This window comes from Oscillibacter acetigenes (assembly GCF_025567605.1).
Taxonomy (GTDB): Bacteria; Bacillota; Clostridia; order Oscillospirales; family Oscillospiraceae; genus Oscillibacter; species Oscillibacter welbionis.
In genome coordinates, this window is record NZ_JAOQKG010000006.1 from 112,679 (window position 1) to 164,152 (window position 51,474).

Annotated in this window: 51 protein-coding genes and 1 other annotated feature; of the genes, 23 read left to right on the top strand and 28 right to left on the bottom strand. The window is 64.4% G+C overall.

Annotated features, from left to right (window positions below; all coding sequences use genetic code 11):
- The 9 genes from OCV80_RS12865 to OCV80_RS12905 form a co-directional block, all read right to left on the bottom strand.
- Positions 1 to 146: RNA chaperone Hfq (locus OCV80_RS12865; RefSeq protein WP_267288486.1), on the bottom strand; the 146-nt coding region annotated here is incomplete at its 3' end.
- Between the two features lie 62 nt (positions 147 to 208).
- Positions 209 to 1,153, bottom strand: a complete 945-nt coding sequence (gene miaA, locus OCV80_RS12870; RefSeq protein ID WP_021752061.1) for a tRNA (adenosine(37)-N6)-dimethylallyltransferase MiaA — start codon at positions 1,151 to 1,153, stop codon at positions 209 to 211.
- A gap of 167 nt (positions 1,154 to 1,320) precedes the next feature.
- A complete protein-coding gene (locus OCV80_RS12875) occupies positions 1,321 to 1,914 on the bottom strand; it encodes an NAD(P)H-dependent oxidoreductase (RefSeq protein WP_119311839.1) in 594 nt (197 codons plus the stop codon).
- Between the two features lie 5 nt (positions 1,915 to 1,919).
- The gene (locus OCV80_RS12880; RefSeq protein ID WP_136891296.1) at positions 1,920 to 2,114 is read right to left on the bottom strand and encodes a DUF6440 family protein; all 195 of its coding nucleotides are present in this window, start codon (positions 2,112 to 2,114) and stop codon (positions 1,920 to 1,922) included.
- 239 nt (positions 2,115 to 2,353) lie between these two features.
- Positions 2,354 to 4,435: a DNA mismatch repair endonuclease MutL gene (gene mutL / locus OCV80_RS12885; RefSeq protein ID WP_136891297.1), complete on the bottom strand. Its 2,082-nt coding sequence runs from the start codon at positions 4,433 to 4,435 to the stop codon at positions 2,354 to 2,356.
- 19 nt (positions 4,436 to 4,454) lie between these two features.
- Positions 4,455 to 5,366: an AEC family transporter gene (locus OCV80_RS12890; protein ID WP_025545571.1), complete on the bottom strand. Its 912-nt coding sequence runs from the start codon at positions 5,364 to 5,366 to the stop codon at positions 4,455 to 4,457.
- A gap of 38 nt (positions 5,367 to 5,404) precedes the next feature.
- Positions 5,405 to 6,115 carry a CPBP family intramembrane glutamic endopeptidase gene (locus OCV80_RS12895; RefSeq protein WP_025545572.1) on the bottom strand — a complete coding sequence of 237 codons (711 nt, stop codon included), beginning with the start codon at positions 6,113 to 6,115 and terminating at the stop codon, positions 5,405 to 5,407.
- Between the two features lie 238 nt (positions 6,116 to 6,353).
- On the bottom strand, positions 6,354 to 8,960 hold the full coding sequence (mutS, locus tag OCV80_RS12900; RefSeq protein WP_174233006.1) for a DNA mismatch repair protein MutS: 2,607 nt from the start codon (positions 8,958 to 8,960) through the stop codon (positions 6,354 to 6,356).
- An 843-nt stretch (positions 8,961 to 9,803) separates the two neighbouring features.
- Positions 9,804 to 10,004 (bottom strand): helix-turn-helix domain-containing protein, encoded by a 201-nt coding sequence (locus tag OCV80_RS12905; protein ID WP_021750635.1) that lies wholly within the window; start codon positions 10,002 to 10,004, stop codon positions 9,804 to 9,806.
- 100 nt (positions 10,005 to 10,104) lie between these two features.
- Between OCV80_RS12905 and OCV80_RS12910 the strand changes: the two genes are divergently transcribed.
- Positions 10,105 to 10,350 (top strand): hypothetical protein, encoded by a 246-nt coding sequence (locus OCV80_RS12910; RefSeq protein ID WP_021750636.1) that lies wholly within the window; start codon positions 10,105 to 10,107, stop codon positions 10,348 to 10,350.
- On the opposite strand, the gene miaB is transcribed toward OCV80_RS12910, so the two are convergent.
- The 3 genes from miaB to OCV80_RS12925 form a co-directional block, all read right to left on the bottom strand.
- Positions 10,347 to 11,759: a tRNA (N6-isopentenyl adenosine(37)-C2)-methylthiotransferase MiaB gene (miaB, locus tag OCV80_RS12915; protein WP_021750637.1), complete on the bottom strand. Its 1,413-nt coding sequence runs from the start codon at positions 11,757 to 11,759 to the stop codon at positions 10,347 to 10,349. The two genes, OCV80_RS12910 and miaB, sit on opposite strands and share 4 nt — an antisense overlap.
- A 129-nt stretch (positions 11,760 to 11,888) precedes the next feature.
- Positions 11,889 to 12,593, bottom strand: coding sequence for an HAD family hydrolase (locus OCV80_RS12920; protein WP_267288452.1), 705 nt, complete (start codon positions 12,591 to 12,593; stop codon positions 11,889 to 11,891).
- A 15-nt stretch (positions 12,594 to 12,608) separates the two neighbouring features.
- Positions 12,609 to 12,791, bottom strand: coding sequence for a helix-turn-helix domain-containing protein (locus OCV80_RS12925; protein WP_267288453.1), 183 nt, complete (start codon positions 12,789 to 12,791; stop codon positions 12,609 to 12,611).
- Positions 12,792 to 12,960: 169 nt separating this feature from the next.
- Here OCV80_RS12925 and OCV80_RS12930 point away from each other — a divergent pair, with 169 nt between their 5' ends.
- On the top strand, positions 12,961 to 13,218 hold the full coding sequence (locus OCV80_RS12930) for a hypothetical protein (RefSeq protein WP_267288454.1): 258 nt from the start codon (positions 12,961 to 12,963) through the stop codon (positions 13,216 to 13,218).
- 18 nt (positions 13,219 to 13,236) lie between these two features.
- On the opposite strand, the gene OCV80_RS12935 is transcribed toward OCV80_RS12930, so the two are convergent.
- The 12 genes from OCV80_RS12935 to OCV80_RS12990 all read right to left on the bottom strand — a co-directional run bounded on the left by OCV80_RS12935 (position 13,237) and on the right by OCV80_RS12990 (position 24,933).
- Positions 13,237 to 14,154, bottom strand: a complete 918-nt coding sequence (locus OCV80_RS12935) for an RluA family pseudouridine synthase (protein WP_267288455.1) — start codon at positions 14,152 to 14,154, stop codon at positions 13,237 to 13,239.
- Positions 14,123 to 14,629 (bottom strand): signal peptidase II, encoded by a 507-nt coding sequence (gene lspA / locus OCV80_RS12940; RefSeq protein WP_021748676.1) that lies wholly within the window; start codon positions 14,627 to 14,629, stop codon positions 14,123 to 14,125. Before lspA ends, OCV80_RS12935 begins: the two co-directional genes overlap by 32 nt.
- A 10-nt stretch (positions 14,630 to 14,639) precedes the next feature.
- Positions 14,640 to 15,701 carry an acyltransferase gene (locus OCV80_RS12945; RefSeq protein WP_267288456.1) on the bottom strand — a complete coding sequence of 354 codons (1,062 nt, stop codon included), beginning with the start codon at positions 15,699 to 15,701 and terminating at the stop codon, positions 14,640 to 14,642.
- Positions 15,702 to 15,780: 79 nt separating this feature from the next.
- Complete coding sequence (locus tag OCV80_RS12950) at positions 15,781 to 16,440, bottom strand: TVP38/TMEM64 family protein (RefSeq protein WP_036636562.1); 660 nt, start codon at positions 16,438 to 16,440, stop codon at positions 15,781 to 15,783.
- 119 nt (positions 16,441 to 16,559) lie between these two features.
- A complete protein-coding gene (locus OCV80_RS12955; RefSeq protein ID WP_136891300.1) occupies positions 16,560 to 18,458 on the bottom strand; it encodes a VanW family protein in 1,899 nt (632 codons plus the stop codon).
- A gap of 127 nt (positions 18,459 to 18,585) precedes the next feature.
- The gene (locus tag OCV80_RS12960) at positions 18,586 to 19,386 is read right to left on the bottom strand and encodes a ParB/RepB/Spo0J family partition protein (protein ID WP_021750436.1); all 801 of its coding nucleotides are present in this window, start codon (positions 19,384 to 19,386) and stop codon (positions 18,586 to 18,588) included.
- Between the two features lie 138 nt (positions 19,387 to 19,524).
- Complete coding sequence (locus tag OCV80_RS12965) at positions 19,525 to 20,520, bottom strand: bile acid:sodium symporter family protein (RefSeq protein ID WP_119311846.1); 996 nt, start codon at positions 20,518 to 20,520, stop codon at positions 19,525 to 19,527.
- A gap of 28 nt (positions 20,521 to 20,548) precedes the next feature.
- Positions 20,549 to 21,523: a 50S ribosomal protein L11 methyltransferase gene (prmA, locus tag OCV80_RS12970; RefSeq protein ID WP_119311963.1), complete on the bottom strand. Its 975-nt coding sequence runs from the start codon at positions 21,521 to 21,523 to the stop codon at positions 20,549 to 20,551.
- An 89-nt stretch (positions 21,524 to 21,612) separates the two neighbouring features.
- The gene (locus tag OCV80_RS12975) at positions 21,613 to 22,485 is read right to left on the bottom strand and encodes a DegV family protein (RefSeq protein ID WP_136891301.1); all 873 of its coding nucleotides are present in this window, start codon (positions 22,483 to 22,485) and stop codon (positions 21,613 to 21,615) included.
- Positions 22,486 to 22,487: 2 nt separating this feature from the next.
- Positions 22,488 to 23,069 carry a DUF1836 domain-containing protein gene (locus OCV80_RS12980; RefSeq protein WP_021750440.1) on the bottom strand — a complete coding sequence of 194 codons (582 nt, stop codon included), beginning with the start codon at positions 23,067 to 23,069 and terminating at the stop codon, positions 22,488 to 22,490.
- Positions 23,070 to 23,185: 116 nt separating this feature from the next.
- A complete protein-coding gene (gene mnmE / locus OCV80_RS12985) occupies positions 23,186 to 24,580 on the bottom strand; it encodes a tRNA uridine-5-carboxymethylaminomethyl(34) synthesis GTPase MnmE (RefSeq protein ID WP_136891302.1) in 1,395 nt (464 codons plus the stop codon).
- Between the two features lie 5 nt (positions 24,581 to 24,585).
- Positions 24,586 to 24,933 carry a winged helix-turn-helix transcriptional regulator gene (locus OCV80_RS12990; RefSeq protein WP_136891303.1) on the bottom strand — a complete coding sequence of 116 codons (348 nt, stop codon included), beginning with the start codon at positions 24,931 to 24,933 and terminating at the stop codon, positions 24,586 to 24,588.
- A gap of 103 nt (positions 24,934 to 25,036) precedes the next feature.
- Between OCV80_RS12990 and OCV80_RS12995 the strand changes: the two genes are divergently transcribed.
- Both OCV80_RS12995 and OCV80_RS13000 read left to right on the top strand, forming a co-directional pair.
- Positions 25,037 to 25,594, top strand: a complete 558-nt coding sequence (locus tag OCV80_RS12995; protein ID WP_136891304.1) for a flavodoxin family protein — start codon at positions 25,037 to 25,039, stop codon at positions 25,592 to 25,594.
- Between the two features lie 193 nt (positions 25,595 to 25,787).
- Entirely contained in the window at positions 25,788 to 26,432 is a 645-nt protein-coding gene (locus OCV80_RS13000; protein ID WP_136891305.1) for an S-layer homology domain-containing protein, read from the top strand.
- Between the two features lie 137 nt (positions 26,433 to 26,569).
- On the opposite strand, the gene OCV80_RS13005 is transcribed toward OCV80_RS13000, so the two are convergent.
- On the bottom strand, positions 26,570 to 28,720 hold the full coding sequence (locus tag OCV80_RS13005; RefSeq protein WP_119311849.1) for a polyribonucleotide nucleotidyltransferase: 2,151 nt from the start codon (positions 28,718 to 28,720) through the stop codon (positions 26,570 to 26,572).
- Positions 28,721 to 28,893: 173 nt separating this feature from the next.
- Positions 28,894 to 29,160: a 30S ribosomal protein S15 gene (gene rpsO / locus OCV80_RS13010; protein ID WP_021750449.1), complete on the bottom strand. Its 267-nt coding sequence runs from the start codon at positions 29,158 to 29,160 to the stop codon at positions 28,894 to 28,896.
- A gap of 295 nt (positions 29,161 to 29,455) precedes the next feature.
- Between rpsO and OCV80_RS13015 the strand changes: the two genes are divergently transcribed.
- The 9 genes from OCV80_RS13015 to ileS all read left to right on the top strand — a co-directional run bounded on the left by OCV80_RS13015 (position 29,456) and on the right by ileS (position 38,679).
- Complete coding sequence (locus OCV80_RS13015) at positions 29,456 to 29,818, top strand: GntR family transcriptional regulator (RefSeq protein WP_119311850.1); 363 nt, start codon at positions 29,456 to 29,458, stop codon at positions 29,816 to 29,818.
- Positions 29,815 to 30,711, top strand: a complete 897-nt coding sequence (locus OCV80_RS13020; protein WP_021750452.1) for an ABC transporter ATP-binding protein — start codon at positions 29,815 to 29,817, stop codon at positions 30,709 to 30,711. Before OCV80_RS13015 ends, OCV80_RS13020 begins: the two co-directional genes overlap by 4 nt.
- Positions 30,686 to 32,662, top strand: a complete 1,977-nt coding sequence (locus OCV80_RS13025; RefSeq protein ID WP_145985120.1) for an ABC transporter permease — start codon at positions 30,686 to 30,688, stop codon at positions 32,660 to 32,662. The genes OCV80_RS13020 and OCV80_RS13025 overlap by 26 nt, the downstream gene beginning before the upstream one ends.
- Entirely contained in the window at positions 32,659 to 33,309 is a 651-nt protein-coding gene (locus OCV80_RS13030; RefSeq protein ID WP_021750454.1) for a peptidoglycan recognition protein family protein, read from the top strand. The genes OCV80_RS13025 and OCV80_RS13030 overlap by 4 nt, the downstream gene beginning before the upstream one ends.
- 102 nt (positions 33,310 to 33,411) lie before the next feature.
- Entirely contained in the window at positions 33,412 to 33,582 is a 171-nt protein-coding gene (locus OCV80_RS13035; RefSeq protein ID WP_170180091.1) for a hypothetical protein, read from the top strand.
- 63 nt (positions 33,583 to 33,645) lie between these two features.
- Positions 33,646 to 34,980, top strand: a complete 1,335-nt coding sequence (locus OCV80_RS13040) for a hypothetical protein (RefSeq protein WP_021750456.1) — start codon at positions 33,646 to 33,648, stop codon at positions 34,978 to 34,980.
- Positions 34,981 to 35,051: 71 nt separating this feature from the next.
- Positions 35,052 to 35,303, top strand: a binding site (T-box leader).
- Between the two features lie 33 nt (positions 35,304 to 35,336).
- The gene (locus OCV80_RS16630; protein ID WP_036630943.1) at positions 35,337 to 35,609 is read left to right on the top strand and encodes a PF20097 family protein; all 273 of its coding nucleotides are present in this window, start codon (positions 35,337 to 35,339) and stop codon (positions 35,607 to 35,609) included.
- Positions 35,610 to 35,631: 22 nt separating this feature from the next.
- On the top strand, positions 35,632 to 35,835 hold the full coding sequence (locus tag OCV80_RS16635) for a PF20097 family protein (protein ID WP_021750458.1): 204 nt from the start codon (positions 35,632 to 35,634) through the stop codon (positions 35,833 to 35,835).
- A 36-nt stretch (positions 35,836 to 35,871) separates the two neighbouring features.
- The gene (gene ileS / locus OCV80_RS13045) at positions 35,872 to 38,679 is read left to right on the top strand and encodes an isoleucine--tRNA ligase (RefSeq protein ID WP_021750459.1); all 2,808 of its coding nucleotides are present in this window, start codon (positions 35,872 to 35,874) and stop codon (positions 38,677 to 38,679) included.
- Positions 38,680 to 38,741: 62 nt separating this feature from the next.
- On the opposite strand, the gene OCV80_RS13050 is transcribed toward ileS, so the two are convergent.
- Both OCV80_RS13050 and OCV80_RS13055 read right to left on the bottom strand, forming a co-directional pair.
- The gene (locus tag OCV80_RS13050) at positions 38,742 to 39,740 is read right to left on the bottom strand and encodes an ATP-binding protein (RefSeq protein ID WP_267288457.1); all 999 of its coding nucleotides are present in this window, start codon (positions 39,738 to 39,740) and stop codon (positions 38,742 to 38,744) included.
- Positions 39,741 to 39,746: 6 nt separating this feature from the next.
- Entirely contained in the window at positions 39,747 to 40,670 is a 924-nt protein-coding gene (locus OCV80_RS13055) for a DnaD domain protein (protein WP_119311854.1), read from the bottom strand.
- Between the two features lie 236 nt (positions 40,671 to 40,906).
- Between OCV80_RS13055 and OCV80_RS13060 the strand changes: the two genes are divergently transcribed.
- The 10 genes from OCV80_RS13060 to OCV80_RS13105 form a co-directional block, all read left to right on the top strand.
- Positions 40,907 to 41,248 (top strand): cell division protein ZapA, encoded by a 342-nt coding sequence (locus tag OCV80_RS13060; RefSeq protein WP_021751185.1) that lies wholly within the window; start codon positions 40,907 to 40,909, stop codon positions 41,246 to 41,248.
- Positions 41,245 to 43,365 (top strand): U32 family peptidase, encoded by a 2,121-nt coding sequence (locus OCV80_RS13065; RefSeq protein WP_136891306.1) that lies wholly within the window; start codon positions 41,245 to 41,247, stop codon positions 43,363 to 43,365. The genes OCV80_RS13060 and OCV80_RS13065 overlap by 4 nt, the downstream gene beginning before the upstream one ends.
- A gap of 4 nt (positions 43,366 to 43,369) precedes the next feature.
- Positions 43,370 to 44,014, top strand: a complete 645-nt coding sequence (locus OCV80_RS13070; protein ID WP_158629766.1) for a DUF998 domain-containing protein — start codon at positions 43,370 to 43,372, stop codon at positions 44,012 to 44,014.
- A gap of 180 nt (positions 44,015 to 44,194) precedes the next feature.
- Positions 44,195 to 44,626 carry a dUTP diphosphatase gene (locus OCV80_RS13075; protein WP_021751182.1) on the top strand — a complete coding sequence of 144 codons (432 nt, stop codon included), beginning with the start codon at positions 44,195 to 44,197 and terminating at the stop codon, positions 44,624 to 44,626.
- Positions 44,627 to 44,636: 10 nt separating this feature from the next.
- A complete protein-coding gene (locus OCV80_RS13080; protein ID WP_267288458.1) occupies positions 44,637 to 45,215 on the top strand; it encodes a Maf family protein in 579 nt (192 codons plus the stop codon).
- A gap of 22 nt (positions 45,216 to 45,237) precedes the next feature.
- The gene (gene mreC / locus OCV80_RS13085) at positions 45,238 to 46,077 is read left to right on the top strand and encodes a rod shape-determining protein MreC (RefSeq protein WP_021751180.1); all 840 of its coding nucleotides are present in this window, start codon (positions 45,238 to 45,240) and stop codon (positions 46,075 to 46,077) included.
- A gap of 42 nt (positions 46,078 to 46,119) precedes the next feature.
- Positions 46,120 to 46,632: a hypothetical protein gene (locus OCV80_RS13090; RefSeq protein WP_136891309.1), complete on the top strand. Its 513-nt coding sequence runs from the start codon at positions 46,120 to 46,122 to the stop codon at positions 46,630 to 46,632.
- Positions 46,633 to 46,646: 14 nt separating this feature from the next.
- Positions 46,647 to 48,851 (top strand): penicillin-binding transpeptidase domain-containing protein, encoded by a 2,205-nt coding sequence (locus tag OCV80_RS13095; RefSeq protein ID WP_267288459.1) that lies wholly within the window; start codon positions 46,647 to 46,649, stop codon positions 48,849 to 48,851.
- 14 nt (positions 48,852 to 48,865) lie between these two features.
- Complete coding sequence (locus tag OCV80_RS13100) at positions 48,866 to 50,734, top strand: glycoside hydrolase family 13 protein (protein WP_267288460.1); 1,869 nt, start codon at positions 48,866 to 48,868, stop codon at positions 50,732 to 50,734.
- 187 nt (positions 50,735 to 50,921) lie between these two features.
- Positions 50,922 to 51,474 (top strand): ParA family protein (locus OCV80_RS13105; protein WP_267288461.1); only part of this gene is annotated, 553 nt, incomplete at its 3' end.

Here is a 51,474-nt window from a genome sequence, read left to right on the forward strand (position 1 = left end):
TCGCTGTCCAGCACCACCACAAAGGCGTCAAACCCCGCGATGGTGCCCCGCATCTGGAAGCCGTTCATCAGAAACATGGTGACGGGCAGCTTGTCCCGTCTGGCCCGGAGGAGAAACAGGTCCTGTAAATTCGCTTTTGTCTGCATATATGTCCGCTCCTTTTTTCTGTATGAGTCGGACGATTTCCCTGTCTCCCGTCCGCTCACCGCTAGAATACGCCAGCGGCGGCCAGGATTTCCGTCGAAACCTGGAGGGCCCGGGCAAAATCCCGGTCTTTTTCCCACCAGATCCAGTGAATGTCCGGATTTCGCCGCAGCCAAGTCAGCTGGCGCTTGGCGTATTGCCGGGAGCGGAGCTTCACCTCCGCCACGGCCTCCTCCACCGTGGCGGTGCCGTCCAGAACCCCCAGGAACTCCTTGTATCCGATGGCCTGGAGAGCCGTGGCCTCCCGGGGCAGGCCGCTTTCCAGCAGCTGCCCCACCTCCTCCAGCAGGCCCGCCGCCACCATGGCGTCCACCCGGCGGTCGATCAGGGTCTTCATGTCCGCCCGGTCCCGGAACTGGAGGCCGATCCACACGGCGTCGTACCGGGGCGGCAGGTCCCTTGTCTCCGCGTTGTGGGCGGAGATGGTCTTTCCCGTCTCCCGGTAGACCTCCAGCGCCCGGAGGATGCGCTTCTCATCCGCCGGATGGAGGCGTTCCGCCGCCTCCGGGTCCACCTGCCGCAGCTCCTCCAGAAGCGGGCCGATGCCCTCCCGGGCCAGCTGGGCCTGGAGCTCCCTGCGGACAGCGCCGCCGGCGTGGCCGCCGGCGAAGGTCCGGCCCTGCACCACCGCATCCAGCCACAGCCCGGTGCCGCCCACCAGGATGGGCCGCTTTCCCCGCCGCAGAATGTCGTCCACGATGGGGACGGCCGCCCGGGCGTACCGGGCGGCGGACCACTGTTCCGCCGGGTCTGCCACGGCAATCATGTGATGGGGCACGCCCTCCATCTCCTCGGCGGTGGGGGCGGCGGTGCCGATGGTCATGCCCTTGTAAATCTGCATGGAGTCGGCGGAAACCACTTCCCCGTCATACCGCTTTGCCAGCAGGACACCCAGCTTCGTTTTGCCGCAGGCCGTCGGCCCCACCACACAGATGATCTTCTCAGCCATCGCCGTCTCTCCTCTCGCCTGTCAAGGCTGTTCCGCTTCTGATGCATCGATATACTCACTGTATACGATCCGCTCCCGGATGTAAAGGGGGCCCTCCGCAAGCGGACAGCAGAAGCACCAGTGCCAGCGCAGCCGGCAATCTCCCCCTTACGGCAGCCGCCTCCTTTTCAGAAGTCCTCCGCCAGCCTGCGGGCCTTCTCACAGGCCTCCGTCAAAATCTCCTCCGTCTTGGCGGGATCCAGGTCCAGTCCGCCGGCAAACACATAGCTGAACGCCGGGATGCCGAACATGGCGCACAGCTGCTTCCAGTACAGGACACCCAGACTCTCGGGCTGCTCCAGATCCCCGCCGGAGGTGAGATAAGCCAGCTTCTCTGCCCGGCAATCCCCGTGGCAGCCGTCGGCCTCGTAGTGATAGGTCAGGCCATTGGCGGAGATGTACTCAATATACGTCCGCAGGGCCGCCGGGAAGGTCAGGTCCCAGAAGGGTGCCGCCACCACCACCCGGTCCGCGGCCCGGAACTGGCGGGCCAGATCATACACCGGCGCATCGAAGCACCGGATCCCCGCCAGGGCGTCCCGGTCGTTCAGCATCTCCGGCGCAAAGGGCTTCAGCGCCAGCAGGGCCTCTGGTTCCACAGTCTCCACCTCGGCCTCCGGATGCCTGGCCTGCCATGCGTCCAAAAACGATCTCGCCAGCACCAGGGTGCGGGATTCCTCCCCTCGCTGGCTGATGCAGCCGTTGACAAACAGCAGTTTCATGCAAATCACTCCTTCTCCTCCAAAAGGGTGGTAATGATGGGCTTCCCCTCCCGGTCCAGCAGGGGCGTCATCCCGCCGGCATGGCCGGTGGAATGCCACAGGTAGTTGACCCCGGTCTCCCGGTCCATCCAGACAGAGTTTTCCTCAAAGCCGGTGCTCTCCACACTGGTCCGCACAAACCGTTTTTCCTTTTTTGCCATATAGGAAACCTCCTGAAAAATTCGTCACTCCCATCTCCGCCAGGAAAAAGGGCTGGGGAAAACCCTGCGGTTTTTCCCAGTTCGTTCGCCGCGGGCGAACAAAGAAATCTCAATCATTTTCGGCAGGGCGTGTACCTGCCGAAAATCCGTTGACCTGTGCGCCTCGGGCGCACACACCAGTGACCGACGTCACTGGTGTGGGGGGAGGTCAAGGGGGGACGCAGTCCCCCTTCGAAGTCTCACGCCCGCTTGAACATCTTCTCCAGCTCGTACTTCGTCAGCTTCACCGCCACCGGGCGGCCGTGGGGGCAGTATTTGATCTCTCCGCTCTGCACCCGGTCCACCAGCACCCGCAGCTCCGCCGGATCGCTGACCCAGCCGCCCTTGATGGCCGCCTTGCAGGCCATGGTATGCAGCAGCGCCTCCCGCTTTTCATCCGGGGATCTTCCGGTCCGCAGGCGCTCGGCAAACTCCTCCAGAGTGGGCACCGTGTCGGCGGCGTCGATGTCCGCCGGCACCTCCCGCACCAGCAGGGCGCCGGCCCCGAAGTCCTCGCAGGCAAAACCGAACTGCTCCAGCAGGGGCAGGTTCTCCAGCAGCAGCGCCCCGTCCTCCCGGCTTAACTCCGCCGCGATGGGGGCCAGCAGCGTCTGTCGCATGGGGGGCTCCTGAGCATTTTTCAGCTTGTCAAAATTCATCCGCTCGTGGGCGGCGTGCTTGTCGATGAGCCAGACGCTGCCGTCCTCGCTCTCGCAGATGATATAGGTCCGCAGCACCTCTCCGGCAATCCGCCAGGGTGCCTCTTTCGTCTCCAGAACAGTCGTCTGGCCCGGTAGATCCTCCGTCAGCTTCAGCCGCTCCGGCGGGATGGCGGGCACAAAGGGGCGGGGAGCAGATTCCGGCGAGGTCGTCTTTTCTGCAGGGACGGACACTGGGGCAGAGGTCCAGGGGGCGGAGGGAGCCGTCCGCTCCGCCCGTGGGGCGGTCACGGAGACAGGCGGTCTGCCCAGCGCACCTTTGTTGCAGGAGGGTGCAGGCGGGCTGCTTTGCTGCGTGTCTGGCGGCGACGTCACAGAGGCGGGCGCCCTTCCCAGAGCGCCCTGGGCCGCGGACTCTGAGCGCTTGGTCTGGTAAAAAGAGGTCTGCCCGCTGTCCGCCACCCGGGCGGGCGCCCGCAGCTCGGTGTTCCAGGCGGGCCGGGCCGGAGCCGCGGGCTGGGGAGCGGGCTTTGCACCGCCCTGCCGGAACGTCTTGGCGTCCATGGTCTGGAAGAAGTCCTGCCGGGAGGCCGCCGGGAGCCGCGCCTCCTGCGCGGGAGCGGCGGCGGGAGCGCCGGTCTTGCCCAGGGCATCTAGCACCGTGTGGTAGACCGCGTCGAACACATCGTGCTCCCGGGCGAACTTCACTTGAGTCTTCGCGGGGTGGACGTTCACGTCCACCGCCGTCACCGGCAGGGTGACGGACAGGACGCAGCCAGGGAACTTACCCTTCATGATCTGGTTGCGGTAGCCCTCCTCCAGCGCCGCCGTCAGCAGCTGGGACTTGATGAACCGGCCGTTGACGAAGAACACCTGCATGGACCGGGAGCCCCGGCCCATCAGCGGCGCGGTGACAAAACCGGAGACCGTGATGTCCCCTCCGCTGCCGGACACCGGCACCAGCCCCCGGGCGAAGTCCCGGCCCAGGGCAGCGTAGACGGCGGAGTCCAGCTTTCCGTCACCGGGGGTCAGCAGGGCCTCCACCCCGTCCTTGATGAACTTGAAGGAGATGTCCGGATGGGACAGGGCCAGATGCTGCATGAGGCCGTTCACCGCCGCAGTCTCCGCACTGTCCTTGCGCATAAACTTCAGCCGGGCGGGGGTGTTGTAAAACAGGTCCCGGACCGTGATGGTGGTGCCCTCCGGCGCACCGGCGGGCTCCACTGCGCCGGGCACACCGCCCTCCAGATGGAGGGCGGCTCCCTCCGTCGTGCCGGTTTGGCGGGTGAGGATGTCCACCCGGCTGACGGCGGAGATGGCGGCCAGGGCCTCGCCCCGGAACCCCAGAGTACCGATCTTCCCCAGGTCCTCCTCCGTCCGCAGCTTGGAGGTGGCGTGGCGCAGGAAGGCGGTGGGGAGTTCCTCCGGCGCGATGCCGCAGCCGTTGTCCGTCACCCGGATCATGCCCATGCCGCCCCGGCGGATCTCCACCACCACGGCAGAGCTGCCGGCGTCGACGGCGTTTTCCACCAGCTCCTTCACCACGCTGGCGGGCCGCTCCACGACCTCACCGGCGGCGATCAGGTCCGCTACGTGGGACTCCAGTTGTTGAATGTGAGGCATATTGGTTTCCTTTCTAAGCTCAGAGCAGCAGCACGGCGACGATGGGAATGGTCACGATGGACGCCGCCGTGGTCAGGAAGGTGATCTGTGCCATGCACTCGGTGTCTCCGCCGTACTCCATGCTCAGCAGCGTCCCGTTCACTGCTACGGGCATGGCCATCTGGGTGACAGCGATCCCCAGCACCAGGGAGTCGATCCCCAGCGCCCGGAGGACCAGGCACAGGGCCACCGGCAGCAACAGCAGGCGGATGGCCGTCAGCAGCCACAGCTTGGGAGAGCGCAGCACCTGTCCGGCTGACATGCCCGCCAGCAGGGAGCCCACCACCAGCAGGGACAGCGGCACGGTGATGTCTCCCACAAAGTCCAGCATCTCGCCCACCAGGGCCGGCGGCCGCAGCCGGGTCAGCGCCAGCACCAATCCCAGGACAGAGGCCACGATGCAGGGGGTGAACAGCTGCTTCCAGCGGAAGCGGGCGGCCCCTGCCAGCAGCAGCGGGCCCAGACTGTAAGACAAGAGATTGAAGGGCAGCGCCAGAATGGCGGCATAGAACAGTGCGCCGTCTCCAAACAGGGCCACCGCTACGGGATAGCCAATGAACCCCACGTTGGGGAAGGCCAGGGCATACCGCCACACGCCCTTCTGCCCCTGTGTGCCCGGCAGGAACCGGGGCACCACCAGGGCAAAGACCGCCTCCAGCAGGTAGAACACCACGCCAACCTCCAGGATGGAGAGGATGGTCCCCAGCTCCGGCAGCTCCTCGCCGGTGATCACCGCCGCCACGATCATGGCGGGCATGGTGATGTTCAGCAGCAGCTTGGAGACCTTCTGGTCCGCCTCCCCGCCCAGGTACCCCAGCCGGTTGGCCGCATAGCCCGCCGCAATGGCGAACAGGATGACCAGCATCTCGCCAAATACGTCCCAAAAATTCATCTGTCCCTTTCTCCCCTCATCATTCCGGAATTCGGTTCTTACGCCACAAGGGTCCAAGCGGAGAGGGCGTTGGCCGCCGCATGGAGACCGATGGACGTCCACAGGGTGCCGGTGCGGTCATAGACCCACGCCAGCACCAGCCCGGGCACCAGATACTGGAGCATCAGCAGGAAATACGTGATGTCCCGGTTCACCACCGCGAACTGCCACACATGCAGCAGGGCGAACAGCAGGCAGCTGACCAGGTATCCCACCGCCGCGCTCTTGCGCCGGAGATTCCCGAACACCAGTCCCCGGAAGAGCACCTCCTCCACAAAGGGCGCCAGGAAAATGACGATCAGCAGCGTCATGTGGGGCGCGTCCTCGATCTGGGCGGAGATGGTGGTGTCGTTCAGGTTGGTCTGGTTGGATACCACCAGTCTTGTCAGGCGGTACACCAGCTCGTTCAGGCCGTACAGGGCCACCAGTCCGATGGCCATGAACTTGCAGGCCCCGCCCAGGTTCTCTGCAAAGTGCCGGGAGGTCCGACCCAGAAAGCCGTGGAAAATGATGACCGTGGCGGCGAAGAGGATGTAGTAATACAGGATATTCTGCAATCCGGTGCTGATGGTCACTCCCAGCAGTCCGCCGATCAGGCGGAACAGCGGGGTTGTGACAAAGGGCAGCACCAGTAGGTAGATCACAAAGAGCACCGTGCCCGCGATCTGTTCCCCCGCCGACATATAGGCGGCGCTCTTTCTTCTTGGCATCTCGTTCCCTCCCGGTTTTCGTCCGGCTTCTGTTTCAGCTCGTTTTCCCCGGCGGGCGGATCCGCCGGGGTCTTCTTTTGATCCGCTGGGCTTGGGCGGCGCGTGTCCGCCCGCCGCCAGGCCCCTCATTTCCGCGGAATCCCCTGTCCCGGCCTGAAGGCCGCTCTCCGGGCGCCGTCAGCGCGTCCGGTCCCCCGCGGCAGAGGGCGCATCCCGCCGTGCCTGCCCGGCCGGGTGCTCAGTTGAGCTTCTGCTTCCACTCGTAGATCAGGCTCATCGCCTCAATGGGCGTCAGCGTGTCCGGCTGGCAGCGGCGGAGGGCGTCCAGCACCTCCCCCTCGCCGATGGCGGTGAGGGACACCTGGTCCTCCTCTTTCCGGGCCGCTACGTACTGAACGCCGTTCTCCTCCTCCAGCTCTTTCAGGACCGTTTTGGCCCGCTGGACCACCTTGTCCGGCAGCCCCGCCAGCTTGGCCACCTCGATGCCGTAGCTGCGGTCCGCCCCGCCGGGGAGGATCTTCCGCAGGAAGATGATGTCCTCCCCCCGGGTCTTGACGGCGATGTTGTAGTTGACCGTGCCGGGCAGGGTGTTCTCCAGCTCCGTCAGCTCGTGGTAGTGGGTGGCGAACAGGGTCTTGGCCCCCAGCAGCTTCTTGTCCGCGCAGTACTCCAGCACCGCCCGGGCGATGGACATGCCGTCAAAGGTGCTGGTGCCCCGGCCGATCTCGTCCAGAATCAGCAGAGAGTGCTTCGTGGCGTGGCGCAGAATGTCCGCCACCTCCGTCATCTCCACCATGAAGGTGGACTGGCCGGCGGACAGGTCATCGCTGGCGCCGATGCGGGTGAAGATCCGGTCCACCACACCGATGCGGGCGCTGGCCGCCGGGACGAAGGAGCCCATCTGGGCCATGAGGACGATCAGCGCCACCTGGCGCATGTAGGTGGACTTGCCCGCCATGTTGGGGCCGGTGATGATGGCCACCCGGTCCTCCTTCTCCCCCATGAAGGTGTCGTTGGGGACGAAGAGGCTGTCCTTGAGCATCTGCTCCACCACCGGATGGCGGCCGTCGTGGATCTCGGTGGCCCCAGACTCGTCCACCGTGGGGCGGCAGTAGTGGTTCCGCACCGCCACCGCCGCGAAGGACACCAGGGCGTCCACCTCCGCCACCGCGGCGGCAGTCCGCTGGATGCGGGCGCTCTGGGCGGAGATCTCCTGCCGCAGCGCCGTGAAGAGCTCATACTCCAATGCCACCACCCGGTCCGAGGCGGTGAGGATCTCGTGTTCCAAGTCCTTCAGCTCCTGGGTGATGTACCGCTCCCCGTTCACCAGGGTCTGCTTGCGGATGTAGGTGTCCGGCACCTGGTCCTTGAAGGAGTTGGACACCTCGATGTAATAGCCGAAGACCTTGTTGTAGCCGATCTTCAGGGTCCGGATGCCGGTGCGCTCCTTCTCCTTGGCCTCGATCTCCGCCAGGACGCCCTTGCCGCCGTTCATGATGTGCCGCAGGCGGTCCACCTCCTCGTGGTAGCCGTCCCGGATGAAGCCGCCCTCCCGGACGGAGAACGGCGGCTCGTCGCAGATGGCCGCGCCGATGTGTGCCCCGATCTCCGTCAGGTCGTCCAGCTCCCCGGCCAGCTCCGCCAGCCGTCCGCCGGAGAAGGCCGCCAGCTGGGCCCGGAGGGCGGGCAGCCGCTCGATGGCGGAGCGGAGGGACACCATGTCCCGTCCCCCGGCGGTGCCGTAGACGATGCGGCCGATGAGCCGCTCCATATCTCCCAGGCCCGTCAGGGCGGCGATGAGCTCCTCCCGCGCCATGGTGCTCTCCACCAGGGCGGCCACGGCGGCATTGCGCTTGGCGATGGCGGTGACGGACAGCAGCGGCCGCTCCAGCCAGCTGCGGAGCAGCCGCCCGCCCATGGGCGTCCTGGTCTTGTCCAGCACCCACAGGAGGGAGCCTCTCTTCTCCCGGTCCCGGAGGGTCTCCGTCAGCTCCAGGTTCCGCCGGGCGGTCAGGTCCAACTCCATAAACCGGCCCTGCTCGTAGTAGTCCAGGTCGTTGATGTGAGAGAGGTCCGTCTTCTGGGTCTCGTACAGGTAGTGCAGCAATCCCCCCAGGGCCATGGCCGCGGCCGGGTTGGTCCTGGGCAGGCGGTCAAACGCCTCCTCCCCGAACTGGCGGCGGATGTTTCGCTCCGCCTCCGCCAGGCGGAAGCGGCCCTCGCCGCCGTTTTCCACCCGGCAGCGGAACTTCTCCGTCAGGGCGTCGGTCAGGGCTTTTTCCGAGGCGGCCCCGTCGTTCACCACCGCCTCTGCCGGGGAAAAGCGGCCCAGCTCGTTGACGACGTGCTCCACCCGGTCCGGGCCGGAGAAGGCCGTCAGGTGGGTCTTGCCGGTGGAGATGTCGCAGAAGGCCGCGCCGGCGTTCTGGCTGTCGATGTAGATGCCGCAGAGGAAGTTGCTGGCCTTCTCCTCCAGGCAGGCGGCGTCAATCACCGTGCCGGGGGTCACCACCCGGATGATATCCCGCTTCACCAGCCCCTTGGCCGTTGCCGGGTCCTCCATCTGCTCACAGATGGCCACCTTGTAGCCCTTGGCGATGAGCCGGGCGATGTAGGCCTCACTGGCGTGGTAGGGGATGCCGCACATGGGCACCCGCTCCTCCTCGGGCTTGGCGTGCTTGCCGTGGTCCCGGGAGGTGAGGGTCAGGTCCAGCTCCCGGGAGGCCAGCTTCGCGTCGTCAGCGAACATCTCATAGAAGTCGCCCAGCCGGAAGAACAGGATGGAGTCCGGATTGTCCTTCTTGATCTCCAGGTACTGCTTCATCATGGGGGTGAGTTCGGCCAAAAGGGTCACCTCATTCTCTTTCTATCAAAGGATTTGGATTCGTTTTATGGGGGTGCGTCCCATGGGACGCGGGAAATCAGCCATGTGGATGGCTGGGCTGGGCAGGCCGCCGAACGGCGGCCACAGGGGTCTGGCTCCCGCCGGGGGGCATTGTCCATGCGGGATGCGCCCCCCATTTTCTTTTTGAGACATCAAAAAGAAAATGCGCCGCGCCCGGTGGAAAAGAAAAAATGTCTCGGCGGGTCGGTCTGCGCAGGCGCAGACCTCCTGCCGCCGGCGGGGGAAGGTTGGCAATCCCGCGCGGCGGTCAGAGACGGAAACGCCCGGCCCTTGGGGAAACCTTCAGCCCGGGGAAGTCTGGGATACACGCTGCGCTGATTTTCGCTGCCGCTGGCCGGTGGTTGATGAAAGCCTCCGCAGCGGGCCGATGAGGGCATCGGCCTCTACAACCGCCCGGGCAGCGCGTAGCGAAGCGGAACGCGCGGAAAGAGAAGCTGGTCAAATGCGTTCTTGCACCCCGACAACTTCCGCACCATCCGCCACGGGACGGCAGTCGGGGAAATCGCAGAAGAGCATAGCGTGCCCGAAGGCAAGGCCAAATCGGAGCAGGCACTGGTACGCCGACCCCCGTACGCGCGGAGGGCCACTGCACCGGAGCGCGCCCGGCGCCTTTTTCTCTTACACCGGGCGCGGCGCGTTCTCTTTTTGGCGCAACCAAAAAGAGAATGGGGGGCGCATTGCCCAGCTGGCACCCCAGCTGAATCCCCCGGGCGGTTGATAACCGCCCCTACGGTCCTGCAGGGGTCCGGCGGAAATCCGGCGGGCGGACACACAGTTCCGCCCCTACCGCTCCCGGCAGACCAGCTCATCCAGCGACAGGCCGTAGAAATCCGCCAGGGCAATCAGTGTGGACAGGGTCGGTTCCCGCTCTCCACGCTCATACGTCTGATAGGCCCGCCAACCGATGCCGATGATTTTTGCCAGCTCGGTTTGTTTCAGGCCCCTTTGCTTTCTCAGTTGAAGAAGGTGTTCTGCAAACGTCATAATTCCTCTTCCGCTCTTGACAGACACAAATATGTCTGCTATGATACGTACTATAAAAGACACAATCGTGTCTGTCAAACAAATTCAGGAGTGATCCCCTATGTCCGATTACATCGACATCCTGCTCACCGCCCTGGAGGACGAGCTGTACCCCTCTCTGGGCAAGGACTACTTCCTCCCCCTCCAGCAGGCGAACGACGCCTTGACCGCGCTTTCCGCCACCCTCACCGATCAGCAGCGTGCGCTGCTGGATTCCTATGAGGACGCCTCCGCCGCCGCAGGCAGCGCCTATCAGGACGCCTACGCCCGCAGGGCCTTCCTCCTCGCGCGGGAGGTCTACCGTTAAACGGCCTCGCCGTACAGCGCCCAGGTGTTGCTGCCGGTGACGGCCACATCCGCGAACTGCCCGATCAGGGCCTTGTCCCCTTTCAGCCGCACCAGACGGTTGCCCTCCGTCCGGGAGGTCAGGGGGTACTCCGGGTCGTCGCTCTCGCCGTCCACCAGCACCCGCACCGTTTTGCCCACATAGGCGGCGTGGAGCTTGGCGGACATATTGTTCTGGACCTCCAGGAGCCTGTCAAACCACTTCTGCTTCTCCGCCCGGGTGGCCGGGTCCGGCATGGCCGCGGCCTTGGTGCCGGGGCGGGGGGAGTAGATGAAGGTGAACAGGGCGTCAAACCCCACCTCCTCCACCAGAGACACGGTGTCCATGGCCTCCGCCTCCGTCTCGCCGGGGAAGCCGATGATGACGTCGGAGGTCAATACCAGCCCGGGCATGACCCGCTTGGCGTAGTTCACCAGATCCAGGTACTGCTGCCGGGTGTAGCGGCGGTTCATCTCTTTCAGGACCCGGTCGTTGCCGGACTGGAAGGGCAGGTGCAGCTGCTTGGCCACATGAGAGCTTGCGGCCATCACGTCAAACAGCCGGGGCGTGGCGTCCTTGGGGTGGCTGGACATGAAGCGGATGAGATATTCCCCCGGGATCCGGTCGATGTCCGCCAGCAGGTCCGGGAAGTGGTAATCCAAATCCAGATCGTTGCCGTAGGAGTTCACGTTCTGGCCCAGCAGGGTGATGTCCTTGTACCCCGCCTCCACCAGCTGCCGGACCTCCGCCAGCACGGCCTGGGGGTCCCGGCTCCGCTCCCGGCCCCGGACGTAGGGCACGATGCAGTAGGAGCAGAAGTTGTTGCATCCGTACATGATGGAGACCCAGGCCTTCACGCCCTTCTCCCGCACCACGGGGATGCCCTCGGCAATGGTGCCGTGCTCGTCCTGGACGGAAAAGACCCGCTTCTTCGTCTCATACACCTGCCACAAAAGCTCCGGGAACTTCCACAGGGCCTGGGGGCCGAACACCAGATCCACGTGGGGATAGGACTTTTTGATCCGCTCCGACACCCGGGGCTCCTGGGCCATGCAGCCGCACAGGCAGATCACCTGCTCCGGATTCTCCTTCTTGGTGTGGGTCAGGGCGCCCAGGTTGCCGAACACCCGGTCCTCCGCGTGCTCCCGGATGGCGCAGGTGTTCAGGAGCACCAGATCGGCCTCCTTCGGGTCCTGGGTGAGGGTGAAGCCGCTTGCCTCCAGCATCCCCATGAGCTTCTGTCCGTCCGCCACATTCTGCTGGCAGCCGAAGGTGTCCACACAGGCCGCGGGGTGAGCCTCCCGGGCGGCGAACAGGCCGCGGATCTTCTCCTCAAACTCCCGCTGGCGGTCCAGGTCCGCCTGGGGGATCAATACGTTTTCGCGTTCCAAATCAGTTCCTCCAAATGCAGATACTTTAACTAAAATATCATAGCACACCAGAAAACAAAGCACAAGCAGAAACCTCCGGCAGGCAGACAGCGGCCCCGCCGGGAACTTCCCGGCGGGGCCGCTGTTGTGTCACAGGTCTGCCAGAAGATCCGGCAGGTCCGCGGGGCGGGCGGCCACGGCGTCCGCCGCCGCCAAATCCACGGACGGGGCGCCGCCCCAGGCGGCGGCCACGCAGACCACCTCCGCCGCCCGGCCCATGGCCCGCAGGGCCGCCTGGGCATTGCGGCCGAAGGCGATGTCCCCGGCGTGGTCCCCGATGTAGGCGAAGCGCCCCTCCCGAAGCCCCAGCCGGTCCAGGCAGGCCAGGAAGGCGGCGGGGTCCGGCTTCTGACGGGCGAAGTCCACGTCCGCGTGGCCCACCACGGCGGCAAAGCAGTCCGCCGCGCCGTGGGCGGCCAGGGCGGCGCGGATGTTGCCGCTGTCGTTCTGGGAGCAGATGCCCATGGGGGCCAGGGCGGCCAGACGGGGCAGAACCTCCAAAAGCCCGCCGAAGAGGGGCGGCAGGGTCCGGTCCGCCAGCTGGCAGGGGCCCCACAGGGCCCCCGCCTCGTCCAGCCGGTCCGCCGGGACGCGGAGGGCGTGCTGGTACAGCTCCCGCCAGTTGCGCCAGCGGTAGTTGGCGGCCTGATAGGCGTCCAGGGAGGAAAGCGCCTCCGGCAGCGGGTCCAGCAGGGCCGGGTCCAGGCGGCCAAGGACGGCCCTGGTGACGGCGAGGTTCTTCACCGGCGTGTTGGCCAGGGTGCCATCGTAGTCCCAGAGAATGGCTGTGAACATGGAAATTTCTCCTTTCTACCGCTCGTCCGTGCGGCCCATTAAATAATCCATGCTGACATCATAAATATCGGCCAGCTTCAACAGCGTATCTACCGGCACTTGGATCTTGCCGGTCTCATACCCGGAGTAGGTGCTCTGGCTCACCCAGAGCCGCCGGGCCATGTCGCTCTGTTTCCAACCCCGTTCTTCTCGGAGCATTTGAAGCCTCTCCAGTCTCATGCTCATCCCCTCATGGCAAGTATACACCAAGCCGGGCAGCGGGCAAAAACTTTAGTCATAACACGCATACAAAATTTTTTATCGGTGTTACCGATAAAATCGCATCTTGTGAGATGAGATATGTTACAATGCCCGCGAGGTGATGAATATGTCCGTTTATGAACGGCGGGATGACGTGTACTGCGGCTCCTGCGGCCACTTTACCCGGCACTACATCTGGCGGGACGGGCGGCAGGCCCGGAACGCCCCCAACGGGTGCTTTCTGCCCCTGAGCCTGGGCCACTGCGCCCATCCCCGCATGAAGGACCGGCGGGAGGATCAGTCCTGCCCCCTGTGGATCCCCCGCACCCCGGACCAGGACCCGCCGGACACCCGGCTGCCGGGTGCAAACGCGCCGGACCGCTGAGAGCGGCCCGGCGTTGTTCTATCCTCGGTTCTCCAGCCTCCGCAGCTGGGTCTGGAACGCCTCCGGCAGGTCGCACCACAGCTCCACCAGCTCCCCGGTCCGGGGGTGGAGAAACCGCAGCCCCACCGCATGAAGGCACTGGCCCTGGAGGCCCGGCACGGGCTTTTTTGCCCCGTACACCGTGTCCCCCAGAATGGGGTGGCCGATGTGCGCCATGTGGACCCGGATCTGGTGGGTGCGCCCGGTCTCCAGTCGGCACTCCACATAGGTATAGCCGGGGAACCGCTCCAGCACGGACCAGTGGGTCACCGCGCTCCGGCCGCCCGCCACCACCGCCATCTTCTTCCGGTCCGCCGGGTGGCGGCCGATGGGGGCGTCCACCGTTCCGCTGTCCTCCCGGAGATTCCCAATCACGATGCAGCGGTAAATCCGGGCCAGGGTGTGGTCCTGAAGCTGGGCGGAGAGCTTCTGGTGGGCAGCATCGTTTTTCGCTGCGATGATGAGGCCGGAGGTGTCCCGGTCGATCCGGTGGACGATGCCGGGCCGCAGCTCCCCTCCGATGCCGGAGAGGGAGTCCCCGCAGTGGTGCAGCAGGGCATTGACCAGCGTGCCGTCCGGGTGGCCGGGGGCCGGGTGGACCACCAGCCCCTTGGGCTTGTTCACCACGATCACGTCGCTGTCCTCGTACACCACATCCAGGGGGATGTCCTGGGGCGCCACGTCCACCGGTTCCGGGTCCGGCAGGGTAACGAACACGGCCTCTCCCCCGCCCAGGCGGTAGTTTTTCGCCAGGGGCTTTCCGGCAGCGGTGACCCGCCCCTCCTCGCACAGCCGGGCGGCGGCGGAGCGGGTCACATCCGGCAGCTGCCCGGCCAGCCAGGCGTCCAGCCGGGTGCCGGTGTCCTCAGGATTCACTTGGAGCGTCCGCGTCTCCATGGGCCTTGCCTCTCTTGTCGTATTTCTCGTAGAACCATAGGTAATAGATTACCGCCAGCACGGCGCCGCACACCACGCAGATGTCCGCCACGTTGAACACCGGGTAGGAGGGCCAGAACTCCAGGTGGAACATGTCCACCACGTACCCCAGCCGCACCCGGTCGATGATGTTCCCCACGCCGCCGGACAGGATCAGGAATCCCGCCGCCACCCCCAGGGGGTGCCGGACGATCCGGCGGAGCAGGACCACCGCCACCGCGATCACAATGACGGAGGTGACCGCCACCAGCAGCCAGCGCATACCGGAGAAGCTGGACCAGGCCGCCCCGTAGTTGTGGACGGTCCGCAGCTCTACCAGCCCGGGCAGAAAGGGCTGGGCCTCCCCCAGGGGGATGTTGACGGTGACATAGTGCTTCACCCACTGGTCCAGGCCCAGCAGGGCCAGGGACAGCGCGGCGCAAAGGGCATACAGCATAGTTTTCTCCTCAAATCAGATAGGTTTTCACCACCGGCACCCGCCGGAGGACCAGCCACACCAGAAAGCCGCCCCCGAAGGCCGCGGCCGCCAGCACCGGCACGCCCCAGACGGGCGGCAGCGTCCCGGCGGAGAGGCCCCTGCCCGCCAGGAAGTCCAGGAAGAACAGGTGCGTCAAGTAGATGCAGAAGGACGCCTTGGAGACGGTCTCCGCCATGGGCCAGCGGTCCCGGTTCTGCCACCGGGCGGCGCAGAAGCCGTACAGCCCCGCCGCCTGCAAACAGACGCCGGGGGCGCTCCCCTGGAGGAACACCTGATACAGCGCCCCGGTTTTGACGGAGGCCGCCAGCGTCAGGCCGAAGGTCAGCGCCGTGCCCGCCAAATACAGCCAAACAAAGGTCCGGGGCCTGTGGCGGGGCGCCTCCTGAGTCAGGACATAGCCCAGCACACCATAGCCCACGGCGCACCAGGTCAGGTTGATGGGGTACTGGGCAGGGATGCCGCCGACGAGGGACAGGGGCGGGAAGAATTTCAGCGTGGGGGCCAGACACCCCAGCACGAACCAGATCCCCAGAGCGTAGTTCAGCAGCCGCCGGTCCGCCGCCGCCACAAGGCGGCGGGTCAGGGGCAGCACCGCGTACACCAGCAGAATGATGTGGAGGTAATAGAGATGGTTCTTGTGATGGAACAGCACCAGATTCAGCGCCGCCTGCCGGAGGGCCGTCCGCTCCAGCACGCCCGCAGCGCGCCAGCCCCGCAGCAGCTCCACACCCTCATAGGCTGCGGCCCAGAAAAGCAGGGCCGCCAGGATGCGGGGGATGTACTTCGTCCACACCCGCCGGACGGTGACCTCCTTTTCCGGCGGCAGCAGCAGCGCGCCGCTGCACAGGAAGAACACCGGCACCGCGCTGCGCAGCAGGCAGTTCCAGAACAGGGCGGAGGTCCACCCAAAGGACCCCGGCGCTCCCGCAAAGCCCCCGGCGGCGGAGGCATGGATCAGCAGCGTGCCGAAGATGGCAGCGGTCTTGGCCGCGTCCACCGGCACGCTGCGGCGCTGTGTCAGCGTCTGCATCCGACCATCTCCCTCATTGGACAGATCGAGCTTGCCGACAACAGTGTACACGGTTTGGCAGAAAAAAGCAACCGCCGCTTCACGCCCTCCTGCGGCGCCGCCACAGGAGCCAGATAACGCCGGAGAGGGCCGTCAGCGCCCCGCCCGCCGCCAGGGACAGCCAGAAGCGCCCGCTCCCCGGCTGCCACAGCGCGCCGCCCAGCACGGTGGCGCAGGCAATCCGGGGCAGGCCGCCCAGCAGCCCGGCGGAGAGATACGTGCCGTAGGGCGTGCCGGAGGCCCCCAGATAGAGGCTCACCACGTCCCCCGGCGATGCCCCCGCCAGCCGCAGCAGAAAGACGGACAGCCACGGGTTCTCCGCCTGGGCCCGGCAGACGCCCGCCACCCGGGGAATCCGCTCCGCCAGGGCCTCCAGTCCCCCCTGCTCCCGCCGCCCCAGGAAAAAGGGGATGGTCTGGGCCACCCCGGTGCCGCAGAGGTTCACCGCCAGCGCCAGGGGGAAGGGAAACAGCAGTCCCCCCGCCGCCGTGAGGGCGGACATGGGAAAGCAGACGGAGAGGCTCTTGAGGGCGTACAGCCCCACCAGGAACGACGCCGCCAGAACCGTCTGCCGGGGGGAAAAGGCGGCGATGGCCTCCGCCGTCAACTGATGGCGGAACGGCCAGAGGGCGGCGGCGCCCGCTGCCAGCACCAGCAGCGGCGCCCCGTACCGCCAGACATGAAAGGCATGTTTTTCCATAGCCGTCCTCCCGCCCGCGTCAGATAGGGCTAGTATATGCGGCGGGCGGAAAAAGACGAAGAGGCAGCCGGAAATCCGGCTGCCTCTTTCTGCAAATAGTGACAGAATTCCCCTGGCGGTCATACAAAGGGTTCGTCCTGGGGCAGGACGTCCGTGGAAAGTTCGGACTCCCCAGTGGTCCCGGTGCCGGTCTGCCCTTCCGCTGTCTGCTGGCCGTCCTGCTCCGGCGTCTGGATGGTCCAGCCATTATCCGGCGTCGTGGGTTCTGTAGGCTCTGCGGGGACATCAGGGTCCTGGGGCTCCGTGGGCTCCACCGGCGTGGTGGGCTCGGTGGTGTCCGTTGGGATCTGGGCGCCGCCGTCGGCGGGCTCTACCGCCGGGCCCCGGAGGATCACCTTATTGCGGGACTTGTAGTCGCTGGTGGCCTCGTAAGTGGAGGAGATCAGCTTGCCGTTGGCGTCGTAGACATTGCGGTATGTCCGGTACTTGTACCCGGTGTAGGGCGTGGTCTTGACCTTCTCCGTGCCCGGCGCCAGGGTGGGGTCGTCCTCATACACCGTCTCATAGGGCGTGGTGGAGAGGTGCTCGTTGGTCATCTTCACGCTGGTGCCGTCCACATTGGTGCCCAGGATCCGGACCGTCAGGTAATTGTTTTCATAGATGGTGACGATCTTGATGGGGTACAGGGAGTTGTTGGTGAACTTGTAGTCCGGCCCGCCCCAGGACACCGTGGCGTCCATGCCCGCGGTGATATAGGCGGGGACGTAGCGGTGGGCGTACCGCTCCGTGATCTCCAGGTTGGACCGCAGGCAGGCCAGGTACAGCGTGGAGGAAGTCTGGCAGATGCCGCCGCCGATCTCGTCCACCGTCTCCCCCTGGACATAGGCGGGAGCCGCCTGATAGCCCCGGGCGGCGGTCCGCTGGCCCACCACGTCATTGTAGGAGAACACGTCGCCGCTGTTCATCACATACTCGTTGATGGATGCGGCGGACAGCTTCACATTGGACCGGCGGGCGGAGGTGCCGCCCACATGGGTGCGGGCCTCGCCCAGCACGTCCCGGAACAGCACCTGCTCCAGCTCCTCCGCCGTGACGGCGGGCAGCTCCACCTGGGCGGGGACGGTGACGGTCTCGCCGGGCGCGGCTGCGTCCAGCAGCCGCTGGGCCTCGTCCACATCGAAGTCCGCTCCGGCCTCCTCCGGTACGATGGCGCCCGTCTCCTTGTCATAGGAGGCGTTCTTCACCACGCCGGAGCAATCGTCGTAGATCTCCTGGGCGGTGAGGGTCTTGGCGGGAAGGATCCGAGCGTTGTTCACAAACACGCTGGCCGCCGCGCCATTGCCGCTGCCAGTCCATCTTTCCTGTGCAGTCCGCGCAAGATCTGCGGCGGACACGGACAGTCCGTTCAGGGCTTTTGTGATTTCGACGGCATCCTCCGTCACCTCGTAGGAGGCGTCCTGGGCCTCCCGGGAGAACTGCTCACTGAGCTGTTCCATTTTTACCTGGAAGATATCCTCCTCCGGCTCCAGCACGACGCCCAGTTGTCCATCTGCTCCGACCAGGCAGGCAAGATACTCCCAGCCCTTGACAAAAAAGCTGCTCCGGCCCTGCACGGCATCAAATGCGGATTGGGCACTGACCTCATAGTCCAGTTCCTCTGTGATGCCCAGCTCCCGATAGGTGCATACGGCGTCGGGGTCTGCGCCGTACAGCATATCTCCCTCCGGCGCGGATTCCCCATCCCCGGTCTCATCGGCCAGCGGTAAATAAAACTCTACGGTTTCCTCCGGAATCTCCTGCCGCAGCCGCTCCGCGGCCTGCTCCGCTGTGAGGCCTGCCACGTCCACACCATTGATGGTGGTGTTAGGGTAAAATATATCCAGGGAATTGGCATAGGCGCACAGGCCCACATAGGCGGCAAGCAATACCGCCACAATAACTCCTATGATAATTATCGGCTTTTTGCCGCCGGTTTTCAGCCGCTTCGGCGCGGTGGCTTCGTTCGTATTCGGTTCCATGAAGCCCCTCCTGTTGTTCTGTCGGATCGCCCAGACAAGCCGTGCTGTCCTAGCTTATGCATTCAGGATTTTATTTTAGCACGTTTTTTCTGGAAAATGGATTACAATCCCGTAACAATCAGAAGTTTCAGGCCTCTTTCCGACGCTGTTTCGGAATGCGGAGCGTCAGAACGATTTCGTCCTCTGTCTCCTCCCGCTCCGTCCGGGCGTCCACACCTGCGTCCCGAATCAGCCGCAGCCCCCGGTCCACACTGTTCAAAAACAATCGCACGTCCTTGATGATGTACGTCCGCCGTCCTGCGGGCGGCGCGGTCTGGAGGGCTGCCAGCCGCCGCTCTACATACTGCTCCGTCTGGGCCACATTCCAGTGCTTCGCCGCCGCCTGGCGCAGGGCGGTCAGCCGCTCGCCCTCGTCCTCCAGCCGCAGCAGGCAGCGGGCGTGACGCTCCGTCAATCCGTGTTCCACCAGCAGCGCCCGGCAGGCCGGGGACAGCCGCAGCAGCCGCAGCTTGTTGGCCAGAGCCGAGGGGGACATGCCCAGCTGGGCCGCCACCGCCTCCTGGGTCATGCCCGTCTGGTGGAGAAAGGCGGCGATGGCCTCCGCCTCCTCCAGGTAATGCAGATCCTTGCGCTGCAAATTCTCCACAAGGGCCAGCAGGGCGGAGGCCCGCCCGTCCACCTCCGCCTCCAGGCAGGGGACGGTCTCCAGACCCGCCAGCACGGCTGCCCGCAGCCGCCGCTCCCCCGCCACCAGCTCCCAGCCCGCCGCGGTCCGCCGCACCGTCAGGGGCTGGAGGATACCGTGGCGGCGGATGGATTCCGCCAACTCCCGGAGCCCCGTCTCCTCAAAGGTCCGCCGGGGCTGCATGGGATTGGGGCGGATTTCCGCCGCCGGGAGCCACAGCACCTTCCGTTCCGGCCTGTCCATGGGACCACCTCCGTTTCATTTCCTTTATTTTACAGGTCCTGTTCCAAAAAGGCAGGGGGAATCTGTCGAGGCGTCCCCCACTCCGCAGGAAAAGCGGCCGCCCAATGGGCGGCCGCCATGCGAACACTGCATATTCCATTACCGGGACGGTTCCTCCGCCAGGCGCGCTTCGTAGGCCGCCTGATCCGCCCGGCCGGGCCTGGTGGCCCGCAGGGCCTTCACGATCAGGGCCGTGGTGGCCTGGAGGAACACCGGAGAAAAGGCCACCGGAAACAGCACGTCTCCGGGGAAATAGGCCTCGGCCAGCACCGCCCCAGCGCTGATGTTCCGCATCCCGGCGTTGAGGGCGACAGTCTGCACTGTGGGGAAGTCCAGCTTCAACAGCCGCCCCGCCCAATACCCCAGGAAAAAGCCCAACAGGCACAGGAAGAACACCACGATCATCACCCGCACCAGGGTCGGTGTCAGGTTCCGGAGGAAGGGCGCGCAGCCGGTGGCATTGGCCGTGATGATGAGCAGCAGGGCCGCCTTGGCGGGCAGGGACAGCTTCGGCTTCAGCGTGACCGCCACGGCACCCTTTGTCAGCTGGTACAGCACCATGGCTACCAGAGCCGGAAGCGCCACCATCAGCAGCAGGTCCCGCATCATGCCCCAGGTGTCCAGCTCCACCACCGAGCCCACCAGCAGCTTCATGGTCAGGGGGATCACCACCGGGGAGAGGAGTGTATCCAGCAGCACCACCGAGAGGCACAGGGCGGTATTGCCCCGACTCATGCCCACCCACATGAGGGACGCCACACCGGTGGGCACTGCATACTCCAGCACCAGCCCGATGGTAAACAGCGGCGCGTCCGGAAAGCACAGCGTCCCCAGGCCCAGGGTAATGAGGGGCATCACCACGTGGAGCAGGCCGAAAATCACCGCCACCGGCAGAGGGTGGCGGACCACCTGCGCCAGCTCCCGGAAGCCGCCGCCCAGGCTGTTGGAAAAAGTCATGAAGGCGAACAGCCCTACCGTCACCCCGTTCAGGTGGGAGAGCACCTCCGGAAAGGCAATACCCAGCGCCACACAGCAGAGCACCACCGGCGCCATGTGTCCGCCCAGGAAGCCATCCAGGCGGCCGAGCGTTTTCAAATCCGATCCCCTCTTTTCTAGTTCCTGTTCAGCGGCAGAGATAGGAAAACCAGCCCTCAGCGCTCCGTGTCTCCAGGATCTCCCAGCCGTTTTCCCGCAGGCGGTCCGCCACCTCCTGCGCCCGGTCGTCGATGATGCCGGAGCAGAGGAACAGTCCGCCCGGAGCCAGCATGGGCCGCACCAGCGGAGAAAGGCCGATGATGACGTCCGCCACGATATTAGCCACCACCATCTGCCAGCCGCCGCCCAGATCCGCCCGCAGAACCGCGTCCCCCAGTACATCTCCGATCCGGACGGTGTAGGTGTCCTGCCCGATGCCGTTGAGGGCGGCGTTCTCATAGGCTACGTCCCGGCACTTGTCGTCGATATCCACCGCCGCGGCGGAGGCCGCCCCCAGCTTCAGCGCCGCGATGGAGAGGATACCGCTGCCGCAGCCCAGGTCCAGTACCCGCTCGCCGCCGCGGATGGTCTTCTCCAGCGCCGTCAGGCACAGGCGGGTGGTGGCATGACTGCCGGTGCCGAAGGTGAGGCCCGGATCCAACACCAGGGCCACCCGCCCGGCGGCAAGGCCCGCCCGGACCTTGGGGTCCTCCCGCAGCCACTCCGGCACCACCAGCAGCCGGTCTCCAATCTCCATGGGCTTGTAATACTGCTTCCAGTTGTTCTCCCAGTCGGCGTCCTCCAGGTCATCCAGGGTCATCAGCAGGGTGCCGCAGTCGTCCCGGGTCTTTTTCAGCTCCTCCAGGGCGATGCGGACCTCCCCCAGCTTGGCGAAGCCCTCGTCCCCCGCCTCCAGATAGAAGGTGATCCGGGACCGGCCCTGCATCTCCTGCCGCAAATCCTCGTCCACATAGTCCCAGTACTGCCCGTTGTTCTCCAGGAAGTCCTCGAACTCCGTCTCGTCATCGATCACCACACCGTCGATGCCCAGGGCGGAGAGCATCGTCTCCACCGGCTCCAGTCCGGTGTGGTTTGTGTCGATATGTACCTCCAGCCATTTCACAGCCGTCACCTCATCTCTCCGCCGGAGCGGAATTATATTTGATCTCCAGGGAAAAGCGCCCCTCTGAAGGGACGCTTTTCCGTCCGTCCTCACCGGCGGCTGCCCAGGAAGAACAGGGCCAGCGTGCCAGGGCCAGAGTGGTTGCCGATGACCGGCCCCACGTAGTTGATATAGATGTCCTGTACGCCGAAGCGGCGCCGCACCTCGTCCGCCACAAACTCAGCGTCTGCCTCGCAGTCCCCGTGGCTGATGAAGATGGTCTGCCCCGCCGGGTCGATGGCGCTCTCCGCCATGCGGTCCACCAGGGCCAGCAGGGACGCCTTCCGCCCCCGGGTCTTGCTGACGGGCACCAGATGGCCCGTGTCATCCACATGCAGCACCGGCTTGATGGACAGCATGGTGCCGAGCAGGGCCGCCGCAGCGCTGACCCGGCCGCCACGCTTCAGATGGTTCAGGTCATCCACGGTGAACCAGTGGCACACCTTCGCCTTGGTCTCCTCCGCAAAGACGTGGACCTGGTCGATGGTCTTCCCCTTCCGCTTTTCCTGGACGCAGAGGTATACCAGCAGCCCCTGGCCCAAAGAGGCGCTGAGCGTGTCCACCACAAAGATCTTCCGTCCGGGGTATGCCTCCCGCAGGTCATCGGCGGCGATCACCGCCGACTGGTAGGTGGTGGAGAGCGCGGAGGAAAAGGCCAGGTACAGCACGTCCCTGCCGCTATCCAGAATCTTCCGCATAGCCTCATCAAACACGCCCACGCTGATGGCGGAGGTGGTCGCCAGGGCGCCGGCGCGGAGCCGGGCATAGAAGTCCTGGAAGCCGATCTCCCGGCCGTCCAGGTAGTTGTGGTACACCCGGTCCTCCATATTCAGGCTCAGGGGCAGCACCTCCAGCTCCAGATCCGCCGCCATCCGGGCGGTCATGTCGCAGCAGCTGTCTGTCAGGATCACAAAATCATCCATGCTCAGTCCTTCTCCTTTTCCTTTTTGGCCCGTTCTTTGCTTTTGGCGTGGGCGGCGCTTGCTGCCTCCTCCCGGGCCTCCTGCCGCTGGCGCAGCAGCGTCACATACCGGCTGCTGGCCACGCCGGCGGCGTAGCTCATCAGAGCAAAGTGGATGGCCGCATCCGCCAGCTCCTCCTCCCCGGTGCGGTCCTCCATCTCATCGGCCACGGCGTTCAGCGCCTTGTTGAGGCTCCCGCAGAAGGCGGCGTACCCGTCGGAGATGGGCCGGTCCCCCTGCAGCTCCTCCCGGATCAGCAGATCCATATCCCGGGTGGACATCACCCGCTTCAACACACAGATAGCGGTGAGATAGGCCAGGTGGTCCCGGTTGTATTTCTTCCCCTCCGCCCGGGGCACCAGGCCGCTCTTCGTGTAGTTGTTCACCATGGCGGCGGTGAGGCCGTCATCCTCGTCGAACCGGATCACCTGCCGGTCCATATAGCTGAGCACCTGGTCCATATATAGGGAGAAGTCCGGCAGCTGGTCCCAGGGCACCGGGCGCTGGGTCCGCAGCCTCTCCCGCAGGGCCGTCAGATCATACATGCGGATACACTCCTTCCGCCGTGCGGCACGGCTTTTATTCAGAGGTAGTATACCACGCAAATCTGATTTTGTAAATCACGTTTTCCAGGGTCCGGTATTGCATTTTCTGTTAGCAGTTATTTTCCCACACAGAATCGGGAAAAAATGCGGGAGACAATCTCCTCCTTCGCCGTGCGGCCTGTCAGCTCTCCCAGCGCGTCCAGGGCCTCCTCCGCGTCTGTGAGCACCGCATCCGGGGTCATTCCGGTCTCCAGGGCCTCCAAAGCCCGGCGGACTGCGTCCAGGGCCCGGCGGGCGGCGTCCTCCTGCCGCCGGTCGGTCAGCAGGCTGCCCGCCTCCCCCGGGTCCCCGGCGGGAAACAGGGCTGCTACGGCGTTTCCCAGGTCCTCCAGTCCCTCGCCAGTGACGGAGGACAGGGACACCACGGCGGCAGGCGGGGCCAGAGGGCCCTCTCCGGCGGGAAAGACCGCCCCAGCCGTCCGCAGCCCCCCCGCCATATCCCGCTTAGTGAACACCAGGAGCCAAGGAACTCCGCACCGGGCCACATCCGCCAGCAGAGATCCCTCTTCCGGGTCCTCCGGCACCGCACCATCCACCACCGCCAGCACCAGCTCCGCGGAGGCGATGGCTCTCCGGCTCCGCTCCACCCCCAGCTGTTCCACCGGGTCCTCCGTGGCCCGGATGCCGGCGGTATCGATGAGCCGCAGCAGGACCCCGCCGCAGAGTACGGACTCCTCCACCGTGTCCCGGGTGGTGCCGGGGATGTCGGTGACGATGGCCCGCTCATACCCCGCCAGGGCGTTGAGCAGCGAAGACTTGCCCGCGTTGGGCCGGCCCACAATAGCCGTGCGGACGCCGGATTTCAGTACCTGTCCCCGGCGGCAGGTGTCCAGCAGCCGCTCCAGCCGCCCAGCGGCGGACCGGAGGGCAGCGGCGATCTCCTCCGGCCGCACATCCTGAATGTCCTCGTCCGGGTAGTCCACCACCGCGTAAAACCGGGAGGTGACTTCCAGCAGCTCCTCCTGGACCGGCTCCAGCACCCGGCGCAGGCCGCCGTCCAGCTGGGCGGCGGCGTTTCTGGCCGCGGCGGCGGTCTCCGCGTCGATCAGGTCCACCACCGCCTCCGCCTGGGTCAGGTCCATCCGGCCGTTCAAAAACGCCCGCTTGGTGAACTCCCCCGCCTGGGCCTGCCGGGCCCCGGCAGCGAAGAGGGCAGACAGCAGCTCCCGCAGCACCACGGGGGAGCCGTGGCAGTGGAACTCTGCGCAGTCCTCCCCGGTGTAGCTGCCCGGCCCCGGGAACCGCACCGCAAGGCCCCGGTCAATGACCCGGCCCGCCCGGTCCAGCATCTCTCCGAACACCATTTTCCGGGGCTCCTGGGCGGCAAAGGGACGGCCGCCAGCCGCCCGGAACACCCGCCCGCACAGGGCGAAGCACCCGTCTCCCGACACCCGGACGATTCCGATGGCGGTGGCGGCGCTTCCAGTGGCGATTGCCGCGATCACATCCATCTGCCTCACGCTCCCTTCCCGCCGGGACGGTTCTCCTCGCCCCAGATGCACATAGCGTCCAAAATGGGGATGAGGGACCGCCCCCGCTCCGAAAGGCTGTACTCCACCTTGGGCGGAATCTGGGGATACTCCTCCCGCTGCACCAGGCCGGCCGCCTCCAGCTCCTTCAGGGAGAGACTCAGCGTCTTGTGGGAGATGGTCCCCAGGCGCCGCTTCAGCTCATTGTACCGCAGAACGCTGTACTCCGCCAGCCAGTAGAGAATAATCATCTTGTACTTACCGCTCACCAGGGACATGGTGTAGCCGAAGCCCGTCTCTTCAATCCCGGTGCCCGCCGTGATGCATGGCTCCATTTTATGCTCTCCTTTTGGTTAGTATCTTACACCGATGTGCGTACTTTACAAACAGAGAATATCATAGGATACTGGGGACATCAAGAAAAAAGGAGCGATTCTGATGTCAAAGCAGATTCTGATTCTCAACGGCAGCCCCCGCATCCACGGAAACACTGCGGCGCTGATCGACGCGTTTACTGCCGGAGCGGAGGCGGCGGGCCACACCATCGCCCGGTTCGATCTGGCCGCTCTGGACATCCACGGCTGCCGGGGCTGCCTGGGCGGCGGAAGGGATCCCCGGCACCCCTGTGTCCAGCGGGACGGCATGGACGCCGTGTATCCGGCCTACATGGCCGCGGATGTGGTGGTGCTGGCCTCGCCCATGTATTACTGGAGCATCTCCGGACAACTGAAATGCGCCTTTGACCGGCTGTTCGCGGTGGCGGAACTGGGCCCCGATCTGGCAAATCCGGTCAAGGACGCGGTGCTTCTGATGGCGGCGGAAGGCGACACGGAGGAGAATTTCGCCCCGGTGCGGGCCTATTACAAGGCGCTGCTGGACTGCCTGGGCTGGAAGGATGCGGGCATTGTATACGCCGGCGGAAACATGGCCGTCGGGGATATCCAGGCCCATCCGGAGCAGCTGGAGGCCGCCCGGCAGCTGGGCGCGGCGCTGTAACCGCCCCGCAGTTGTCCTGACGAGAACGAGGACGGGCGCTGGGGCCTCCTTGTGTTTTCGGGTACGCGGTGATATAATGCAGCCATCAAAACCAAATGCCGTTGGAAATCATGATGCCGCCCGCCGGTTCTGCTTTCACGACTGACAGCCGCGCCGAACGAGCCGCAAAGATACAGAAAAGGAGGAATACAGCATGAAAGCGCACGTTTTTGCGCTCTGTCTGTCGCTGTCCCTGTGCCTAGGGTTGCCCCTGCCCGCGTTGGCCTTTGCCAGCCCCTTCACTGATGTGCAGGAGACCTCCCCCTACTATGATGCCATTTTATGGGCCGCAGAAACCGGCGTCACCAACGGCACCACAGCGTCCACCTTCTCCCCCGATGCGCCCTGTACCCGGGCCCAGCTGGCCGTGTTCCTATGGCGGGCGGCCGGCGAGCCGAAACCCGCGCTGGCAGAACAGCAGTTCATGGATGTGACGGATCCCAGCGCCTACTACTACGGAGCCGTCCAGTGGGCTGCAGAGAAGGATATGTGGGGATTCGGGACCTTTGCGCCCCATGCGGTGTGTACCCGGCTGGACGCGGTATTCTTCCTGTGGCGCGCCGCCGGCAGCCCGGATATGGAAGGAGAATTTCCCTTTGCCGACGTCCCCTTCGGGGACGGAGACGGACACGGACAGCCCCTCTACTGGTACGCTGACCAGGCGGTGTTGTGGGCGGTGGAGAACGGTGTCGCCAGCGGTACCACGGAGACCACATTCTCCCCGGACACTCCCTGTACCCGGGGTCAGATCGCCACATTCCTGTATCGGGCCGCTCAGGCAGAGACTTCCGCGAAGTAGGGAACGATGAACTGCAGGCAACGAAAAAAAGGCGGCGGCTGCCAGAGGCAGCCGCCGTCTTTCGTCCAAAGCGTCCGGGTACACGATGCGCCCGGACGCTTCCAGTTGACAGGGAATGGAACAGGATGGAGACCTCGTTATTTGATCCGCTCGCCGGCGGCTTCCTTGGCCTTGATCTCCTTCACAGCATCCTTGTGAGAGAGGTTGACACGGCCCTTCTCGTCAATGTCGGTGACCTTCACCCACATCATGTCGCCCACCTTGCAGGCGTCCTCCACCTTCTCGATCCGGTGGTCCGCCAGCTTGGAGATGTGGACCAGTCCGTCCTTGCCGGGGGCCAGCTCCACGAAGGCGCCAAAGGTCATCAGCCGCACCACGCGGCCGTAGTACAGCGCGCCCACCTCCGGGACGAACACAATGTCGTCAATGCACTTCTTGGCGGCGTCGCAGCTGGCGGCGTCCACGCCGGCGATGAAGATGGAGCCGTCGTCGTTGATGTCGATCTTGGCGCCGGTGTCGGCCACGATCTTCTGGATGACCTTGCCGCCGGAGCCGATGACCTCCCGGATCTTGGAGGGGTCGATGTGCATGGTCAGCATCTTGGGCGCGTACTTGCTGACCTCCTTGCGGGGCTCGGAGATGGCGGGCAGCATGATCTGATCCAGGATCTCGCACCGGGCGTCATAGGTGATGTCCAGGGCCTCCTTGATGATCTCCATGGTGAGGCCGTCGTTCTTCAGGTCCATCTGGATGGCGGTGATGCCCTTCTTGGTACCGCCCACCTTGAAGTCCATCTCGCCGTGGAAATCCTCCACGCCCTGGATGTCGATGAAGGTGGTGAAGGAGCCGTCGTCGTCCTGGATCAGGCCGCAGGAGATGCCGGCCACAGGGGCCTTGATGGGCACGCCGGCGTCCATCAGGGCCAGGGTGGAGCCGCAGATGGAGCCCTGGGAGGTGGAGCCGTTGGAGCTCAACACCTCAGACACCACGCGGATGGCGTAGGGGAACTCCTCCACAGAGGGGAGCACGGGCACCAGAGCCCGCTCCGCCAGAGCACCGTGGCCGATCTCCCGGCGGCCGGGGGAACGGGCGGGCTTGGCCTCGCCTACGGAGTAGCCGGGGAAGTTGTAGTGGTGCATATACCGCTTCTCCGTCTCCTCCCAGATGGTGTCCAGCTTCTGGTTGGCGGAGAGGGTGTCCAGGGTGCAGACGGAAAGCACCTGGGTCTGGCCACGGGTGAAGAGGCCGGAGCCGTGGGTCCGGGGCAGCACGCCCACCTCGGCGGCCAGGGGCCGGATCTCGTTCTTCTGGCGGCCGTCCACGCGGTGGCCCTCCAGAAGCCACTGCTTGACGATCTTCTTCTGGAACTTGTAGGTGAACTCCTCCAGGTACTGGTCCATATCCGGATATTCCTCCAGATACTTCTCGTGCCACTTCTCGATCATGGCGTTCCAGCGGGCCTCCCGGATGTTCTTGTCGTCGGTGTCCATGGCGGCCTTGGCCTCGTCCATGAAGTCCGCCACGATCTTGTCGAACAGCTCCTGGTTGAAATCCGCGTGAGGATACTCAAACTTGGGCTTGCCCACCTCGGAGACCATCTGATCGATCAGGGCGATGATCTTCTGGTTCTCCTCATGGGCCATCTTGATGGCCTCGAACATCTTGTCGTTGGGGACCTCGTTGGCGCCGGCCTCGATCATGACCACCTTTTTGCGGGTGGAGACCACGGTGACGTCCAGGTCGCTGACCTTGCGCTGCTCGCTGTCGGGGTTGAACACCAGCTTGCCGTCCACAAGGCCCACCTTCAGGGCGCCCACGGGGCCGTTCCAGGGGATGTCGGAGATGGCCAGGGCGGCGGAGGTGCCGATCAGGGCGGCGATCTCTGGCGTGCAGTCGTGGTCCACGCTCATGACCGTGCACATGACGGACACGTCATTGCGGAAGTCGGAGGGGAACAGGGGCCGGATGGGCCGGTCGATGACACGGCTGGTTAGGATGCCCTTCTCGCCGGGGCGGCCCTCCCGCCGGTTGAAGGAACCGGGGATGCGGCCCACGGAGTACAGCTTCTCCTCAAAATCTACGCTCAGGGGGAAGAAGTCGATGCCGTCCCGGGGGCGGGGCGCCGCAGTGACGCAGCAGAGCACCCGGGTGTCGCCGTAGCCCACCATGACGGCGGCGTTGGCCAGCTCCGCCAGCTTGCCCACCTCCATGGTCAGGGGGCGGCCCGCCAGCTCCATCTCGTACTTGTGGTAGTTGGGGAATTGTCTCTTGGTGATAATGGTTGACATGTCTGGTCTCCTTTTTCGTATGATCTCCGCGGGAGCCAAACCATTTAGCACTTGAAGCAACGGCCGGATCCCCGGTCCCTCCTTCAACTGCTAAAAGATCGGCCTGCCCGCGGGCGTTGAAAGAATGCGGGAAGAGGGTGGTGCGGCAAAGGCGCACCACCCTCCACATTGACTCACTTCCGGATGCCCAGCTTGGCGATGAGGGCACGATAGCGCTCGATGTCCTTCTTCTGGAGGTAGTCCAGCAGACGGCGGCGCTTGCCGACCATCTGCAGCAGGCCGCGGTTGGAATGCTTGTCCTGGGGGTTGTTCCGCATGTGCTCGGTCAGCACGTTGATCCGCTCGGTGAGGATGGCCACCTGGACCTCGGGAGAGCCGGTGTCCCCCTCGTGGGTGCGGTTGGCGTCGATGATCGCGGTCTTCTGTTCTTTGCGCAGCATGAAAATTTCCACCTTTCTTCATATATACCCGCAGGGCTGCGCCCCGGGATCGGTGAAAGTCCACGGAGCGAAGGGCTGGGGCCGCACATACACGTGCTGTTGCATGATACCACAGAAATTCCCAGTTGTAAAGATAAAAATGTGGAGTTTTCCCCGGATCGGCGGAAAATTCCCCGTTTTTGTCCCCCGAATGGGCTTGACAAACCGCTTCTTCTCATGATAATCTAACCGTACTAATACGGTTAATACAGTTGCAGGGGCTGCACCGCGGCCCCGCGGAAGGGAAGGTGAGCGGATGATCAGCCTGAATTATCGGGACTCCCGGCCCATTTACGAGCAGATCCGGGACGGACTGCGGAAGCTGATCGTCACCGGTGCGCTGAGCGCGGACGAAAAGTTGCCCTCAGTGCGGGCGCTGGCCGCCCAGCTGGCCATCAATCCCAATACCATCCAGCGAGCTTATAACGAGCTGGAGGGCGAGGGATACATCTACTCGGTCCCCGGCAAGGGAAGCTTCGCCGCCGCGAACGCGGCGGCGGACTCCGCCCGGCGGGCGGAGCTGCTGACCCAGGTGCGGGAGCTCCTCTCCGAGCTGCGGTATCTAGGGGTAAGCCAGCAGGAGCTGCTGAATCTGGTGAAGGAGGCGAGTCCGTCATGATCGAAGTGAATGGCCTGGTGAAGCGGTTCGACGGCTTCGCAGCCCTGGACGGCGCCGCGCTGTCGGTGCCGGCGGGCAGCGTCTACGGCCTGGTGGGTCCCAACGGCGCCGGTAAGTCCACCCTGATCCGCCACCTGACGGGCATCTTCCGCCAGGACGCGGGCACGGTGCGCATCGGCGGCGAGGATGTGTGGGAGAACGCCGCCCTGAAGGCGCGGATCGCCGCCATCCCTGACGACTGGTACTACTTCCTTCAGTCCTCCATTCGGGATATGATGCGCTTTTACCGCGGATTTTATCCCGCTTTTTCCATGGAGCGGTATGAAAAGCTGAAGGAGGTCTTTCAGCTGGATGAAAAACGGCCTATCCGCCGCCTCAGCAAGGGTATGCAGAAGCAGGCGGCCTTCTGGCTGGCCCTGTGCTGCATGCCGGACTACCTGATCCTGGATGAGCCGGTGGACGGTCTGGACCCGGTGATGCGCCGGCAGGTGTGGTCTCTGGTGCTGGCGGATGTGGCCCAGCGAGGCACCACGGTGCTGGTTTCTTCCCACAACCTGCGGGAGCTGGAGGACGTCTGCGACCACGTGGGCATCATGGACCACGGCCGCGTGCTGCTGGAGCGGTCCCTGGCCCAGCTGCAGGACAACATGGTAAAGCTGCAGGTGGTGTTCCCCGACGGGATGACGGAGGTGCCGTCGGACCTGCCGGTGCTCCACGCCAGCCAAATCGGCCGCATCCATACCTTCATCATGCGGATGAGCGCCCAGGAGGCAGAGGACCGTCTGGCGGCGTACAGTCCCCTGCTGGTGGACGCAGTGCCCCTGACCCTGGAGGAGATCTTTATTTATGAGCTGGGAGGTGCGGACTATGCAGTCAAAGACATCGTACTTTAACGCCACGCTGTTCCGCAAGAACCTGACCCGGTTCTGGCCGCTGTGGGGCCTGGCGTCCTTTATCGGCGCTCTGTTCCCTCTGGCGGTGCTGCTGGATATGGTGCACCGGGGCTGGAACGTCCTCTCCGCACCGGACTTCACCGGTATGTACTATGATGCGGTGAGCGCCGTGCCCGTCATCAATCTGGTCTACGCCGCCCTCTGTGCCATGGCGGTGTGGAGCTATCTATACAACGCCCGCAGCGTGGGGCTGATGCACACCCTGCCTATCCGGCGGGAAGGGCTGTTCCTCACCAACTTCCTCTCCGGCCTCTCCATGACCCTGATTCCCTACGCGGTCACCGGGGTCCTGTGCGTCGTGGTCTCCCTGTGCGGCGGGGCCTTTGACGCCAAGGGGCTGGCCGTCACCGTCCTGGCAGTGCTGGGTGAGAGCTTCTTCTACTTCTCCAGCGCCACCTTCGTGGCCTTCATCACCGGCAACGCCTTTACCATGCCGCCGCTGTACGCCCTGCTCCACTTCCTGGCGGTGCTGCTGGACTGGCTGATCTCCTCCTTCGCCCAAGGGTTCATCTTCGGCTTTTCCACTTATTACACCGGGGTGGTGGAATGGCTCTCCCCCACCGTGTATCTGGTCAACAACGTCCGGTGCGCCCGGCAGTATGTGGAGGTCCAGCAGACGTTCCCCGATGGAACGCCTTACACCTCCCGCCTTTTGACCTCCGCAGACCTGGAGAGCTTCTGGCTGATCGGCGTCTACGCCCTGGTAGGACTGGCGCTGGCTGCCCTGGCCCTCATCCTCTACCGCAGGCGCCGCAGTGAGACCGCCGGCGACGTGGTGGCCGTGGGCTGGCTGCGGCCGGTGTTCCGGTACGGTGTGGCAGGGCTCTGTGCCCTGCTGGGCGGCCAGTTCCTCTACTCCCTGTTCTGGTATGGCTTCCAGCAGGGGGAATACTACGACACGCTGCCCATGGTGGTCTGCCTGCTGGCGGCAGGGGCCATCGGGTATTACGGCGCCTCCATGCTGCTGGCCAAGGCCTTCAAGGTGTTCCGGGGCAGCTGGAAGGGCCTGGGCATTGTGCTGGCGGGCTGTGCCCTGGTCTGCTGTGTGCTGCATTTCGACCTGCTGGGTGTGGCGGACCGGGTGCCGGAGGCCTCCCAGATCCAGACCCTGGAGATCCGGATTGCCGACAACACCTACACGCTCACGCCGGAGAAGGACGCGGACCTGCTGGAGCAGGTCAGGGCCCTCCATCAAACGGTGGTTGCCGACGAATCCTATGTTCGGGAGATGGAGGCCCGCAGATCTTCCACCTGGTCTGAGGATGAGACCCCCAACACGGCATACACCGGCCTGAATCTCACCTATACTCTGAAAAGCGGCACCCGGATAGACCGCTGGTACTCCCTGCTCATTACCCGGGACCGACTGGCCCAGCCAGAGACCTATGATTATCTGCTGGACCAGTTCGTGAACAGCGATACTGTAAAAGCCCGGCGCCTCCATCTGGATGACGATTTCTGGACGGTGAGCGGCGGCAGCCTGTACATTGACACTCGTGGCGAGGGCTACGAACTGGGCAGCCGGGAGGGTGACGCCATTCTCAAGGCAGTGGGCCGGGATCTGACCGCCGGGAACTGGGGGGATTACGACTGGTTCTCCGGCGACAGCGGCAGCAGCTATGCCATGGACCTGGGGCTGGACTTTGAAAGTGCAGACAAGGAGCGTTACGACTGGATCTCTGTCCATGTGACCCCTGCCATGACGGAGACGGTGGACTGCCTGGAGCGCCTCGGCCTGGTGACGAGGGCAGATCTCGTCACCTACCGGCAGCTGTATCCGGAGGACTATGGGGCGGACGGCTCCTCCATCTGGCAGGAGGTTCCGCACACGGGTGAGAATGCGGTGGTCTACACGGAGGACACCACTTCCGCCATGGTCTCCCCGGCATGAGGGGGGCAAGAACGCGGCGGCGCCGGAATCCCCGTTTTGCCGCTTTATGCCTGCTGCTGATCTTTGCCGCTGTGGGCGCCGCCGTCTGGCTGTGGGCCGGCCGGGGCCTTCCGGGAGAGGGCGTGGAGGTGCCGGACTATGTGCAGGCGGACCTCCTCACCGTGAACCCCTGGTCCCGGCCCGGCACGCCCCTGGAGAAGATCGATGGGATTGTGATCCACTACGTGGGCAACCCCGGCACCACGGCGAAGGCCAACCGGAACTACTTTGAATCCCTGTCCTCTGGGGAGACGGAGACATACGCCTCCAGCCACTTCATCGTGGGGCTGGAGGGTGAGGTCATCCAGTGCATTCCCCTGACGGAGATCGCCTACGCCTCCAATATCCGCAACGAGGACACCGTGGCCATCGAGGTCTGCCACCCGGACGAGACCGGGGCATTCTCCCCGGCCGCCTACCAGCAGGTGGTGGAGCTGACGGCCTGGCTGTGCCGGACCTTCGATCTGGATCCGGACACTGATGTGATCCGCCACTACGACGTGACGGAGAAGCTGTGTCCCCTCTATTATGTGGAGCATCCGGATGCCTGGGATGCCTTCCGGGCAGACGTTGCAGCAGAGATGGAGCGCCAGACCGAAGTCTCCTGACACGGAGCTTCAAAAATTTTTTGGTCCTCCGTGAAACAAAACGGCATTCTTGATCGTCTTATAAAGCAGAGGGAGATTTTACATCAAAGGGGGCCTTTTTCCATGGAGCAAAATCCGGCTGCCGCCACGCTCTGGCGCATGTGGGTGGATACCAAGCGGCGCATTGTCTCCTTCCACGAGGAGAAGGACTGCCAGCTGCTGGAGTTCCGCAGCCACGAGATGTTTTTGAGCTGCGTGGACCAATACGCCTGCAAGCAATACCGTTATCAATGACCCTGCGGGGCCTTTTCGTCCATATCCCGGCGGCTTCAGCCGCCTAAGGAGGCTTTTTGATCCATGTGGCAAAAACGCGGGCCAGCACTGCTGTGTCTCCTGCTGGCCACCGCACTGACGGTCTTTGCCGCCGCCCGCTCCCCCGCCGCTCCGCCCGGCGAAGTCCCTCCTCCGCAGACGCTGGAGGAGGAATCCCTGCTCTATGAAGAGACGCCGGTCCAGATTATCTCCCTGTTGGACCTGGAGCCGGTGGATACCCGGGCGTCTGCCAATCCCGTCCGGGTGGGGGGCGGCACCCTGGACCCTGTGGACCAGGCGGAGATGGCATCCGTTCTGGCGGAATGTACATTAAAAGACAACACCATCGTCAGGCTCTACGTTACAGCGGAGGGCCTGATCGATGGCGCTTTTTTGCGCCCTGGCGCCGGGTGGATCCGATTTGCCCGCCTGTACCGCGGCGCGGACCAGGGCCCCAATTACGCGGAAACCGCCGCCCTTACCGCCTGCTCCGGTATTCTGGGGCACGATGGCTTTCTGCTGCGGACCGACGGGCACTGCTCCGGCGTTTACTCCTATGATTACTACTGGTTCGACACTGCCGGGGACTTGCAGGTCCTCACCGCCAGGATGGACCCGGTGGCCCTGGACCTGGACGGGGACGGAACGGCGGAACTGGTCTGGGAGATCGCCGAGTGGCAGGGCGCGTTTTCCTTTTACTTCCGGCGGACAGACGGCGCCATCTGTTGTGTGACGCCGTCCGAATACATCGACGCATCGGGCCTGTTCCTGGCTGCGGTGGAGCAGGAGGGGCCCGGCCCGGTCCGGCTGATCTACCGCTATCACGGCACGGACGAGGATCAGGAACAGTTCTGCGCCGTGACGTTTCGGGACGGTGCCCTGGAGATTGAGATGGACCTTGTCTATGTCCCGGCCTCGCTGGAAGACACAGTCCCCCTTTCAGATCCCACAGCTGGCGGGGCCGCCCTGCCCCATGTGTCCATTACCGGCCCCGACGGCTGGACCATGGACGGTGCCGGGGAGGCGGCCTATCTGGATCTCTGGTCCCTTCTCTGGAACAGCCCATATCCCTCCTCGAAGGGGGCGGTGATCGTCCCCACCGATGCGCCGCTGGATGCGGAGACCACCTATACCGTCACCTTCTCCGATCCGCAGGCCGGGAACTCCTTTTCCTGGTCCCTGGACGCCGAGGGCATCTGCCGCCTGGACGGCATAGAGGGCAACTGCCGGATGGTGTCCACCGGTGTCGGCTCCCTGCCCGCATACTGTCACGATGTGCTGGAGCTCTACTGCCGGGCCAGCCGCACCGCCCGGAACTATGACGCGCAGGGCCGATGGCTGGGATGGGATTTGGTCCCGGATACGGTCGCCCCGGGCTAAAACGGGTATCTTTTGCAAAAACCGCCTTGACAAACGGCGAAAATGTGATACGATAGTCCGGTAAATGGAACATTCCGGCGTGGAAAAGGACGAGTAACCGGCATCCCTCCTGCAAAGAGAGCCGCCGTTTGGTGCAAGGCGGACGGGAGCTGCGGCGAAAATCACCTTGGAGCCTCCTGCTGAAAGACGACGCGAGTAAGCGTGGACGATTGATGCCCGTTACAGCATCGGCCCGTGGCAGCGGGCTGTGAGGGGCTGTTTCCCGCAAGGGCGCAGCAGCGAGAGTGGTACCGCAGAGTGTTTGCAAACGCTTTGTCTCTTGAAAAAGAGGCAAGGCGTTTTTGTTTTCTGAAGGGATGTGTATTCTGGTGAAATGCCCAAACTGCGGAAAGGAAATGGAAGAGGGAACTCTGCACACCCGGAATTACCCTTTCTGGACGCAGCAGGAGCTCCGATTCTTTCGGGCCCCCACAGACACCGTGGAGCTGGGCCCCATTGGCGATGACACCACCAGCGTGTTTACACGGGATCCGTTCCCGGAATTTCCCCATGCCATGCTCTGCCGGGAATGCGGCCTTGTCACCTTCCCGTGCAGCTTGATTGAAACCTCCAAAAAAGATAGCAAATAGGAGCTGGAACAGGAGGAGCTTTATGAAGTGTCCGTATTGTCAGCAGCAAATGCAGGAGGGCTTTCTCAGCAGCCGCTCCCCCGTTTTCTGGTCAGAGGAGGTGTCAGGCCTTCCCCTTCCCGCCAGGAAGGGAGATTTGCTTCTGGGTGGAAAGCTGGGGCTGGTTGTCCGCCCCCGGGCTTACCTCTGCCGGAGCTGTAAAACCGTCATTACCCAATATCAATAAAAATTCAGCAAACAGAATGGAAATAGGAGGAAAGATATGGACTACAACAAGACCATCAATCTGCCCAAGACCGACTTCCCCATGCGGGCGGGCCTGCCCAAGCGGGAGCCGGAGATGCTCAAGCGCTGGCAGGAGCAGGACGTGTACAACGAGCTGCTGAAGAAGAACGAGGGCAAGCCCCTCTTCAATCTCCACGACGGCCCGCCCTTTTCCAACGGCGGCATCCACATGGGCACCGCCATGAACAAGGCCCTCAAGGATATCATCACCCGATCCTACGCCATGCGGGGCTACTACACCCCCTATATCCCCGGCTGGGACAACCACGGTATGCCCATCGAGTCCGCCATTATCAAGCAGAACAAGCTGAACCACAAGGCTATGAGCATTCCGGACTTCCGCTCCGCCTGCCATGACTTTGCCCAGCATTATGTGGGCGTGCAGATGGACGCCTTCAAGCGCATGGGCGTCATCGGCGACTGGGAGCACCCCTACCTCACCATGAACCCCGGCTTTGAGGCTGAGGAGGTGAAGGTGTTCGGTGCCATGTACAAGAAGGGCTATATCTACAAGGATTTCAAGCCCGTCTACTGGTGCCCCCACGACGAGACCGCCCTGGCGGAGGCGGAGATCGAGTATCAGGACGACCCTTGCACCACTGTGTATGTGAAGTTCCCCATGCACGACGATTGCGGAAAGCTTTCCGGTTATGACAAGCTGTTCTTCGTGATCTGGACCACCACCATCTGGACCCTGCCGGGCAACCTGGCCATCGCCCTGCATCCCGACGAGTCCTACGCTGTGGTGAAGGCCCCCAACGGCGAGGCCTATATCATGGCCGAGGCTTTGGTGGAGAAGGTCATGCACTTGGGCGGCTTCGACACCTGGGAGGTGGCGGAGACCCATCCCGGCGCCTTCTTTGAGAACATGCTGGCGGACCACCCCTTCCTGCCCAAGACCTCCCGCCTGCTGCTGGCGGATTACGTCACCATGGACTCCGGCACCGGCTGCGTCCACACGGCCCCCGGCTTCGGCGCGGATGACTACGAGACCTGCAAGCGCTACGGCGTGGAGATGGTAGTTCCCGTGGACGACCAGGGCCGCCACACGGAGTACGCCGGCAAGTACGCCGGTATGAAGACCGATGAGTCCAACCCCGTCATCCTGGCGGACATGAAGGAGAGCGGCATGCTCTTCGCCAGCGAGGACATCATCCACAGCTATCCCCACTGCTGGCGCTGCAAGGGCCCCATCATCTTCCGGGCCACGCCCCAGTGGTTCTGCTCCGTGGAGTCCTTCAAGGAACAGGCCGTCGCCGCGTGCGACGATGTGCGCTGGGTGCCCGGCTGGGGCATTGACCGGATGAAGTCCATGATCCGAGAGCGCAACGATTGGTGCATCTCCCGCCAGCGCAAGTGGGGCCTGCCCATTCCCGTGTTCTACTGCAAGGACTGCGGCAAGCCCATCTGCACCGATGAGACCATCGACGCCATCTCCAAGCTCTTCGCCGCCGAAGGCTCCAACGCCTGGTTCGCCAAGGAGGCGGAGGAGATCCTGCCGGAGGGCTTCGCCTGCCCCCACTGCGGTGCCAAAGCCGGCTTCACCAAGGAGACCGATACCCTGGACGGCTGGTTCGACTCCGGTTCCTCCCACTTCGCCGCCATGAAGAAGGACCAGGGCTTCTGGCCCGCCACCATGTATCTGGAGGGCCTGGACCAGTACCGCGGCTGGTTCCAGTCGGCGCTGCTGACCGCCGTGGGCGCCTTCGGCCAGGGCGCGCCCTTCAAGGAGTGCGTCACCCACGGCTGGACCGTGGACGGCGAGGGCAGAGCCATGCACAAGTCCCTGGGCAATGGCATGGACCCGGCAGAGATCATCAACCAGTATGGCGCGGACCTGCTGCGCCTGTGGGCCGCCAGCGCCGACTACCACGCCGACGTCCGCTGCTCTCACGAGATCTTCAAGCAGCTCAGCCAGAACTACCTCAAGTTCCGCAACACCGCCCGGTACTGCCTGGGCAATCTGGACGGCTTTGACGCCGACCAGCTGACGGCGCCCGCGGAGATGGAGGAACTGGACCGCTGGGCCGTCACCCGCCTGAACGCCCTGATGGAGAAGTGCGCCAAGGCGTACAACGACTATGAGTTCCTGGTGGTCACCCACGCGGTGAACGACTTCTGCGTGGTGGACATGTCCAACTTCTATCTGGACATCATCAAGGACCGTCTGTACTGCGAGGAAAAGGACGGCGCCAAGCGCCGCAGCGCCCAGACCGCCCTGTTCCTGATTCTGGACACCATGACCAAGCTGATGGCCCCCATCCTGTGCTTCACCTGCGATGAGATCTGGCTCTCTATGCCCCACCGCAGCGGCGACGATGGTCGGAACGTGGTGTTCAACGACATGAACAAGCCCTTCACCGACTACGCCCTGGATGAGACCGCCATGGAGAAGTGGTCCGCCGTGGAAAAGCTGCGCGACGACGTGAACGCCGTGCTGGAGGCCGCCCGGGCCGAGAAGAAAATCGGCAAGGCCCTGGAGGCCCACGTGGCCCTCCACGCTGGGGACGACGCGGCGTCTGCCGCCCTGGTGCAGGTGATGGGCCTGAACCTGGCAGAGCTCTTCATCGTCTCCGACTGCCAGGTCTCCAGTGCGGAGCCCGATGCCGCCTCCACTGTGGGCCAGGGTGCCAACTTCCCCGGCCTCACCGTGGAAGTCAGCGAGGCCAGAGGCGACAAGTGCGAGCGGTGCTGGATGCACAGCCCCACTGTGGGCGCCGACGCGGATCACCCCACCCTCTGCGCCCGCTGCGCCGCCGTGGTGCGGAAACTCCCCCAGTTCTGACCATCCGAAAACAGCAGTCAAAAAGGTCCCGGCCATTGGCCGGGACCTTTTTCCATGTCGATTCAATTCCCCCGGGCACGTTCCTTTTTCAGCTTCCGGATATCCTCTCCCGCAAAGGGCAGCAGGGTATATTCCCCTTCAATCCGGGAGGCGATCTGGGGCGTGTACCGCCGGGCCAGCTCTCCCGGCGTCAGGTTTGTGCTGATGATGGTGGAGCGGCGCTCCATCTGGCGGGTGTTGACAATCTGGTACAGGGCGCTCTGAACGAAGGATGTGGTCATCTCGGATCCCAGATCGTCCAGAATCAGCAGATCGCAGTTCAGCACCCGCTCCACGTGGTCGTCGGCCTCCTCTTCCCGGGTGAACTTCTGCTGCTCGAATTGTGCAAAGATGTGGCCCGCGGTGTCATAAACCACCGAATGCCCCTTCTCGCTGACCTCCCGGGCAATGGCGGCGGAGAGGTGGGTCTTTCCCAGTCCGGGTGCGCCGAAGAGCAGGAGGTTCGCCGGGCGCTTGCCGAACTGGTGGGCAAAATCCGCGCAGATGTCGTAGATCATCTCCATGTGCTGCCGGACGGTGATGCCGATGTTCGGGCCATAGCGGTCCGGGTACCAGTCTGTGGAGAAGGTGTCAAAGCTCTGGTGCCCCAGGTCCAGCATCCGGGACAGCTCCTTCTGCTGCTCCCGGGCGTAATAGCCCCGCAGGCAGCGGCACACCCGGCCGTTGCGGTAGCCCGTGTCCCCGCAGAGGGCGCAGGCGGGCGTCTCCTCCAGAGCATCCTCCGGCAGGCCCATCTTCTGCAGAAGCTCCCGCTTCTCTGCCTGGAGGCTCAGATTTTCATCCCGCAGCACTGCCACCGCGGACCGGGGGTCCGTGCCGTGGCGGAGCGCACTGGTGATGATGCGGCTCATGGTGGAGCGAAGCTCCCCGTCGATCTCCCGCAGGCGGGGCTGGCGGGCAAAAATCCGTTCCCGCCGCTCCTGATACTGGGCCTGCCGCCTCTGGCGGTCCTCCTCGAACCGCTGGAGGGCCAAGCGCATCACCTTTCCGTCATACGCCACCGCTCATCACCTCCTGTTCCGATGCAGCTCCTGCATATATCTGCGCATCTCCGTCTCCGTGTCCCTGGGGGACTGCTGGTCCCCCCTGCGGGCCGCCGGGCGGTCCCCCGCCTGAATCTCCTCCACCGTGTGGAGGCCCGCCTCGTTCCACTTCTTCAAAATGCCGTTGCAATAGGCCCACTTCAGCTCATGGCACTTCAGCACCGTTTTGTCATAGGCCAGGGCCACGGCCTCCGGGCCAAAGCCCATCTCCTGCCAGGCGAGGATGTACTTCTCCTCCGAAGGCGCGGGGGGCCGGTCCCCCAGCTGCAGCGCCTTCATATACTGGGGCAGGACCCCCTGGCGCTGGGCATAGGTCCGGAGATAGGCATCCGCCGCCGCCTGGGTGTCGATCCCCATGCGGGCCCAGGCGTAGCCCTCCTTTTCGATCTGCTTCATGCCGGGGCGGCGGCCCTCGCCGAATCGGCGCTGCACCCGCTCTACACAGTGGCACACCAGCAGATAGACCACGCCTTCCGGCAGGCCCAGATAGTCCGTCAGTCCCAGCAGGATCCCCACGTCCGGGGTGGTCAGCTTTTTGCCCAGCTTCACCTCCACCTGCCGGGTGAGGGCCTGGAACGCCTTGCTGTGCTCCAGCCGCTCCGCCACGTCGGCGCGCTGATAGACGGGCCGCTCCTCCGCCGGGGCGGGCGGCGTCTCCGCGGGGGCCACCAGGCCCAGCTCCCGCAGGGCGGTCTCCGCCGCCTCGATGCGGCCGCGGTCCCACCGCAGCTCCCCGGCCAGGGACCGGGGCGGTACCGTGCCCTGCCGCCGCAGCAGCGCCAGATACAGCAGCGCCGCATCCCCGTCGCCCCGGTCCAGCAGCCGCTTCACCGTGGCCGCGGACAGGGTGACGCTCTCATCCCCGGTATGTACCAGACAGCTGGGCATCCTCCGCTCCTCCCCTCTTTTTGAACTTCCCCTATTCTACACGATTTTCCCCGGCAGGACAAGCCCCGGCGGAAAAAGTCCGCACCTGCCCCAGCTTCTGGCGGAAATGTGAATTTTTTTAAAACCTCCCGTTTTTCTGTGGCGCTGTCTTTTTTCCTATGATATACTATAATTTATGATAATGGGCGGCATCTGCCCTGCCGCTGATCAATCTACCGACGAGGGGGAAGTTGTTTATGGCAAATCGCGTGGTCATCAACATCTGCGGGGAGGAGCTCACCTTCATTGCGGAGGAGTCCTCTTCTTACATGCAGCGGGTGGGCGCCTACGTCAATGATAAAATGGCGGAGGTCCTGGACAGCTCCAAAGTGGGCCGCACGGATGCCGCCGTCCTCACCGCCGTCAACATTGCCGACGAGCTCTTCAAGGCCCAGGCCGCGGCGGAGCAGCTCCGGGGCCAGATCAAGGGGTATCTGGACGAGGCCGGCAGGGCCCAGAGCGAGGCCAGCGAGCTGAAGCGGGAGGTCTTCCGCCTCCAGCAGAAGCTGGACGCCCAGGCCCGGAAGGACCGGGGATGAGGCCGGAGCTGCTGGCCCCCGCCGGTTCGCCGGAGGCTCTGCGGGCGGCGGTCCAGAACGGCGCGGACGCGGTGTACCTGGGCTGGGGCGCCTTCAACGCCCGTAGGGGCGCGAAAAATTTTTCTGATGAGGAGTTCGCCGCCGCCCTGGCCTACTGCCACGAGCGGGGGGTCCGGGTCTTTCTGACGCTGAACACCCTGGTGACGGACCGGGAGCTGCCCCAGGCGCTGGAGACAGCCGTTCAGGCCGGCCGCCTGGGGGTGGACGCGGTGCTGGTGCAGGACTGGGGGCTGTTCGGCCTGCTGCGCCGGACGCTGCCGGATCTGCCCCTCCACGCCAGCACCCAGATGAGCCTGTTCACCTCCGGCGGTGCCCGGGAGATCGCCGCCGACGGCTGCGAGCGGGTGGTCATTGCCCGGGAGTGTTCGGCGGAGGACACCCGTACGATCTGTGAAAACTGCCCTGTGGAAGTGGAGGTCTTTGCCCACGGGGCGCTGTGCATGTGCTACTCCGGCCAGTGCGGGATGAGCGCCCTGATCGGGGGCCGCTCCGGAAACCGGGGCCGCTGCGCCCAGCCCTGCCGCCTGCCCTACGGGGTTAACGCCCCCGCCAAAAAGGCATATCCCCTGAGCCTGAAAGACAGCTGTCTGGCCGGACGGCTGGAGGAGATGGGGGCCATGGGCGTATCCTGCGTGAAGCTGGAGGGCCGCATGAAGCGGCCGGAGTATGTGGCCGTCATCACCCGCATCTACGCCCGCCTGCTGGAGGAGGGCCGTGGTCCCACCGCCGACGAGCGGGCGGAGCTGGAGCAGGCCTTCTCCCGGTCCGGCTTCACCGACTGGTACTGGCAGGGCAAACACGGCGCTGCCATGTTCGGGACCCGTCCGGAGAACGCTCCGGACCCCAAGGACCTCTTTGAGGAGGCCCGCCGGGCCTATGAACGGGACAGCCTGCGGACGGTGCCGGTGGATCTCTCCTGCTCCGTTTCCGCGGGGGTGCCCTGCACCCTGACTGTGTCGGACCGGGACGGCCACAGCGTCACGGTCACCGGCCCGGTGCCGGAGGCCGCCCGGACCCGGGCCCTGGATGGACTGGAGCTGGAAGCCCGCCTCCGCAAGACCGGCGGCACCGCCTACCGCTGCGACACCGTGGTCACCCTGGTAGATGAGGGGCTGTCCCTCTCCGCCAGTGCCGTCAATGCCCTGCGGCGGGATGCGCTGGCGGCTCTCACCGCCGCCCGCACTGCGCCGCCCAAGCGCCGGGAGCTGCCGGTGCCGCCCCTGCCGGAGGCCGACTGCACAGCGGAGGCGCCCCGGCTCACCATTTCCGTGACCCGGCTGGAGCAGCTCTCCCCCGCCCTGCTGGAGCTGGGCTGCCCGGCCCGGGTCTATATCCCGCTGGAAGAGGTCTCCCGGCTGGAATCTCTCCCGGGAGAAGGCCCGGAGTGGTGCGCCGTTCTGCCCCGGGTCTGGCGGGACCGGGACGAGCCTGCGCTCCGCACCTTGCTGGAGCGGGCCCGGGCTCTGGGCTTTACCGGTGTTCTGATCGGAAATCTGGGCCATCTGCCCCTGGTGCGGGGCCTGGACTTCCATCTCTACGGCGATTACGGCCTGAATGTGTTCAATTCCCGGTCCCTGGCCTATCTGAAGGACAAGGAGCTGGAGAGCGCCTGCGTGTCCTTTGAGCTGCGGTTCGCCCAGATCCGGGATCTGAAAAAGGTGCTGCGGGCGGAGGCCATTGTCTACGGCCGCCTGCCCCTGATGATTACGGAGAACTGCCTGGTGCAGAACGAGACCGGCTGCCGCCTGGACCGGCAGGGCCTTTGTGTCCCGGAGGACGGCCCCTGCCGCTGCGGCCAGCCCAATGTTCTGGTCGACCGCACCGGCGCCGCTTTTCCCCTGCTACCCGCCTACGGCCACCGGACGGAAATCCAGAACAGCAAGCCGCTGTATCTGGCGGACCGGCCGGAGCACCGCAGGCTGGGACTGGCCTATGCCCGTCTCCGCTTCACCACGGAGACAGCGGAGGAGTGCGTGTCCGTCGTGCAAAACTATCTGGATGCCGCGCCCGCCGCGGGGGATTTCACCCGGGGGCTTTACGAACGGGGAGTTGAATAATCAAATGGCAGCCTGTATAGATACCCGCTGGTTTTGGACCCTTTTGATCCTTACCCTCTGCGGAGAGTTTCTGCTTCCCTGCCTGCTGGCCCGGAAGGATCCAGCCTATCGGCCTGGAACCATGGCGGTCAGCGTTCTGGGCAGAAGGGGCGGTCCCGTGGCCCGTGTCTACCGCCTGTGGCTGGCGTGGCTGGGGATATGGCTTTTGACCACTGCCGCCGTCTACGCCGTCGGCGCGGCGCCGGCCTCCCGGTGGCTGGCGGCGGGATTGGCCGTGTCCCTGGGCGGCTTCGCCCTGGGCGCCGGTATCCTGGCTGCCCTGTTTCCCACCGGGCTCACCAAAGATCTGTCGGATCGCTCTGCCCTGATCCACGGCATTGCCTCTGCCCTGGGCTTTTTCGCCCTGCTGTTCCTACCCCTCTGGCGGGCGCTGCTGGCGCTGGAGACAGACTCCCCGGTTATGGCGTGGGCCTGCTTTGCCGCCCTGGGGCTGGCGCTGGTATTCTTCACGCTGTTTGTCCTCTCGGACAAAGACCGCTTCCAGGGCACGGCTGTGGCCCGTGAGGGTCTTTGGGAACAGCTCTGCCTGGCGGCCATGTATGTTCCCTTGTTGCTGGATGCAATCGTCCACCTGATTTCCGCCCCCTGAGCTGTACAGCCCTCCGCACGGAACCTTACACTGATAAAAGCAGGGATGCATCTGTCCGCCCATCAGCGGGACTTGTCTCCTGCATCCAATGGGGTTAACCGCCTGAAAGCATCATATTTCCTATACAATTCATAAATTTTATTCTATATTATACAAACCGTATTTATTTTGGAGTTTGACATGGAAGAGATCAAGGTAAAATATTTCACAGATGACATCGACGAGCTGTGCTACGTGGAGGGCAAGTCCGACTGGATCGACCTACATGCGGCGGAAACCGTGACTATGAAGGCCGGGGAGTTCCGGCTGATCCCCTTGGGGGTGGCCATCGCCCTGCCGGAGGGGTATGAAGCCCACATCGTCCCCCGCAGCTCCACCTTTAAGAATTACGGCATTCTGCAGACCAACTCCATGGGCGTGGTAGACTACACCTACCGGGGCGACGGTGACCAGTGGCGGATGCCCGCCTACGCCACCCGGGATGTGACCATTGAGAAAAACGCCCGGATCTGCCAGTTCCGCATCATGAAAAACCAGCCCCGGCTGACCTTCACCAAAGTGGAGCATCTGGACGGCCCCGACCGGGGCGGCTTCGGCTCCACCGGAAAGTGAGGGCGCGGCCATGGCAAAGATCGTACTGGCCTCCGGCTCTCCCCGGCGGCAGGAGCTGCTCCAGCGCATCGGCATCACGGACTTCGACATCCGGGTCCCCCGGACGGAGGAAACCTATCCCGCCGGCCTCTCCCCCCGGGAGACGGTGGAGTACATCTCCCGGGAGAAGTCCGACGCGGCCGCCGCTCTCTGCACACCGGAGGAAATCATCATCACTGCCGACACCATGGTGTTTCTGGACGACCAGCGTCTCGGCAAGCCTGTGGACGAGGCGGACGCCCTGCGGATGCTGACGGCCCTCCAGGGCCGCCGCCACACGGTATGCACCGGCGTCACCGTCCGCCGGGGCGGCGAGATCCTGACGGAAAGCGCGTCCACCGACGTGTATTTCCGCCCTGCCGCGGAGGCGGAGCTCCGGGGCTACATCCGCACCGGCGAGCCCATGGACAAGGCCGGGGCCTACGGCGTCCAGGGGCTGGGTGCCCTTCTGGTGGAGCGGCTGGACGGTGACTTTTTCAACGTGATGGGTCTGCCGGTCCTGCGCTTGAGCCGGATGCTGGAGCGGTTCGGCGTCCATTTCTTCTGCTGACCAACGATCAGGAGGGTTTCCTTTGAAGAAATTTTTTCGGGAACACGGCATCTGGGTCCTGTTCGCCACGGCGGTGATCGCCGTGAGCCTGTCCCTCATGTCCTTTTTCTCCAACACCTCCTCTCCCCTGTCCAATCTGGCGGGGATCATCGCCTCCCCCTTCCGGTCGGCCTACACCGCTGTAACAGGCTGGATCACAGACAAGCAGAACTACTATCAGGACGTCACCGCCCTGGAGGAGGAGAACGCCGCCCTGCGGCGGGAAAACGCCATCCTCAAGGCCCAGAACCGCCTGGCTCAGACCAACAATGAGGAAAACGCCCGCCTGCGGGATCTGCTGAACCTGCGGCCCCAGAACTATGACCTGGAGCTGGAGACGGCCTCCGTCACGGAGCGCACGGTCACCAACTGGACCTCCTCCCTGACACTGAACATCGGCACGGATCACGGTGTCGAAGTGAACGACTGCGTCATCGACGAGACGTATGCCCTGGTGGGTGTGGTCAGCGAAGTGGGACTCAACTGGTGCACGGTCCTCACCATCGTGGACACGGACACCTCCCTGGGCGCCCAGGTGTTCCGCACCAAGGACCTGGGGCTGGCGGTGGGCGACTTCTCCCTGATGCGGGAGAACCGCCTGCGGCTGGACTATCTGCCCGCGGACTGTCAGCTGCTGGGCGGCGATCTGGTGGTCACCTCCGGCCTGGGCGGGTATTATCCCTCCGGCCTCTCTGTCGGCACAGTGGAGGAGGTGCAGCTCAGCGACTCCGGCGCCGCCTCCTACGCGGTGCTGGAACCCGCCGCCGACTTTGACAGTCTGGTGGAGGTCTTCGTCATCAAATCCTTTGACATCCAGACCTGATGGGACGGATGTCCCCACCTGTTCGGAAAGGAGGCTCCGGCATTGCTGGCGCGGAATGAGACCATTTTCAAATGGGCCCTGTATGCCGGGGCCACGGCAGTGTTCTTCCTGCTCCAGGGGGCGGTGCTCCAGCGGATCACCCTCTGGGGCGTCATTCCCTTTGTGTTCCCCATCCTGGTGGCGGTCCTGGGTATGTATGAGGGTCCCCTCCCCGCCTCCGTCTACGCCCTGACGGTGGGAGTGCTGTGCGACCTGCTGCTGCCGGCGTCCATCCCCTGCTTTTACACCCTGATCTTTCCCGCGGCGGGGCTATGCGCGGCGCTGATCTCCCAGAGCCTGCTGCCGGCAGGCTTTCTCTGTGGGGTGGTCACCTCCGTGCTCTCCTTCCTCCTTACAGACGCCTTTCACTGTATCGTGCTGTGGGCTGGGGGGAAAGCCGCCTGGGCTGCGGGGGCCCAGGTCTTCCTGCGGGAGGTCTGCGTCTCCATCCTGCTGGTGGTCCCGGTGGTGCTGCTGTTCTCTGCCGTGTTCCGCCGCACCCACCTGGACGACTGAGAAGGAGGCTGTCTATGGACCATAAGGAAGCCCATCATCTGCGCCTGTATGTTCTGGCAGCCCTGTTTTTCATTGTGGCTGCGGTCTACATCGGGGTCCTGTACGACACGCAGGTGAACAATTACGACTATTACTACGCCAGCTCCGTCCGCAGCATCGCCCGGTCGGAGACCGTGGAGGCCGCCCGGGGCAATATCACCGACCGAAACGGCAAGGTGCTGGTGTCCAGCCGCTCCTCCTACAACCTGACCTTTGACGCCTCCCTGCTGGAGAAGGACGAAGATGCCAACGAGTCCCTCCTGCGGCTGCTGCAGCTGTGTCAGAGCCGGGGGATCAACTGGGTGGATTCTCTGCCCATCTCCCGCTCCGCCCCCTTCGCCTACACCATCGACTCCCTGGACAGCGCCGCCAGGAGCCGCTTTCTCACCTATCTGAAGGATCTGGACGAGGCCGCGAACGCCCTGGCCGCCTATCTGCTGGAGCATCCTGCCCTGCTGGAGACCACGGACGAGGAGGGCAACAGGGAAAACCCCGCCGACGACATCCTGGCGGATGAGGAGCTGGATCAGGCCGGCAAGGCCCAGGCCCTGCTGGAGGAGCTGACCTCCAGTCAGCTGACCGGCGCCATGCTGGAAGGGTCCGGTCTCTCCGCCACGCGGCTGATCGCCCTGATGCGGAAGGATTTCGGCCTCTCCGCCTCTTTTTCCGTGGAGGAGGCCCAGCTGGTGCTGGGCGTCCAGTACGAGATCCGCAGCCGAAATCTCGCCAGGACGGACCCCTATGTGCTGGCGGAGGATATCGATGCGGAGCTGATCTCCCTGCTGAACGACGGCGACTACGCCGGAGCCAAGATCACCCCCTCCTCCGTACGGGAGTACGAGACGACCTACGGGGCGCATATCCTGGGGTATCTCGGAAAAATCAACGACAGTGCGGAAAAGGAGGCCCTGGGCGAGGGATATAACTGGAACGACTATGTGGGCAAGGACGGCGTGGAGGCGGCCTTTGAATCCCATCTCAAGGGCACCGACGGCACCCGGGTGGTCTCCCTGAACGAGGACGGCAAGATCACCGGCGAGTATTACTCCAAGGAGCCGGTGCCCGGCAACACTGTGGAGCTGACCATCGACCTGGACCTCCAGCAGGCGGCGGAGGACGCCCTGGCCGCCACCATCACCCGGATGACCGGGGAGGATGGGGATGAGACCCGGGGCGGCGCCGTGGCGGTGGTACAGGTGGGCACGGGGGAAGTTCTGGCCCTGGCCTCTTATCCCACCTATGATCTCTCCACATTTCGACAGAGCAGCATTTACGCGGCTCTCTACAATGACCCTGCCCGCCCCTTCACAAACCGCGCCACCAACGGGACGTACGTCCCCGGCTCCACCATCAAGCCCCTGACGGCCGTGGCCGCGCTGGAGGAGGGGATCACCACTCCCACCCGGGAGATCTACTCTCCCAGCCGGTGGGTCTATCCCAACGACCCCACCCACAGCGGCGCCAACTGCGCCGGCGGCAACCACGGTCTCATTAATGTGACGGAGGCCATCACCAAGTCCTGCAACTACTTCTTCGCGGAGATGGGATACCGAATGGGCATGGACACCTTCCGGGAGTATCTGCAGGCCTTCGGCCTGGGAGAGCACACCGGCATTGAGATTGGTGATTACGCCGGTACCTTGCCCAGCAATGAGGCGGGCCACGACCAGACCCCCTGGGCCACCTTCGGCCAGGCCAACCAGCTCTACTCGCCCCTCCAGCTTGCCAACTACATCGCCACACTGGCCTCCGGCGGACAGCACTGCAAGGCCCACCTGCTGAAGGCCGTGAAGTCCTATGACAATACGGAGGTCCTGGCTGTGGGCGACACGGCGCCCACCAACGTGGTCTCCATGCAGGATTCCACGCTAGAGGCGGTGAAAAAGGGCATGCTGGGCTACACCCAGCCCGGCGGCTCTGTTTACAATGCCTTCCGGAACTGCGTGGTCACTGCCGGCGCCAAGACCGGCACCTCCGAGCTGGGCGGCAACCAGACCGAAAACGGCGTCTTCGTTTGCTTCGCCCCTTATGACGATCCGGAGATCGCCGTGGCCATCGTCATTGAGCACGCCACCTGGGGCTCCAATCTGGCCACCACGGGCGTGGATATTCTCAACGCTTACTTTACCGCCGACGAGACCGGCAGTGCCGTCACCGGCGAAAACCAACTGCTTCCGTAAGGAGACGCATCCCCATGAGCGAACCCTTTGTCTTTGATCCCCGCTGCGACCTGTGCAAGGAGCCCTTCGGCGCCGTCCCCTGCGGAACGGCGGTCACCTTTCACTGCCGCCCCCTGGCCACGGAGGGCTTTTCCCACTGCGCACTGGTCCTCTCCTGTGAGTTTTCCGGCACGCAGCGGGAGCAGGAACTACCCCTGGAGGGCCCCGCAGGCGAGCGGCTTTGCTTTTCCGGCACACTGACCGCGCCGGAGCTGCCCGATCTTCTCTGGTATCACTTCCGCTTCTGGCGGGAGGACGGCACCGGCTGTCTGCTGGACAAGACCGGCTACCGCAGTGACGGACAGGCCGTGTCCTGGCAGCTGACGGTCTACCAGGAAAGCCGTACGCCCGGCTGGTTTGGGGCAGGTGTGGCATACCAAATTTTTCCAGATCGTTTCTGCCGTCTGGCACTCGTGGACTCTGCGGGTCTGGTTGGACGGCGCTGGGTCCACGAGGACTGGGATGACACGCCGGAGTGGCGGCCGGATCCGGATGGGGAGATCCGCAACCGGGACTTCTTTGGTGGCACTCTGGCGGGGATCACGTCGAAACTGGACGATTTGAAAGCCCTTGGTGTCACCACACTGTACCTCTGCCCCATTTTCGAGTCCGCCTCCAACCACCGTTATAACACAGCGGACTATACCCGCATCGACCCCATGCTGGGCACGGAGGCCGATTTCCGCGCTCTCTGCGCCCAGGCCCGACAGCGGGGGATGCGGGTGATTTTGGACGGCGTGTTCAACCACACCGGATCCCAGAGCATGTACTTCAATGCCGACGGCTATTACCCCACCCTGGGCGCAGCCCAGAGCCAGGACTCTCCCTGGTACAGCTGGTACCGGTTCCACCACTGGCCGGATTCCTACGACTCCTGGTGGGGCATCCGCACTCTGCCAGCGGTGGAGGAGTCCTCTCCCTCTTATGTGGATTTCATCATTGACGGCAAGGACTCCATTATCCGCCGGTGGCTGCGTGCCGGAGCTTCCGGCTGGCGACTGGATGTGGCGGATGAGCTGCCGGACTGGTTTCTGGAGAAGATCCGCGCCGCCATGGAGGAGACGGCCCCTGACAGCATCCTGATCGGCGAGGTGTGGGAGGACGGCTCCAATAAGATCGCCTACTCCCAGCGGCGGCGGTATCTGCTGGGCAGTGAGACCCACGGGCTGATGAACTACCCCTTCCGCACGGCGCTGCTGGCCTATGTCTCCGGCGGGGATGCCGATGACTTTCGGGAGGCCATGGAGACCCTGCGGGAGAACTATCCTCCGGCGGCCTTTTACTCCGCCATGAACTTTTTGGGCACCCACGATACCCCCCGCATCCTGACGCTGCTGGGTGCGGACCGAACGCCGGACACCAAGGCGGAGCGGGCCTCCTACCGGCTTTTGCCCCGGGAGCGGGCAGCGGGCATCGCCAAGCTGCGGCTGGCGGCGCTGGTGCTGTTCACCTTCCCCGGCTCTCCCATGATCTATTACGGGGATGAGGCCGGGATGGAGGGCTTTGAGGACCCTCTGAATCGGGGAACCTACCCCTGGGGCCGGGAAGACCGGGACCTGCTGGCGTGGTTCACCCGGCTGGGTGCCCTGCGGAATGCGTATCCAGCCCTGCAGTCCGGCACCATCTCCTGGCTCTACACCGCAGGTCCTTTGTTGATTTTTGCCCGGCAGGACGGTGACCAGCGGCTGACCACAGCCGTCAACGCCTCACCGGACTCCCACACTGTCACACTGCTGTGGGAAGGCGCTGGCCCCACTGATCTCCTCACCGGAGATACTCTCCCCTGTTCCGGCGGTGTTCTGCACTTGCAGCTGCCGCCCTGGGGCTGCCGTCTTTTGCTGTGACCGGCTGCGGATGTTTCACGTGAAACATCCGCGGCTCTTTTTCTGCCGTTTGTTTCACGTGAAACATTTTCTCTTCCTTTTCTCTGCTTTTCCGCTTTTCTCCTTGCAACGGCCGTCCACGCTTGCTATAATAAATGAGCATAAGCATTTCTACCTTATTGGGTATTTTCAGAAAGTAGGTGCCCACGTGGCAAAAACCATTGCGATTGTGAATCAAAAAGGCGGCGTGGGGAAAACAACCACCTGTGTGAATCTCGCCGCGGCCTTGACGGAGGCCGGGCAGCGCATCCTCCTGTGTGATTTTGATCCTCAGGCCAATTCCACTTCTGGAATGGGCGTGGACAAGACGGTCTCCAAGGGAATCTACGATGCCCTGATCGGCGAAGTGCCGGTGGAGGACGCCCTGGTGCACACCAAATACGGCGATGTTCTCCCCTCCAACAAGGCGCTGGCCGGCGCCGGGATCGAACTGATCGGCATGGAGCGCCGGGAATTCCTTCTGCGGGACGCGCTGGACAAGGTAAAAGATCGCTACGACTTCCTGTTCATCGACTGCCCCCCCTCTCTGGAACTGCTGACGCTGAACGCCCTCTGCGCCGCGGACGCCATCCTGGTGCCGGTGCAGGGCGAATACTACGCTCTGGAGGGCCTCAGCGATCTGATGAATACGGTGCGGATCGTCCGCAGGTCCCTGAATCCCCGGCTGGAGCTGGACGGCGTGCTGCTGACCATGTTTGACG

What these genes read in the sequence shown, in the direction of transcription:
- miaA (WP_021752061.1), bottom strand. Translation starts at nt 1,153, where the DNA reads ATGGCTGAGAAGATCATCTGTGTGGTGGGGCCGACGGCCTGCGGCAAA.
- OCV80_RS12875 (WP_119311839.1), bottom strand. Translation starts at nt 1,914, where the DNA reads ATGAAACTGCTGTTTGTCAACGGCTGCATCAGCCAGCGAGGGGAGGAA.
- OCV80_RS12880 (WP_136891296.1), bottom strand. Translation starts at nt 2,114, where the DNA reads ATGGCAAAAAAGGAAAAACGGTTTGTGCGGACCAGTGTGGAGAGCACC.
- mutL (WP_136891297.1), bottom strand. Translation starts at nt 4,435, where the DNA reads ATGCCTCACATTCAACAACTGGAGTCCCACGTAGCGGACCTGATCGCC.
- OCV80_RS12890 (WP_025545571.1), bottom strand. Translation starts at nt 5,366, where the DNA reads ATGAATTTTTGGGACGTATTTGGCGAGATGCTGGTCATCCTGTTCGCC.
- OCV80_RS12895 (WP_025545572.1), bottom strand. Translation starts at nt 6,115, where the DNA reads ATGCCAAGAAGAAAGAGCGCCGCCTATATGTCGGCGGGGGAACAGATC.
- OCV80_RS12905 (WP_021750635.1), bottom strand. Translation starts at nt 10,004, where the DNA reads ATGACGTTTGCAGAACACCTTCTTCAACTGAGAAAGCAAAGGGGCCTG.
- OCV80_RS12910 (WP_021750636.1), top strand. Translation starts at nt 10,105, where the DNA reads ATGTCCGATTACATCGACATCCTGCTCACCGCCCTGGAGGACGAGCTG.
- OCV80_RS12920 (WP_267288452.1), bottom strand. Translation starts at nt 12,593, where the DNA reads ATGTTCACAGCCATTCTCTGGGACTACGATGGCACCCTGGCCAACACG.
- OCV80_RS12925 (WP_267288453.1), bottom strand. Translation starts at nt 12,791, where the DNA reads ATGCTCCGAGAAGAACGGGGTTGGAAACAGAGCGACATGGCCCGGCGG.
- OCV80_RS12930 (WP_267288454.1), top strand. Translation starts at nt 12,961, where the DNA reads ATGTCCGTTTATGAACGGCGGGATGACGTGTACTGCGGCTCCTGCGGC.
- OCV80_RS12935 (WP_267288455.1), bottom strand. Translation starts at nt 14,154, where the DNA reads ATGGAGACGCGGACGCTCCAAGTGAATCCTGAGGACACCGGCACCCGG.
- lspA (WP_021748676.1), bottom strand. Translation starts at nt 14,629, where the DNA reads ATGCTGTATGCCCTTTGCGCCGCGCTGTCCCTGGCCCTGCTGGGCCTG.
- OCV80_RS12945 (WP_267288456.1), bottom strand. Translation starts at nt 15,701, where the DNA reads ATGCAGACGCTGACACAGCGCCGCAGCGTGCCGGTGGACGCGGCCAAG.
- OCV80_RS12950 (WP_036636562.1), bottom strand. Translation starts at nt 16,440, where the DNA reads ATGGAAAAACATGCCTTTCATGTCTGGCGGTACGGGGCGCCGCTGCTG.
- OCV80_RS12955 (WP_136891300.1), bottom strand. Translation starts at nt 18,458, where the DNA reads ATGGAACCGAATACGAACGAAGCCACCGCGCCGAAGCGGCTGAAAACC.
- OCV80_RS12960 (WP_021750436.1), bottom strand. Translation starts at nt 19,386, where the DNA reads ATGGACAGGCCGGAACGGAAGGTGCTGTGGCTCCCGGCGGCGGAAATC.
- OCV80_RS12975 (WP_136891301.1), bottom strand. Translation starts at nt 22,485, where the DNA reads ATGGATGATTTTGTGATCCTGACAGACAGCTGCTGCGACATGACCGCC.
- OCV80_RS12980 (WP_021750440.1), bottom strand. Translation starts at nt 23,069, where the DNA reads ATGTATGATCTGACGGCCCTGCGGGAGAGGCTGCGGACCCAGCGCCCG.
- mnmE (WP_136891302.1), bottom strand. Translation starts at nt 24,580, where the DNA reads ATGGATGTGATCGCGGCAATCGCCACTGGAAGCGCCGCCACCGCCATC.
- OCV80_RS12990 (WP_136891303.1), bottom strand. Translation starts at nt 24,933, where the DNA reads ATGGAGCCATGCATCACGGCGGGCACCGGGATTGAAGAGACGGGCTTC.
- OCV80_RS12995 (WP_136891304.1), top strand. Translation starts at nt 25,037, where the DNA reads ATGTCAAAGCAGATTCTGATTCTCAACGGCAGCCCCCGCATCCACGGA.
- OCV80_RS13000 (WP_136891305.1), top strand. Translation starts at nt 25,788, where the DNA reads ATGAAAGCGCACGTTTTTGCGCTCTGTCTGTCGCTGTCCCTGTGCCTA.
- OCV80_RS13005 (WP_119311849.1), bottom strand. Translation starts at nt 28,720, where the DNA reads ATGTCAACCATTATCACCAAGAGACAATTCCCCAACTACCACAAGTAC.
- rpsO (WP_021750449.1), bottom strand. Translation starts at nt 29,160, where the DNA reads ATGCTGCGCAAAGAACAGAAGACCGCGATCATCGACGCCAACCGCACC.
- OCV80_RS13015 (WP_119311850.1), top strand. Translation starts at nt 29,456, where the DNA reads ATGATCAGCCTGAATTATCGGGACTCCCGGCCCATTTACGAGCAGATC.
- OCV80_RS13020 (WP_021750452.1), top strand. Translation starts at nt 29,815, where the DNA reads ATGATCGAAGTGAATGGCCTGGTGAAGCGGTTCGACGGCTTCGCAGCC.
- OCV80_RS13025 (WP_145985120.1), top strand. Translation starts at nt 30,686, where the DNA reads ATGCAGTCAAAGACATCGTACTTTAACGCCACGCTGTTCCGCAAGAAC.
- OCV80_RS13030 (WP_021750454.1), top strand. Translation starts at nt 32,659, where the DNA reads ATGAGGGGGGCAAGAACGCGGCGGCGCCGGAATCCCCGTTTTGCCGCT.
- OCV80_RS13035 (WP_170180091.1), top strand. Translation starts at nt 33,412, where the DNA reads ATGGAGCAAAATCCGGCTGCCGCCACGCTCTGGCGCATGTGGGTGGAT.
- OCV80_RS13040 (WP_021750456.1), top strand. Translation starts at nt 33,646, where the DNA reads ATGTGGCAAAAACGCGGGCCAGCACTGCTGTGTCTCCTGCTGGCCACC.
- OCV80_RS16630 (WP_036630943.1), top strand. Translation starts at nt 35,337, where the DNA reads ATGTGTATTCTGGTGAAATGCCCAAACTGCGGAAAGGAAATGGAAGAG.
- OCV80_RS16635 (WP_021750458.1), top strand. Translation starts at nt 35,632, where the DNA reads ATGAAGTGTCCGTATTGTCAGCAGCAAATGCAGGAGGGCTTTCTCAGC.
- ileS (WP_021750459.1), top strand. Translation starts at nt 35,872, where the DNA reads ATGGACTACAACAAGACCATCAATCTGCCCAAGACCGACTTCCCCATG.
- OCV80_RS13055 (WP_119311854.1), bottom strand. Translation starts at nt 40,670, where the DNA reads ATGCCCAGCTGTCTGGTACATACCGGGGATGAGAGCGTCACCCTGTCC.
- OCV80_RS13060 (WP_021751185.1), top strand. Translation starts at nt 40,907, where the DNA reads ATGGCAAATCGCGTGGTCATCAACATCTGCGGGGAGGAGCTCACCTTC.
- OCV80_RS13065 (WP_136891306.1), top strand. Translation starts at nt 41,245, where the DNA reads ATGAGGCCGGAGCTGCTGGCCCCCGCCGGTTCGCCGGAGGCTCTGCGG.
- OCV80_RS13070 (WP_158629766.1), top strand. Translation starts at nt 43,370, where the DNA reads ATGGCAGCCTGTATAGATACCCGCTGGTTTTGGACCCTTTTGATCCTT.
- OCV80_RS13075 (WP_021751182.1), top strand. Translation starts at nt 44,195, where the DNA reads ATGGAAGAGATCAAGGTAAAATATTTCACAGATGACATCGACGAGCTG.
- OCV80_RS13080 (WP_267288458.1), top strand. Translation starts at nt 44,637, where the DNA reads ATGGCAAAGATCGTACTGGCCTCCGGCTCTCCCCGGCGGCAGGAGCTG.
- OCV80_RS13095 (WP_267288459.1), top strand. Translation starts at nt 46,647, where the DNA reads ATGGACCATAAGGAAGCCCATCATCTGCGCCTGTATGTTCTGGCAGCC.
- OCV80_RS13100 (WP_267288460.1), top strand. Translation starts at nt 48,866, where the DNA reads ATGAGCGAACCCTTTGTCTTTGATCCCCGCTGCGACCTGTGCAAGGAG.